General features: G+C 55.8%; 42 protein-coding genes, 3 tRNA genes and 5 pseudogenes (2 of these 50 running past the window's edge). 25 read left to right on the forward strand and 25 right to left on the reverse strand.

Going from position 1 to position 57671, the window contains the following annotated elements:
- The 6 genes from HCI85_RS09915 to HCI85_RS09940 all read left to right on the forward strand — a co-directional run.
- On the forward strand, positions 1–776 hold the 3' portion of the coding sequence (locus HCI85_RS09915; RefSeq protein WP_160086853.1) for an alanine/glycine:cation symporter family protein. Its footprint begins 568 nt before the window's first position; 776 of the gene's 1344 nt are visible here — the last part of the coding sequence; its start codon lies off the left edge, out of view; the stop codon is at positions 774–776.
- Between the two features lie 143 nt (positions 777–919).
- On the forward strand, positions 920–1420 hold the full coding sequence (tpx, locus tag HCI85_RS09920; RefSeq protein WP_160086855.1) for a thiol peroxidase: 501 nt from the start codon (positions 920–922) through the stop codon (positions 1418–1420).
- A gap of 224 nt (positions 1421–1644) precedes the next feature.
- On the forward strand, positions 1645–2871 hold the full coding sequence (locus tag HCI85_RS09925; RefSeq protein WP_167144588.1) for an MdtA/MuxA family multidrug efflux RND transporter periplasmic adaptor subunit: 1227 nt from the start codon (positions 1645–1647) through the stop codon (positions 2869–2871).
- Positions 2868–5966 carry an MdtB/MuxB family multidrug efflux RND transporter permease subunit gene (locus HCI85_RS09930; protein ID WP_167144589.1) on the forward strand — a complete coding sequence of 1033 codons (3099 nt, stop codon included), beginning with the start codon at positions 2868–2870 and terminating at the stop codon, positions 5964–5966. The genes HCI85_RS09925 and HCI85_RS09930 overlap by 4 nt, the downstream gene beginning before the upstream one ends.
- A complete protein-coding gene (locus HCI85_RS09935; RefSeq protein ID WP_167144590.1) occupies positions 5963–9070 on the forward strand; it encodes an efflux RND transporter permease subunit in 3108 nt (1035 codons plus the stop codon). The genes HCI85_RS09930 and HCI85_RS09935 overlap by 4 nt, the downstream gene beginning before the upstream one ends.
- The gene (locus HCI85_RS09940) at positions 9067–10524 is read left to right on the forward strand and encodes an efflux transporter outer membrane subunit (RefSeq protein WP_167144591.1); all 1458 of its coding nucleotides are present in this window, start codon (positions 9067–9069) and stop codon (positions 10522–10524) included. Before HCI85_RS09935 ends, HCI85_RS09940 begins: the two co-directional genes overlap by 4 nt.
- A gap of 50 nt (positions 10525–10574) precedes the next feature.
- On the opposite strand, the gene HCI85_RS09945 is transcribed toward HCI85_RS09940, so the two are convergent.
- The 4 genes from HCI85_RS09945 to HCI85_RS09960 all read right to left on the reverse strand — a co-directional run bounded on the left by HCI85_RS09945 (position 10575) and on the right by HCI85_RS09960 (position 14133).
- Positions 10575–11582, reverse strand: a complete 1008-nt coding sequence (locus HCI85_RS09945; RefSeq protein WP_160086865.1) for a DctP family TRAP transporter solute-binding subunit — start codon at positions 11580–11582, stop codon at positions 10575–10577.
- A gap of 387 nt (positions 11583–11969) precedes the next feature.
- Positions 11970–12974 carry a TRAP transporter substrate-binding protein gene (locus tag HCI85_RS09950; RefSeq protein ID WP_167144592.1) on the reverse strand — a complete coding sequence of 335 codons (1005 nt, stop codon included), beginning with the start codon at positions 12972–12974 and terminating at the stop codon, positions 11970–11972.
- 310 nt (positions 12975–13284) lie between these two features.
- Positions 13285–13785 carry a disulfide bond formation protein B gene (locus HCI85_RS09955; protein ID WP_167144593.1) on the reverse strand — a complete coding sequence of 167 codons (501 nt, stop codon included), beginning with the start codon at positions 13783–13785 and terminating at the stop codon, positions 13285–13287.
- 75 nt (positions 13786–13860) lie between these two features.
- The gene (locus tag HCI85_RS09960) at positions 13861–14133 is read right to left on the reverse strand and encodes a hypothetical protein (RefSeq protein ID WP_241693765.1); all 273 of its coding nucleotides are present in this window, start codon (positions 14131–14133) and stop codon (positions 13861–13863) included.
- 289 nt (positions 14134–14422) lie between these two features.
- Here HCI85_RS09960 and HCI85_RS09965 point away from each other — a divergent pair, with 289 nt between their 5' ends.
- Positions 14423–14923 carry a DUF1203 domain-containing protein gene (locus HCI85_RS09965; RefSeq protein ID WP_167144594.1) on the forward strand — a complete coding sequence of 167 codons (501 nt, stop codon included), beginning with the start codon at positions 14423–14425 and terminating at the stop codon, positions 14921–14923.
- A 34-nt stretch (positions 14924–14957) separates the two neighbouring features.
- Here HCI85_RS09965 and HCI85_RS09970 read toward each other — a convergent pair whose 3' ends face one another.
- Positions 14958–15149 (reverse strand): hypothetical protein, encoded by a 192-nt coding sequence (locus tag HCI85_RS09970; RefSeq protein WP_167144357.1) that lies wholly within the window; start codon positions 15147–15149, stop codon positions 14958–14960.
- Positions 15150–15371: 222 nt separating this feature from the next.
- Between HCI85_RS09970 and katG the strand changes: the two genes are divergently transcribed.
- Together katG and HCI85_RS09980 are read left to right on the forward strand one after the other, a co-directional pair.
- Complete coding sequence (katG, locus tag HCI85_RS09975; protein ID WP_167144595.1) at positions 15372–17582, forward strand: catalase/peroxidase HPI; 2211 nt, start codon at positions 15372–15374, stop codon at positions 17580–17582.
- Positions 17583–17817: 235 nt separating this feature from the next.
- Complete coding sequence (locus HCI85_RS09980; protein ID WP_241693787.1) at positions 17818–18288, forward strand: ATP-dependent zinc protease family protein; 471 nt, start codon at positions 17818–17820, stop codon at positions 18286–18288.
- Between the two features lie 202 nt (positions 18289–18490).
- Here the strand turns inward: HCI85_RS09980 and HCI85_RS09985 are convergent, their stop codons facing one another.
- Positions 18491–19285, reverse strand: a complete 795-nt coding sequence (locus HCI85_RS09985; RefSeq protein WP_167144597.1) for a CPBP family intramembrane glutamic endopeptidase — start codon at positions 19283–19285, stop codon at positions 18491–18493.
- Positions 19286–19519: 234 nt separating this feature from the next.
- On the opposite strand from HCI85_RS09985, the pseudogene HCI85_RS21105 reads away from it, so the two are divergent.
- Both HCI85_RS21105 and HCI85_RS09995 read left to right on the forward strand, forming a co-directional pair.
- Positions 19520–19630, forward strand: a pseudogene (locus tag HCI85_RS21105) (EAL domain-containing protein); the annotation flags it as partial.
- A 23-nt stretch (positions 19631–19653) separates the two neighbouring features.
- Positions 19654–20016 (forward strand): annotated as a pseudogene (locus HCI85_RS09995) (TerC family protein); the annotation flags it as partial.
- A 192-nt stretch (positions 20017–20208) separates the two neighbouring features.
- On the opposite strand, the gene HCI85_RS10000 reads toward HCI85_RS09995, so the two are convergent.
- The 4 genes from HCI85_RS10000 to HCI85_RS10015 all read right to left on the reverse strand — a co-directional run bounded on the left by HCI85_RS10000 (position 20209) and on the right by HCI85_RS10015 (position 27218).
- Positions 20209–21612 carry an efflux transporter outer membrane subunit gene (locus HCI85_RS10000; RefSeq protein WP_167144598.1) on the reverse strand — a complete coding sequence of 468 codons (1404 nt, stop codon included), beginning with the start codon at positions 21610–21612 and terminating at the stop codon, positions 20209–20211.
- Positions 21609–24788 (reverse strand): efflux RND transporter permease subunit, encoded by a 3180-nt coding sequence (locus HCI85_RS10005; RefSeq protein WP_167144599.1) that lies wholly within the window; start codon positions 24786–24788, stop codon positions 21609–21611. Before HCI85_RS10005 ends, HCI85_RS10000 begins: the two co-directional genes overlap by 4 nt.
- 100 nt (positions 24789–24888) lie before the next feature.
- Positions 24889–26127: a multidrug efflux RND transporter periplasmic adaptor subunit MexE gene (gene mexE / locus HCI85_RS10010; RefSeq protein WP_167144600.1), complete on the reverse strand. Its 1239-nt coding sequence runs from the start codon at positions 26125–26127 to the stop codon at positions 24889–24891.
- Between the two features lie 173 nt (positions 26128–26300).
- Entirely contained in the window at positions 26301–27218 is a 918-nt protein-coding gene (locus HCI85_RS10015; protein ID WP_090253805.1) for a LysR family transcriptional regulator, read from the reverse strand.
- A gap of 261 nt (positions 27219–27479) precedes the next feature.
- On the opposite strand from HCI85_RS10015, the gene HCI85_RS10020 reads away from it, so the two are divergent.
- The 4 genes from HCI85_RS10020 (at position 27480) to HCI85_RS10035 (ending at position 33616) form a co-directional block, all read left to right on the forward strand.
- On the forward strand, positions 27480–28502 hold the full coding sequence (locus HCI85_RS10020) for a zinc-dependent alcohol dehydrogenase family protein (protein ID WP_167144601.1): 1023 nt from the start codon (positions 27480–27482) through the stop codon (positions 28500–28502).
- A gap of 239 nt (positions 28503–28741) precedes the next feature.
- The gene (locus HCI85_RS10025; RefSeq protein WP_167144602.1) at positions 28742–29992 is read left to right on the forward strand and encodes a tyrosine-type recombinase/integrase; all 1251 of its coding nucleotides are present in this window, start codon (positions 28742–28744) and stop codon (positions 29990–29992) included.
- Positions 29993–30003: 11 nt separating this feature from the next.
- The gene (locus HCI85_RS20900) at positions 30004–31512 is read left to right on the forward strand and encodes a tyrosine-type recombinase/integrase (RefSeq protein WP_176600632.1); all 1509 of its coding nucleotides are present in this window, start codon (positions 30004–30006) and stop codon (positions 31510–31512) included.
- 211 nt (positions 31513–31723) lie between these two features.
- A complete protein-coding gene (locus tag HCI85_RS10035) occupies positions 31724–33616 on the forward strand; it encodes a hypothetical protein (protein ID WP_241693766.1) in 1893 nt (630 codons plus the stop codon).
- Positions 33617–34153: 537 nt separating this feature from the next.
- Here the strand turns inward: HCI85_RS10035 and HCI85_RS10040 are convergent.
- Positions 34154–34444 (reverse strand): helix-turn-helix domain-containing protein, encoded by a 291-nt coding sequence (locus HCI85_RS10040; protein WP_167144604.1) that lies wholly within the window; start codon positions 34442–34444, stop codon positions 34154–34156.
- Positions 34445–34531: 87 nt separating this feature from the next.
- On the opposite strand from HCI85_RS10040, the gene HCI85_RS10045 reads away from it, so the two are divergent.
- The gene (locus tag HCI85_RS10045; protein WP_167144605.1) at positions 34532–34969 is read left to right on the forward strand and encodes a hypothetical protein; all 438 of its coding nucleotides are present in this window, start codon (positions 34532–34534) and stop codon (positions 34967–34969) included.
- An 11-nt stretch (positions 34970–34980) separates the two neighbouring features.
- Here the strand turns inward: HCI85_RS10045 and HCI85_RS10050 are convergent, their stop codons facing one another.
- The gene (locus HCI85_RS10050; RefSeq protein ID WP_167144606.1) at positions 34981–35193 is read right to left on the reverse strand and encodes a hypothetical protein; all 213 of its coding nucleotides are present in this window, start codon (positions 35191–35193) and stop codon (positions 34981–34983) included.
- A 992-nt stretch (positions 35194–36185) separates the two neighbouring features.
- Between HCI85_RS10050 and HCI85_RS10055 the strand changes: the two genes are divergently transcribed.
- The 3 genes and pseudogenes from HCI85_RS10055 to HCI85_RS10065 form a co-directional block, all read left to right on the forward strand.
- A complete protein-coding gene (locus HCI85_RS10055) occupies positions 36186–36881 on the forward strand; it encodes a hypothetical protein (RefSeq protein ID WP_167144607.1) in 696 nt (231 codons plus the stop codon).
- A 34-nt stretch (positions 36882–36915) separates the two neighbouring features.
- Positions 36916–37464 (forward strand): hypothetical protein, encoded by a 549-nt coding sequence (locus tag HCI85_RS10060; protein WP_167144608.1) that lies wholly within the window; start codon positions 36916–36918, stop codon positions 37462–37464.
- Positions 37461–37982: pseudogene (locus tag HCI85_RS10065) on the forward strand (AAA family ATPase); the annotation flags it as partial. The gene HCI85_RS10060 and the pseudogene HCI85_RS10065, both read left to right, overlap by 4 nt.
- 266 nt (positions 37983–38248) lie before the next feature.
- Here HCI85_RS10065 and HCI85_RS10070 read toward each other — a convergent pair.
- Complete coding sequence (locus HCI85_RS10070; protein ID WP_167144609.1) at positions 38249–42130, reverse strand: YobI family P-loop NTPase; 3882 nt, start codon at positions 42128–42130, stop codon at positions 38249–38251.
- A gap of 329 nt (positions 42131–42459) precedes the next feature.
- Here HCI85_RS10070 and HCI85_RS10075 point away from each other — a divergent pair, with 329 nt between their 5' ends.
- The gene (locus tag HCI85_RS10075; RefSeq protein ID WP_167144610.1) at positions 42460–42687 is read left to right on the forward strand and encodes a hypothetical protein; all 228 of its coding nucleotides are present in this window, start codon (positions 42460–42462) and stop codon (positions 42685–42687) included.
- Positions 42688–42742: 55 nt separating this feature from the next.
- A complete protein-coding gene (locus HCI85_RS10080) occupies positions 42743–43864 on the forward strand; it encodes an HNH endonuclease signature motif containing protein (protein ID WP_167144611.1) in 1122 nt (373 codons plus the stop codon).
- A 352-nt stretch (positions 43865–44216) separates the two neighbouring features.
- Here HCI85_RS10080 and HCI85_RS10085 read toward each other — a convergent pair whose 3' ends face one another.
- From HCI85_RS10085 to HCI85_RS10095, 3 genes and pseudogenes are all read right to left on the reverse strand, one after another.
- Positions 44217–45122 carry a hypothetical protein gene (locus tag HCI85_RS10085; RefSeq protein WP_167144612.1) on the reverse strand — a complete coding sequence of 302 codons (906 nt, stop codon included), beginning with the start codon at positions 45120–45122 and terminating at the stop codon, positions 44217–44219.
- Positions 45123–45305: 183 nt separating this feature from the next.
- Positions 45306–46091 (reverse strand): hypothetical protein, encoded by a 786-nt coding sequence (locus HCI85_RS10090; RefSeq protein ID WP_167144613.1) that lies wholly within the window; start codon positions 46089–46091, stop codon positions 45306–45308.
- A 292-nt stretch (positions 46092–46383) separates the two neighbouring features.
- A pseudogene (locus tag HCI85_RS10095) lies at positions 46384–46569 on the reverse strand (transposase); the annotation flags it as partial.
- A gap of 151 nt (positions 46570–46720) precedes the next feature.
- Between HCI85_RS10095 and HCI85_RS10100 the strand changes: the two are divergent.
- The 3 genes and pseudogenes from HCI85_RS10100 to HCI85_RS10110 all read left to right on the forward strand — a co-directional run bounded on the left by HCI85_RS10100 (position 46721) and on the right by HCI85_RS10110 (position 51614).
- A complete protein-coding gene (locus HCI85_RS10100) occupies positions 46721–48397 on the forward strand; it encodes an AAA family ATPase (protein ID WP_167144614.1) in 1677 nt (558 codons plus the stop codon).
- Positions 48394–49464: a hypothetical protein gene (locus HCI85_RS10105; protein ID WP_167144615.1), complete on the forward strand. Its 1071-nt coding sequence runs from the start codon at positions 48394–48396 to the stop codon at positions 49462–49464. The genes HCI85_RS10100 and HCI85_RS10105 overlap by 4 nt, the downstream gene beginning before the upstream one ends.
- Before the next feature lie 794 nt (positions 49465–50258).
- A pseudogene (locus tag HCI85_RS10110) lies at positions 50259–51614 on the forward strand (cation:proton antiporter).
- A gap of 23 nt (positions 51615–51637) precedes the next feature.
- Here HCI85_RS10110 and HCI85_RS10115 read toward each other — a convergent pair.
- On the reverse strand, positions 51638–52261 hold the full coding sequence (locus HCI85_RS10115; RefSeq protein ID WP_090253798.1) for a trimeric intracellular cation channel family protein: 624 nt from the start codon (positions 52259–52261) through the stop codon (positions 51638–51640).
- 7 nt (positions 52262–52268) lie between these two features.
- Positions 52269–53627 (reverse strand): glutathione-disulfide reductase, encoded by a 1359-nt coding sequence (gorA, locus tag HCI85_RS10120; protein WP_167144616.1) that lies wholly within the window; start codon positions 53625–53627, stop codon positions 52269–52271.
- Between the two features lie 82 nt (positions 53628–53709).
- Between gorA and HCI85_RS10125 the strand changes: the two genes are divergently transcribed.
- A complete protein-coding gene (locus HCI85_RS10125; protein WP_167144617.1) occupies positions 53710–54132 on the forward strand; it encodes a VOC family protein in 423 nt (140 codons plus the stop codon).
- A 51-nt stretch (positions 54133–54183) separates the two neighbouring features.
- Here the strand turns inward: HCI85_RS10125 and galU are convergent, their stop codons facing one another.
- The 7 genes from galU to uvrC form a co-directional block, all read right to left on the reverse strand.
- On the reverse strand, positions 54184–55023 hold the full coding sequence (galU, locus tag HCI85_RS10130; protein WP_160086925.1) for a UTP--glucose-1-phosphate uridylyltransferase GalU: 840 nt from the start codon (positions 55021–55023) through the stop codon (positions 54184–54186).
- A gap of 44 nt (positions 55024–55067) precedes the next feature.
- Positions 55068–56429, reverse strand: a complete 1362-nt coding sequence (locus HCI85_RS10135; protein WP_160086927.1) for a UDP-glucose dehydrogenase family protein — start codon at positions 56427–56429, stop codon at positions 55068–55070.
- 188 nt (positions 56430–56617) lie between these two features.
- Positions 56618–56704 (reverse strand) — tRNA-Leu (locus HCI85_RS10140).
- Positions 56705–56816: 112 nt separating this feature from the next.
- Positions 56817–56890: transfer RNA gene (locus HCI85_RS10145), tRNA-Cys, on the reverse strand.
- Between the two features lie 39 nt (positions 56891–56929).
- A tRNA-Gly gene (locus tag HCI85_RS10150) sits at positions 56930–57005 on the reverse strand.
- 67 nt (positions 57006–57072) lie between these two features.
- Entirely contained in the window at positions 57073–57633 is a 561-nt protein-coding gene (pgsA, locus tag HCI85_RS10155; RefSeq protein ID WP_160086929.1) for a CDP-diacylglycerol--glycerol-3-phosphate 3-phosphatidyltransferase, read from the reverse strand.
- Positions 57634–57666: 33 nt separating this feature from the next.
- Positions 57667–57671, reverse strand: partial view of an excinuclease ABC subunit UvrC gene (gene uvrC / locus HCI85_RS10160; RefSeq protein WP_167144618.1) — the 3' portion only. 1837 nt of this gene lie beyond the right edge of the window; only the last 5 of its 1842 coding nucleotides appear in the window; its start codon lies off the right edge, out of view; its stop codon occupies positions 57667–57669.

Consider the following 57671-nt stretch of genomic DNA (forward strand, 5'->3'; position numbering starts at 1 on the left):
GTGTGGTGACCATGGTGATTGTCGGCATGGTGATCCTCGGCGGCATCAAGCGTATCGGTAAGGTCGCAGCGACCCTGGTGCCCTTTATGTGCGTGGCCTACATCATCGCCGCCATGGTGGTGTTGGTGGTCAATGCATCGGAAATCCCCAAAGCCTTTGAAATGATCTTCACCTACGCCTTTACCCCTATAGCTGCTACCGGTGGTTTTGCCGGTGCGGCGGTGATGGCGGCGATTCGCTTCGGTGTGGCGCGCGGTATTTTCTCCAACGAAGCAGGTCTGGGTACTGCAGGTATCGCTCAGGCGGCTGGCACCACCAACAGCCCGGTACGTTCGGGGATGATCGGCATGCTCGGGACCTTCATCGACACCATCATCATCTGCTCGATGACTGGCCTGGCGATCATCACCTCCGGCGTGTGGACCAGCGGTGCCAGCGGTGCAGCGCTGTCGGCAGCAGCTTTCGAACAGGCGATGCCAGGCGTCGGCGGTTATATCCTGACGTTGGCCCTGGTGGTGTTTGCTTTTACCACCATCCTCGGCTGGAGCTACTTCGGTGAGAAGTGCTGGGAATACATGGTCGGCACCAAGTCGATCCTGCCGTTCCGCATTCTCTGGGTGGTAGCCGTGCCGTTCGGTGCGATTGCCCAGCTGGACTTCGCATGGTTGGTGGCCGATACCCTCAATGGCCTAATGGCGATTCCTAACCTGTTGTCGCTGCTGTTGCTCAGTCCGATCGTGGTCAAGCTGACCAAGGATCACTTCGCAAAAAATTGATGTGTCGCCTGGGCGCGCAGGGTAGTCTGACTCAACGGTCAGCTCTGCTTGCCCTCTTTGCAGGGGCGCGTGCTTGCCATTTGGCCGGTTCGCGCCCTTACTTGTTCACCGCCCCTCAAATCCACTGATAAGGATCGTTTCCAATGGCACAAGTCACCCTCAAAGGTTCCCCGGTTGAAGTTACCGGTCAACTGCCGCAGGTTGGTCAGCAAGCGCCGGCGTTTAGCCTGGTTGCCGGCGACCTGAGCGACGTGAGCCTGGCCAGCCTGGCCGGCAAGCGCAAAGTCCTGAACATTTTCCCAAGTGTTGATACCCCAACCTGCGCCACCTCCGTGCGTACGTTCAACGCCGGTGCCAGCAAACTGGCCAACACCGTGGTGCTGTGCATTTCCACTGACCTGCCATTTGCCCAGGCGCGTTTCTGCGGTGCTGAAGGTCTGGAAAACGTGATCAACCTTTCGACCATGCGTGGTGCTGACTTCCTGCAGAACTACGGTGTGGCCATCGCCAGCGGTCCGCTGGTGGGTGTAGCTGCCCGCGCTGTGGTGGTGCTGGATGAAAACGACAAGGTGCTGCACAGCGAGCTGGTTGGCGAAATTGCTGACGAGCCGAACTACGCCGCTGCGATGGCTGCGCTTCAGTAACAGCTGATTACGTTGTGCCAACGGCCTGCATTGCAGGCCGTTTTTATTTCTGCCTGCCATCACTTACGGACCATCGCCGCGCAGCGGTCACTACTGTTCCGGCAATTTTCTATTCGGATCAGACATTTAGTTACGTAAGGAAAAGGTAAATAGGCGGTAAAGAGGCTTTGCAGGGTGGCTGATAGTGAATATCGTTCACGCTCCCCAAGGAAGTGATTGTCGCCATGCCTGATACACAGCTCACCACCCGTCCTCGTAACCTGTCGCGCCAATGGCTGGTCGGCTCGCTTGCGCTGGTAGTTCTGGCCTTACTGTTGTGGTGGTTCTGGCCCAGCCCGCCGGAAGCACCCGCACGCGGTGGGCCGTGGCGCGATGGTGGGCCGGTGCCCGTGCGTGTTGCCAACGTGACGCAAGGTGATTTCCCGGTTGAGCTCAAGTCCTTGGGTACCGTCACCGCCTATAACACGGTGAATGTGCGCGGCCGGGTCGAAGGTGAGCTAGTCAAGCTGCTGTTCAAGGACGGCCAACAGGTCAAAGCCGGCGACTTGCTGGCGGTTATCGACCCGCGCTCTTATGAAATCGCCTTGCAGCAGGCCCAGGGCGCCTTGCAGGAAAGCCAAGCGCAACTGCGCAATGCCGAGTTGGACCTAGCGCGTTACCGCGGTCTGTACGCCGAAGATTCGATTGCCAAGCAAACCCTCGATACCCAGGAAGCCCTGGTCAACCAGTACCGGGGCGGGATCAAGAGCCTGCAGGCGGATGTCGCCACCGCGCGGCTGAACCTGGAATTCACCCAGATTCGTGCACCGATTACCGGTCGCCTGGGTATCCGTCAGGCTGACGTGGGTAACTTGGTCAGCAGTGGCGATACGCTGCCGCTGGTGGTGATTACCCAGACCCTACCGATTGCCGTGATGTTTACCCTGCCCGAAGCCGAGCTGCCGGCCGTGGTGCAACAGCTGCGCGCAGGCAAAACCCTCGCGGTCGAGGCCTGGGATCGCAGTGAAAAGCTCAAACTGGCCGAAGGCGAGCTGGAGAGCGTCGATAACCTGATCGACACCGCCACCGGCACGGTCAAGCTTAAAGCGCGCTTCGCCAATGCCGAGGAAATGCTCTTCCCCAACCAGTTCGTCAACGTGCGCCTACGGGTAAAAACACTGCAGAACGTCACCCTGATGCCGGCCGCCGCGCTGCAGTTTGGCGCCAGTGGCACCTTTGCCTATGTGGTGGACGCGGAAGACAAGGTGCAGCTGACGCCGATCAGCGTCGGTGCCAGCGACGGCCAACTCAGCGTGGTCGAGCAGGGCCTCAAAGCGGGTGATCGCCTGGTGCTGGAAGGCACCGACCGCCTGCGTTCGGGCAACAAGGTTGAGGTGATCGACGACAAGCCTGTCGCCGCCCAAACCGAGCCGGCAATGCCTGAGCGCCAGGGAGCGCCGCGCGTCCAATGAACGCCTCCCGTCTGTTTATCCTGCGTCCGGTCGCCACCACGCTGATCATGCTGGCGATCTTCTTGAGTGGTCTGATCGCCTACCGCTTACTGCCCGTGTCGGCGCTGCCGGAAGTAGATTACCCGACCATTCGGGTGATGACCCTGTATCCAGGCGCCAGCCCGGATGTGATGACCAGTGCGGTCACCGCGCCCCTGGAGCGCCAGTTCGGTCAGATGGCCGGGCTAAAACAGATGTCCTCGACCAGCTCCGGCGGCGCCTCGGTGATTACCCTGCGCTTTAACCTGGAGGTGAAGCTGGATGTCGCCGAGCAGGAAGTGCAGGCAGCGATCAATGGCGCAAGCAACCTGCTGCCCAGCGACCTGCCGGCACCGCCGGTGTACAACAAGGTCAACCCGGCCGACACCCCAGTGTTGACCCTGGCCATAAGCTCGAAAACCATGCCGCTGCCGCAGGTGTTCGATCTGGTCGACACTCGCCTGGCACAGAAGCTCGCGCAAACCAGCGGCGTTGGCCTGGTCACCCTCGCGGGCGGCCAGCGCCCGGCGGTACGCATCCGGGTCAACCCCGAAGCATTGGCGTCCTATGGCCTGAACCTCAGCGATATACGCACGCTGATCACCGCCAGCAACGTCAACCAGCCCAAGGGCAACTTCGACGGCCCGACGCGGGTGTCGCAGCTGGATGCCAATGACCAGCTGAAATCCGTCGACGAATACCGCGAACTGATCCTCGACTACCAGAATGGCGCCACGCTGCGCCTTAAGGATGTCGCCGAAATTATCGACGGCGCGGAAAACCAGCGCCTGGCCGCCTGGGCCAATCGCAGCGAGGCCGTGCTGGTCAACGTGCAGCGCCAGCCCGGTGCCAACGTAATCGATGTGGTCGACCGTATTCAGGCCATGCTGCCGAACCTGACCCAAGGTTTGCCGGCCAGCGTCGAGGTCAGCGTGTTGACCGACCGCACCGAAACCATCCGCGCGGCGGTCAAGGGTGTGCAGCATGAGCTGCTGCTGGCAATCGCTCTGGTGGTACTGGTGACTTTCCTGTTTCTGCGAAAAGTCTCGGCGACCATCATCCCGTCGATTGTCGTGCCGCTGTCGCTGGTCGGCACCTTCGGCGTGATGTACCTAGCCGGTTTCACCATCAACAACCTGACGCTGATGGCCCTGACCATTGCCACCGGCTTTGTGGTGGACGACGCCATCGTCATGCTGGAGAACATCGCCCGCCACCTGGAAGAGGGTGAAACGCCGCTAAATGCGGCGCTCAAAGGCGCCAGGCAAATCGGCTTTACCCTGGTATCGCTGACCATTTCCTTGATTGCCGTGCTGATTCCGCTGCTGTTTATGGCCGATGTGGTGGGGCGCTTGTTCCGCGAATTTGCCATCACCCTGGCGGTGGCCATTCTGATTTCCCTGGTGGTGTCGCTGACTCTGACGCCGATGATGTGCGCGCGCCTGCTCAAGGCGGAAAAGCCCGAAGAAGAAGGGCGTTTCTACCGCGCCGCTGGAGCGGTAATCGACGGCATGATCGCCCGTTACGGCGTATGGCTGACCTGGGTACTCAAGCATCAGCCGCTGACCCTGCTGGTAGCCATCGGCACGATGGCGCTGACTGTAGTGCTCTACCTCGTCGTGCCCAAGGGCTTTTTCCCGGTGCAGGACACCGGGGTGATCCAGGGCATTTCCGAGGCGCCGCAGTCGATTTCCTTCCGCGCCATGAGCGAGCGTCAGCAACGCCTGGCCGAGGTGATACTGCAGGACCCGGCCGTGGCCAGTCTGTCGTCCTACATCGGCGTGGACGGTGACAACCCGACACTCAATAGCGGCCGTCTGCTGATCAACCTGACGCCACGGGCCGAGCGCGATGTCAGTGCCAGCCAGATTATCGAACGCCTAAGGCCAGAACTGGCGCGGATTCCTGGCATTGAGCTGTACCTGCAACCGGTGCAGGACCTGTCCATCGAGGATCGGGTCAGCCGCACGCAGTTCCAATTCAGCATGGAGTCGCCGGATATCAGCCTGCTGGAAGAGTGGGTGCCCAAGCTGGTCAGTGCGCTGCGCGAGCAGCCGGAATTGACGGACGTGGCCAGCGACCTGCAGAACCGTGGCTTGCAGGTGTTTCTGCAGATTGACCGCGACATGGCCGGGCGGTTGGGCGTGAGCATTGCCGATATCGACAACGCACTCTACGACGCCTTCGGTCAGCGACAAATCTCCACTATTTACACCCAGTCCAGCCAGTACCGCGTGGTGCTGGAGAGTGAGAACGCCGGCAGCATTGGCCCGGCGGCGTTGCGGCAGATTCACGTCAAGGCCGCCGACGGCCAGCAGGTCGCGCTGTCGACTCTGGCCCAGGTCGAGGAACGCGCCGCCAGCCTGTTGATCAACCATATCAGCCAATTCCCGGCCGCGACCCTGTCATTCAACCTGGCCAGCGGTGTATCGCTGGGCGAGGCGGTGGCAGTGATCGAGCGGGTCGAGCAGGAGATCGGCATTCCTCCGGCGGTGCAGACGCGCTTCCAGGGCGCGGCTGAAGCCTTCCGTGCGTCCTTGTCGAGCACCTTGCTGCTGATTCTCGCGGCCATCGTTACCATGTACATCGTGCTCGGCGTGCTTTACGAGAGCTACATCCACCCGATCACCATCCTCTCCACCTTGCCCTCGGCGGGGGTTGGCGCGCTGCTGGCGTTGCTGATCAGCGGCAACGAGCTGGGGCTGATCGCGATCATCGGCATCATTCTGCTGATCGGCATCGTCAAGAAGAACGCGATCATGATGATCGACTTCGCCCTCGACGCCGAACGCAACCAGGGCATGCAGCCGGAAGCGGCGATCTACCAGGCGGCGCTGCTGCGCTTTCGGCCGATTCTGATGACCACCCTGGCCGCGCTGTTTGGCGCGATTCCACTGATGCTGGCCACCGGCTCCGGCGCTGAACTGCGTCAACCGCTAGGCCTGGTGATGGTCGGCGGGTTGCTGCTCAGCCAGATACTCACGCTGTTCACCACACCAGTGATTTACCTGTACTTCGATCGCCTGTCGCGGCGCATTAGCGGCCGTAGCGCGGCCGGGCTAGTGGTCAGCCGATGAACCTCTCCGCGCCCTTTATCCGCCGGCCGGTGGCGACCTTGCTGCTGAGCCTGGCGATTCTGCTGCTCGGCGGCGTCAGCTTTGGTTTGCTGCCGGTCGCGCCGCTGCCGCAGATGGATTTCCCCACGATCACCGTGCAGGCGAGCCTGCCGGGGGCCAGCCCGCAGATCATGGCGTCGAGTGTGGCCACACCGCTGGAACGCTCACTCGGCACCATTGCTGGCATCAGCCAGATGAACAGCCGCAGCAGCCAGGGCAGTACGCGGATCATGATCCAGTTTGACCTGGATCGGGACATCAATGCCGCCGCCCGCGAGGTGCAAGCGGCCATCAATGCCTCACGCGAGCTGCTGCCCAGTGGCATGCGCAGCATGCCGACCTACGCCAAGATCAACCCGTCGCAAGCGCCGATCATGGTGCTGTCGCTGACCAGCGACGTGCTCAACAAGGGCCAGCTGTATGACGTGGCTTCGACCATCCTGGCGCAGAAGCTCGCCCAGGTCACCGGTGTGGGTGAAGTGCAGATCGGCGGCAGTTCCTTGCCCGCCGTGCGCGTGGCGTTGGAGCCACGCTTGCTCGATCAGTACGGCATCGCCCTGGATGACGTGCGCCAGAGCATCAGCGCGGCCAACGCCAAGCGGCCGAAAGGCGCGGTGGAAGATGCCGAGCGGCACTGGCAAGTGCAGGCCAGCGATCAGCTGGAGAAAGCCGCCGATTACCTGCCGCTGATCATTCGCTACCAGGACGGCGCAGCCGTGCGACTGGGCGATGTCGCGAGCGTGACCGATGGTGTCGAGGACCGCTACAACAGCGGCTTCTTCAACGATGAGCAGGCGGTGCTGCTGGTCATCAACCGGCAGACCGGGGCTAATATCATTGAAACCATTGCCGGCATTCGCGAGCAGTTGCCGGCCTTGCGCGCGGTGATCCCCGCCAGTATCGAGCTGGAAGTGGCGATGGACCGCTCGCCGGTGATACGCGCCACCCTGCATGAGGCTGAGCAGACCCTGCTGATCGCCGTGGTGTTGGTGATACTGGTGGTGTTCGCCTTCCTTGGCCGCTGGCGTGCAGCGCTGATTCCGGCCCTGGCCGTGCCGGTGTCGCTGGTCGGCACCTTTGCGGTGATGTACCTGCTGGATTTCTCCCTGAACAACCTGTCGCTGATGGCGCTGATCATTGCCACCGGCCTGGTGGTGGACGATGCCATCGTCGTTTTGGAAAACATTTCGCGGCATATCGAGGCCGGCGAAACGCCGATGGCGGCGGCGTTCAAGGGCGCGCGGGAGGTGGGCTTCACCTTGCTGGCGATGAACCTGTCGCTGGTCGCGGTGTTTATCTCGATCCTGTTTATGGGCGGTATCGTCGAGCGGTTGTTCCGCGAGTTTTCCATCACCCTGGCCGTGGCCATCGTGATCTCGCTGCTGGTGTCGCTGACGCTGACGCCGATGCTCTGTGCGCGCTGGCTCAAGGCCGACACTGTTGAACGCCCGCCCAGCATCATGCAACGCTGGGGCGCGGCTGTGCAGACACGTGTGCTGGCGTTTTACGCACGGGGGCTGGACTGGGCTCTCAAGCATTCGCTGCTGATGTTGTTCAGCCTGCTGGCCACCATCGCGCTGAATATCTTTCTGTTTGTCAGCGTGCCGAAAACCTTTATGCCGCAGCAGGACACCGGCCAATTGATCGGCTTTATTCGCGGCGATGACGGTCTGTCATTCCAGGTCATGCAGCCGAAAATGGAGATTTATCGCCGTGCCGTGCTGGCCGATCCTGCAGTGGAAAGCGTGGCCGGGTTTATTGGCGGCAGTGGCGGCATCAACAACGCCTTTATGATCGTGCGCTTGAAGCCAGTTACTGAGCGCAAGGTCGACGCGCAGGCGGTAATCAACCGCCTGCGCCAGTCAGTGCCGAAAGTGCCGGGCGGGCGGATGTTCCTGATGCCGGATCAGGACCTGCAGATCGGTGGGCGAGAAGGGCGCAGCTCGGAAAACGAGTACATGCTGCTGTCAGGCGACCTCGATGCCCTGCGCACTTGGTTGCCCCCCGTACGTGAAGCGTTGCGGGCCTTGCCAGAGCTGACCGATATCGATGCCAAAGAGGCCGAAGGCACTCAGCAGATTCGTCTGGTGGTTGACCGCGATGTGGCCAAGCGTCTGGGCGTGGATATGAACATGATTACCGCTGTGCTGAATAACGCCTTTAGCCAGCGCCAGGTGTCGACCATCTACGACAGCCTCAATCAATACAGCGTGGTCATGGAGATCAATCCGAAGTTCGCTGAGTACCCGGAAACCCTCGACCAGATTCAGCTGATTACCAGCGAGGGCGCGCGGGTGCCCTTGTCCAGCTTTGCCCGTTGGGAGCGCAGCCTGGAAGAAGACCGGGTGAGCCACCAAGGGCAGTTTGCCGTGGAAAATATCGGTTTTTCCCTGGCCGAGGGGGTCAGCTTGGATCAAGCCAGCCAGGCCATTGATCGGGCCATTGCGCGCATTGCGTTACCCACGGAAGTTCAAGGCATGCTGGGTGGTACCGGTGGTGCTTTCCAGCAGACGCAACAGAATCAGCCATGGATGATCCTGATGGCCCTGGTCGTGGTGTATATCGTCCTCGGCGTACTGTACGAGAGCTATATCCATCCGCTGACCATTCTCTCCACCTTGCCATCGGCCGGCGTCGGCGCATTGCTTGCGTTGGAATTGATGAGCATCGAGTTCAGCCTGATTTCATTGTTGGGGTTGTTCCTGCTGATCGGTATCGTCAAAAAGAACGCGATTCTGATGATCGACCTGGCCCTGCAGCTTGAACGTCAGCAGCATATGAGCCCGTACGAGTCGATCCGCCAGGCATGCCTGCTGCGTTTCCGACCGATCATGATGACCACCCTGGCGGCGATTCTCGGCGCATTACCGCTGATGCTGAGCAGCGCCGAAGGCTCGGAAATGCGCCAGCCGCTGGGCATCACGATTGTCGGTGGGCTGGTATTGAGCCAGTTGCTGACCCTCTACACCACACCGGTGATCTACCTGTATTTCGACCGCCTGCGCCACCGGGTCAACCGCTGGCGCGGAGTGCGCACTGACGCTGCCCTGGAAACCCCGCTATGAAAGCCCTCGCTGCCTATCGTTTACCCACCTTGCTGGCGTTGAGTCTGGCCCTGAGCGCCTGTGCCATCGGCCCGGATTATCAGCGCCCGCAGTTGCAAACCCCGGCGCAGTTCAAACAGATTGAAGGCTGGACCCAGGCCAAGCCCGGTGATGTGCTGGAGCGCGGCAGCTGGTGGCAGTTGTATGGCGACAGCGAGCTGAATGCCCTGGTCGAGCGGCTGAATATCTCCAACCAGAACCTGGCCGCCAGTGAGGCGCAATATCGCCAGGCCCGTGCGTTGGTGCGCGGCGCGCGCGCGGCGTTCTACCCGAGCCTCTCCAGCAGTGCCGGTGCTACCCGTAGCAGCCAGGGCAACGGCTCCAATACCAGTAGCTTCAGCACCACAGGCAGCGCGGGGGGGATCAGCAAGAGTTATGAACTGGGCCTGAATGCCGCCTGGGAGCTGGATATCTGGGGCAAGTTGCGCCGCTCGCTGGAGTCCAGTCGCGCCAGCTATGAGGCCAGCGCTGCCGACCTGGCGGCACTGAAGCTCAGCTTGCAGGCCGAGCTGGTGCAGAACTACCTGCAACTGCGCGTGCTGGATGATCAACAACGCCTACTCGATGCCACTGTGGCGGCCTATGAACGCTCGCTGAAACTCACGGAAAACCAGTACAACGCTGGCATCGTGCCGAAATCCGATGTCAGCCAGGCGCTGACCCAGTTGAAAAGCACCCAGGCTCAGGCCATCGACCTGAAATGGCAGCGTGCGCAGCTGGAGCATGCGATTGCCGTACTGATCGGCGTGCCGCCTAGCGAGCTGAGCATTGCCGTACGCGAGCAATTGCCAGCGTTGCCAGCAATCCCCGTGGCTTTGCCGTCGCAACTGCTGGAACGCCGCCCCGATGTCGCGGCTGCGGAACGCCGGGTAATAGCCGCCAACGCCGAGATTGGCGTCGCCGAAGCCGCCTGGTACCCAGATCTGACCATTTCCGCCAGCGGCGGCTACCGTGGCAGCAGCTTTGCCGACTGGATCAATCTGCCCAACCGTTTCTGGTCGCTCGGCCCGCAGTTGGCGCTGACCCTGTTCGATGGCGGCGCGCGCAGCGCCGAGCTGGAACGCAGCGAAGCGGCCTACGACCAGACCGTGGCGCAATACCGCCAGTCGGTGCTCGACAGCTTCCGTGAGGTGGAGGATTACCTGGTGCAACTGCGTGTGCTGCAGCAGGAAGCCGTGATCCAGCAGGAGGCACTGGACGCCGCCCGCGAATCCCTGCGCCTGATCGAAAATCAGTACCGCGCCGGTACGGTGGACTTCAACAGCGTGGTCAGTGTGCAGGCCACTGCGCTGAACAATGAACGCACCACCCTCAGCTTGCTGGGCAATCGTCTGACCGCCAGCGTGCAGCTGATCGCGGCGCTGGGTGGTGGTTGGCAGGATGAGTTCGAAGTGTCGGAGCAAGAAGCGCCCTAAGCGTCAGTACAGGTAACCGCCGTATTGACGCTTAAGACTTAGGGGCATGGTTATTCGCGGGATTTGCGGTTAACCGTTTGCGCGGCCTTGAGTATGTCTGCGCCAATCTCAGCTTCAAACTGCTGCCAAACCGGTTGCATGGCGGTGCGCCAGGCTGCACGTTGTTCGTCACTTAGGCTGATGATCTGGCTGCTGCCCGAGGCCTCGATACGCTGGCGATCAGCGCGATTGGCGGCCTCGGACTGGCGGTTAACCTCAAAACTCACTTCATCGATTATGGCTTCCAGCTCACTGCGAATACTGTGGGGTATGGAGAACCAGAAGCGCTGGTTACTGACCAGCATGTAGTCGAGCGCACCATGGTTGGTCTCGGTGATAAACGGCTGCAGGGTGTGCAGCTGCTTGGTGTAGATGTTCGACCAGGCATTCTCGGTGCCCTGTACCTTGCCGTTTTGCAGCGCGTCGAAGACCTCGGCAAAGGGCATGGCCAAGGGCGCCGCACCGATTTGGTAGAACTGCGCTTCCAGCACGCTGGAAGGCTGAATGCGGAACTTCAAACCCACCGCATCACTGGGCACCTGCAGCGCTTTAGTCGCCGAAAGTTGCTTCATACCGTTATGCCAATACGCCAGGCCAATGATGTTGTGCGTCTCCATGGAGCGCAGCAGTTGACGGCCTTTGGCGCGCTTCTGGAAGCGCGTTACGGCTTCTAGGTCATCGAACAGGAAGGGCAGATCGAACACCTGCAACTGCTTGGTGTATTTCTCGAACTTGGCCAGCGACGGTGCGAGCAATTGCACCTCGTTGTTGGCCAAGGCCTGCAGCTCGTTGTTGTCGCCAAATAAGCTGGAAGCCGGATAAACCTCGACGTTGACCTTGCCTGCCAGACGCTGATCGACCAACTGTTTGAACAGTAAAGCGCCCTGGCCCTTGGGCGTGTGCTCATCGGCGACATGGGCAAACTTGATCAGGATGGGCTCCTGTTCTTGAGCGTGGCAAAGGTTGAATGCACTGAACAGTAGGGTGCCAATGGCTATAGCAGCAATCGACTTGAACATAGGAGAGTCCTTGGTTGAGGCAGGCGAGCAGTCTTGAATAATCGGGATCATCAGGCGCTATACGAAGGTTAAAGCGTAGCGGCTTTTTGCCAGCGCCCCGGGTGATTAACCTGGGGCACGTAGAAGGGGCTAGTTAGAGCGGCGCGGAGGTTACTGCACTTGGCGAGACAGTGGAGTGCGATGGCGCACGTCTTAGAGCCAGCACACGATCTGCTGCGCGTCGGCCCTACTGCGTTAAAAACAGGCTCGGCCCGCTTGCGGCTAACGCGCTTTAGCGTGACCCGCAGGGCGAGTGAAACGAGTCGTGCTCATTTACACCAGTAAACTCCGCTTCCTCACCTGTTTTCGCCTTGTGTAGCTCTAGCTCGCGAGATCGTGAACAGGCTCTTAACGCTTGTTGCGGTTAACCGTTTGTGCGGCCTTCATTATGTCGGCGCCGATCACGCCTTCGAACTGTTTCCACACCGGCTGCATGGCTTGGCGCCAGGCATCGCGTTGTTCATCGTTAAGGGCGATAACTTGCGTGCCGGTGGCTGCGGCGATGCGGTCGCGGTCGGCCTGGTTAGCGGCTTCAGCCTGGCGGTTCACCTCGTAGGTCACCTCGTCGATGATGCCTTCAAGCTCCATGCGGATCTGGTGCGGAATGCCGTACCAGAAACGTGGGTTGCTCACCAGCATGTAGTCGAGTACGCCATGGTTGGTCTCGGTTATAAACGGCTGCACCGTGTGCAGTTGCTTGCTGTAAATGTTTGACCAGGGGTTTTCCGCCCCCTGCACTTTGCCGCTTTTCAGCGCGTCGAAGACTTCGGCAAATGGCATAACCAGCGGCGTGGCGCCGAGCTGGTTGAACTGCGCCTCAAGCACCGATGAAGGCTGGATACGGAACTTCAAACCGGCTGCGTCACCCGGTACCAGCAGCGCTTTGGTTGCCGAAAGTTGCTTCATGCCGTTGTGCCAATAGGCCAGGCCGACAATGTTGTGGTCTTCCATAGAGCGCAGTAACTGGCGGCCTTTCGCGCGCTTCTGGAAGCGGTTGACGGCGTCCAGGTCATCGAACAGGAAAGGCAGGTCGAACACCTGCAATTGCTTGGTGTATTTCTCGAACTTGGCCAGCGACGGGGCCAGCAGCTGCACCTCGTTTTTAGCCAATGCGTCGAGCTCGTTGGCATCGCCGTACAGGCTGGAGTTGGGGTAGACCTCAACTTTTACCTTGTCGCCCAGGCGCTCCTCGGCCAGTTTCTTGAACAGCAATGCGCCTTGGCCTTTAGGGGTGTTGTCTGCAACCACATGGGCAAACTTGATCACGATTGGCCCCTTGTCGGTTGCCGCGTGAAGCGTGGTAGACGCCAGTAGCAGGCTGCCAGCGGCGAGGGCGCAGATCGTCTTCAACATAGCGGATGGTCCTGTTGTTCTTATGTTGTGGTGCTGACGGCGAGCCAGGATGGGGCTTAGCAGGCTGGCATTCGTGTCAGATTAATTCGGCGACACATTCATTTGCTGTGCGCAGAGCACCGGCTATATCGCAATGCGTATGCCAGAGTAGCAGCAGGGCTGCAGGGCTGGTTCAGCCACAAAACATGCGTGATCAAACGCACAGTGAGTGGCGATGGCTCGCCATTTTCGGGCAAAAATCGGCAAAAATCCGCTTATAAGAGGGCAGGTGGCGTTTTACCGCCACCTGCAAAAGATTTGCGCTAAATGATCAGCGGCGCACTGCACGCCAGGCAGCTAGCAGGCTCAGCGCCAAGAGCAAGGCAACACTGAGCAATGTCCAGTACGTAAACGACAGGCCGAGAATGCTGTAGTCGTTCTCCCCGCACACACCTGCACTCATAAACACGCTGGGCAACCAATCATGCAGCGGCAGGTAAAAGGCATAGAAGGGGAAGGGCGAGCAACTGGAGCTTTCCAGCACGCCAGTTTCGATCAGCACCAAGTGCGTGTTGTCATACACCGCCATGCCCGCCGCAGCCAGCAGCAACGGCCATAACGGCAAGGTCAGCCAGCGCAGGCCAAGGGCTTCAGCAACCAGAATCAGCAAGCTGAGAGCGCCCCCACAAAGCAGCCACAGGCGAATCTGAATGCACAAGGTGCACGGCTCCCAGCCGGCCAGGTGCTGCAGCAGCAAAGCGCCGCCGAGCATGGCAAAGCAGGCGAGGGCAATCAGGGCGAGTAAGGGCTTGAGTGAGGGTGTGCGGGACATCTGAATCTCCGGAAGGGGGCGTTCGCATTTACTGACGCAGACACTGGGCCGAGGCATCAGATACTCGGCGCGAATTTAAGTTGCAGGCCGGTGTGAACGATCCAGATACAGGGCCAGCAGCGCAAGGATGATTGCCAGCGAATAGGCAAACAAGCCTAGGTTGATGCTCAGGATCATTTTTTCCGAACCATCGGACAACACCATCGAGCCGCCGTAGCTGCCACGCAAGGCATAGGCCAGGAGAAACCCGCCGGTGACGAAGAAAGTCATCAGGCTGCTCAGCCGTATGTTGGCTTTAAACCACACCAGCCAGAACGAGAACGCACCAATCGCGCAATTGGTCGCCAATTGCCAGACCTCATGAAACGCGCATGTGCCTCCCAGTTGGGGTTAAACACGTGCGAGTCGTTCAACTCGAAAATCGGCACCACCACGGCATAAAACACGATGCCGAGGGTTACTAATAATTTGCCAAGCATGGCTAACGCTCCCTGCAGAACCGGATTGGATCGCCGCGAGCATAACGGCGCATCCGAGATTGAACAAAAGCCCTTAAATTTGAAAGTCAGAATTGCATCGCGAGCACCTCGTCGGCTGCCTAAGGTGTGTCGCACACCCCACTCAAGGAGTTGTTGCGATGACCTTACCCACTGATACCGCCCCCATTGCGTTACACGTTCACGGCATAGCCCATGCCGAGGCCATGCATATTTGGCAAGGCGGTCTGGATGCCAACGGCCAGTTACCGGTGCAGCGCCCGGCTGAAGGCCTGGCCAATCCTTGCCGGCATTGTCTGAGCCTGATCACACCCGGTGCAACCAAGCTGGTGTTGGCTCACCGGCCCTTTGCAGCTCTGCAACCCTATGCCGAAACTGGGCCGATCTTTCTGCATCAGCAACCCTGTGAACGGTATGAGCAGGCGACATTGCCTGCCTGGTTTGCGTTTCTGGAACCGGCGATTGTGCGTGGCTATGGCAGCGACGACTGGATTCGCTACGACACCGGTCAGGTGGTGCCCGGCAAATCATTAACAGCAGTTTGTCAGCAGATTCTCAGCGATCCCCACGTGGCCTACGTGCATATCCGCTCCAAGTTCAACTGCTTCCAGTGTCGAGTCGAGCGGGCAAGCGAGGGTTAAGTCAAACAGGGCACTGTTCGGCGTTGGCTGCCACTTAGCGTTTGAGCAAGGTGGAATCCAACTGATTGAAACATTGCACGATGCGCTCATGGCTGACATCGGCAAATTCCTTTTGCGTCAGGCTCACCAATACGCTGGTTTTTACTCGGCCAGAGCGCAGTTGGCGCTGCATAAAAGCCAGCACGTCGGCGTCGCTGGCATCAGGTGTTTGGCGGGTCTCTTCCACGAATCGGCACTCAATAGGGGGGAAGTAAATGCGATCTATCAAGGCGCCAATAGGACGCTGATAGCCGTTACTTTATCAGCTGTCTTGCGGCATTGACTCTATAGTCACGGCGACATATACCCGGACTACTATAAAGGTCATACCCAAATCCTATTGGCTCGTTCGCAGTCCAGCTACCAAGCTGAGTCCACCCCGTTAGGTGAAAAACAACAGGAGAGAGACATGTCAAATGATGCGAAATGCCCATTCTCGGGTGCTACCGGAACCAACACTGTGGCGGGTGGCGCCCCAAAGAATGCCGACTGGTGGCCTAACCAACTCAGCCTGAAAATTCTTCATCAGCATTCCTCCAAGTCCGACCCCATGGGCGAAGGCTTCAATTACGCCGAGGAATTCAAGACGCTTGATCTGCATGCCGTTATTGAAGACCTCACTGCGTTGATGACCGATTCGCAAGACTGGTGGCCAGCCGACTGGGGGCATTACGGTGGTCTGATGATCCGTATGGCCTGGCACGCTGCCGGCACTTACCGCATCCATGATGGACGTGGTGGTGCGAGCACTGGCAATCAACGCTTTGCGCCTCTCAACAGCTGGCCGGATAACGGCAACCTGGACAAGGCCCGCCGTCTGCTGTGGCCAATCAAGCAGAAGTACGGCCGCAAACTGTCCTGGGCCGACTTGTTCGTGCTGGCTGGTAACGTTGCGCTGGAATCCATGGGCTTCAAAACCTTCGGCTTTGCCGGCGGCCGTCCGGACATCTGGGAGCCGGAAGAAGACACCTACTGGGGTTCGGAAACCGAGTGGCTGGCCACCAGCGACAAACCGCACAGCCGCTACACCGGTAATCGAGAGCTAGAAAACCCGTTGGCCGCCGTGCAGATGGGCTTGATCTACGTTAACCCGGAAGGTCCGGACGGTAATCCTGACCCACTGGCATCGGGCCGCGATGTGCGCGAAACCTTCGCCCGCATGGCGATGAACGACGAAGAAACCGTGGCGCTGGTAGCCGGCGGTCACACCTTCGGTAAAGCCCACGGCGCCGGTGATCCTTCCCTGGTTGGCCCTGAGCCGGAAGCCGCGCCGCTGGAAGAGCAGGGCCTGGGCTGGATCAACAAGCTCGGCACTGGTAAAGGCGTACACACCACCACCAGTGGTATCGAAGGGGCTTGGAAACCGAACCCCACTACTTGGGATAACGGTTATTTCGACATGCTCTTCGGTTACGAGTGGGAACTGACCAAGAGCCCGGCCGGTGCCCATCAGTGGACACCGAAAAACGTCAAACCCGAGCACTTGATCCCGGATGCCCACGACCCGGCGAAGAAACACCCACCGATGATGACCACTGCGGACATGTCGCTGCGCATGGACCCGGCTTACGAGAAGATTTCTCGCCGTTTCCACCAGAACCCGCAGGAATTCGCTGATGCCTTTGCCCGCGCCTGGTTCAAACTGACCCACCGCGACATGGGCCCGCGTGCTCGTTACCTCGGCCCGCTGGTGCCGCAGGAAGAACTGATCTGGCAAGACCCGGTTCCGGCGGTCAATCATGCGCTGGTTGACGCGCAGGACATCGCTGGCCTCAAAGCCAAAGTCCTGGCGTCCGGCCTGTCGATTGCTCAGCTGGTCAATACGGCCTGGGCGTCAGCATCCACCTACCGTGGCAGCGACAAGCGTGGTGGTGCCAACGGCGCGCGCATTCGTCTTGCCCCGCAGAAGGACTGGGAAGTTAACCAGCCGGCTGAACTGGCCAAGGTGCTGGCAGCGTTGGAAGCCATCCAAAAAGACTTCAACGCCTCGGCTGCTGGCGGTAAGAAAGTCTCGCTGGCGGATCTGATCGTTCTGGCCGGTTCTGCCGCGGTGGAAGCTGCTGCCAAGAAGGCTGGTGTGGATGCCGTGGTGCCGTTTGCCCCAGGCCGTACTGACGCCACGCAGGATCAGACCGATGTCGAGTCCTTCGCGGTACTGGAGCCCAAGGCCGATGGTTTCCGTAACTACGCCCGCAAGGGTTACGAAAACGTTGCGGCCGAGTTGCTGGTCGATAAGGCGCAGCTGCTGGAACTGACGTCACCGGAGATGACCGTGCTGATTGGCGGTCTGCGCGCGCTCAATGCCAATGCCGGCACAGCCCAGCATGGCGTGTTCACCAAGCGTCCGGAAACCCTGAGCAATGACTTCTTCGTCAACCTGCTCGACATGGGCACCAAGTGGCAGAAGTCTGCCAGCGAAGGTGTGCTGGAAGGCCGCGACCGTAAGACCGGCGACCTGAAATGGACCGCCACCCAGGTTGATCTGGTGTTCGGCTCCAATTCCCAGCTGCGCGCTCAGGCTGAGGTGTATGCCACCAGCGATGCACCCGCGAAGTTTGTGCAGGACTTCGTGGCTGCCTGGACCAAGGTGATGAACCTGGATCGTTTCGATCTCAAGTGATCCGCCTTGAGGTCTGAACGACCTCTGTGAAACCACTTCGCCCCGCCATGGTCATTCCTGACGGGGCGAAGTTTTTATACGTGCCTGATTAAGTTTGAGTTCAGCCAGCGACGTTAATGTGGCGTCACTTTCTAAATGTTATTGGAGTCACCGTATGTCGAACCTCGCCTTCCTATCGTTCAAGCAGGTCCCGGCCGCCGTCGCACTCTGCACTGCACTGTTTGCTAGCGGCGCGATGGCCAGCCAGCCGCAAATCTATGGCTTGCACGAGAAGGTTTCTTTGCAGGAACTGGACCTGGAACTGCCCGCCAAGCTCGATACGGGCGCCGAAACGGCTTCGCTCAGTGCCAAGAATATCGAGGTGTTCAAGCGTGATGGCGGCGAGTGGGTGCGCTTTCAGCTTGGCCTGGAAGACGCTCCGCATGCAAAGGTCATCGAAAAACCACTGGCGCGCATGAGCTATATCAAACGCCGTGCCGATGACCGTCAGCCGGGTGACAAGCAGCTCTACACCGAGCGCCCGGTGGTTGAGATGGACATCTGCGTGGGCGATGAACTGAAGAACATTGAGGTCAACCTGACCGACCGCAGTGCCTTTGAATACCCACTGCTGATCGGCTCGACTGCTCTCAAAGAATTCAACGCCGCCGTCAGCCCCGGCGTGCGCTACTCGGCTGGGCAGCCGAGTTGTGTGCAGGCTAGTTGAGCGTAAGAACACAAAAGATTTGGCCCGGGCAAGGGAGTGGGTTGGACCCACAGTCGCTGGCGAGGAGGGCAGCTTTAGGCCAATAGCAGTCATTCGCCAGGGGCTGCGTCCGACCCGAATCGAACAGTTGCGAAAGGCAAAAACCGGTAAGTAGCAGTCATTGATCGTCTACAAAACAAGGAGCTTTTGAATATGACGAAGCCTAGTGCCCAGATGCTATAGCACCCAACAGGGCTATGATGAAGAGTGTCCAGTCGTTGAGTATATGAGCGCCTGTGGAGACCCAGATGTTCTTAGTCATGATGTAGGGCAGCAGCAGGATCAGCCGCGCGCTGCCGATCACGACGAACGCCTGCACCATATTCCAATCATAGGTCGGCAGGTGTGCGGCGCCGAAGAGCAGTGCCACCAAGAGCCATGCACCAACGATCGCTCGCTTGCGTGACCAGTGCAGATGCGTGATCAAGAACGCCATTAGTGCTAAGAATGGCAAGATCGTGAGCAGTTCTTCCCCCAATAGCTGTGGCAGCGTCTTGAGAAAAAAGAGTAGGAGCTCAACTGGTGTTTGCGTTGCCATAGCGGCGAAAGCCGGGTTCGAGTGCGTACCCAGGGACTGGCTGACCGCCAGGCCTATGACCATGGTGACCACGATGTTGAGCAGCGCGAACAGTATCATCCACTTGATGTCGCGCCCCGTGACCTTACGGAACAGCTCTTTCCAATAATGCGGAGTCACACACGACAGCACCGCGAGCGGGATAGCGAAGAACAAAGTTGCGGGAATAAATTGCCCAATATTCCCTGCGAACATTGGCAATGGTGCTATCAGTACTAGGAATCCGGCCAGCACCCCCAACATCAGCAGCAGCCATTGCGCACCTGAAAAGCCTACGGGTTTGCCGTTGTAGTAGGGGAAGTCGTTGGTAAGGTACTGCAGCCCGAGGAAGTGCTCATCTGCCCCTGATTTTTCCGCTGTTGCCTGCTTAGAGTTAGGCATTGGTGGCCCCCTCCGACATGACGTCCCAGAGGCATGAGAAAACCATGCTGCAGTTTATTGCGTTGCATGAGAAGTGTACGGTCAGATGCTCCAATGCCTGCATCGCCTTCTGTAGTCCTTTGCCATGAAGTTCTGAGTCAGCCGGGATAATGAACATTCAAATTCCAAATCGGGTACTCCAGCTATGGATCTCTACGCATGATCTAAATGGGAGTGAGCCAAAGATTCAGGCATATGGTAGCAATAGATGACTTCGGCACTGGCTACTTCAGTTTGCAGTATCTGCAGCAGCTACCGTTGGATGCCCTGAAGATCGACAAGTCCTTCGTGAGCAGAATAAGTGATGGGCAGGCCATCACTCCGCATAACCGTTCTTCCTGGCCCTGGTGCTGATCGAGTGTGCCGACTTGGTGTTCGCGGTTGACAGCGTGCCGGCGATCTTCGCCATTACCCAGGATCCTTTCATCGTCTACACCTCGAACATCTTCGCCATCCTTGGTCTGCGTGCTTTGTACTTCGCCTTGGCGGCGATGATTCACCGCTTCGCTTACCTCAAGTACGCACTGGCGTTAGTGCTGGTGTTTATCGGCGGAAAGATCTTCCTGGTTGGCATCATCGGCAAAATTCCGGCTGTGATTTCCTTGAGCGTGACTCTGGGCTTATTGCTGGTCGGTGTGCTGCTTTCACTTTGGAAAACCCGTGGTCAGCCCCCAGCTAACCCGCAGGTCTGAATCCATATGGGTGGCCGCTGTCAGTCGGCGGCCACCTATCTAATTCAATTGCAGGGCATTTTACAGACCCTAGCTGATTGTTCTTGGCCGAAAAAAAACCTCCCCCAATAAAAAAGCCCCATGGCAAGGAGCAACTGCCATGGGGCGGGAAGGGGTTGGCTTGGCCAACCTGGGGGAGAGTCGTTGAGCAAGTCAGGCGTTAGGCTGCCACCCGCCGCTGAGGGCCTTGTAGATGGCGACAATGCCGCGATACAGCTCAACTTCCGCTTGGGCCTGGGCGTCTTCGGCGCTCAGGCGTTCGCGTTCGGCGTCGAGCAATACCAGAAAATCCACTTCACCCTCGCGGTAGCGCACGCGGGCTTGTTCGGCAGCGGCGCGGCTGGCGTCGGATTGGCGTAGCAGGGCGAGCAGGCGTTGTTGACGTTTGCCGTAGTCGCTAAAGGCGTTAGCCGATTCCTCCAGAGCCAGTAGCACCTGTTGTTCATAGTTGGCCAGCGCGCCATCGGCTTCGGCTTCAGCCCCGCGCAGGCGTGCACGCACGCTGCCCAGATCAAACGCCGCCCAGCTGATGGTCGGTGCCAGGCCCCAGGCCTGCGCCGCCGATGAACCTAGCTGCGAACCCCGCCCGGCGGTAAAGCCGAGGAAGCCGGACAGACTCACCCGAGGAAACAGGTCCGCCGTGGCCACACCGATATTGGCAGTGGCAGCGGCCAGTTGCCGTTCGGCGGCGCGGATATCTGGGCGGCGGCGCAACAACTCGCCGGGATCACCTACCGGCAGCGCCTTGGCGATGGCGGGCAGGTCCTGGGCTGAGAGGTCCACGCTTAATTGATCAGGACGCTGACCGAGCAGGGTGGCGATGCGGTGTTTAGCGCGCTGCTGTTCGGCCTGCAGTTGCGGCAGGCTGGCTTCGGTGCCAGCCAGGCGCGCGTCGCTGCGCAGTACATCCAGCTGGTTACCGACGCCAGCTTCACGCAGCTGCTCGGTAATGGCGCGGGATTCCTGCTGATTCTTCAGGTTGGCGCGGGCGATGCGTTCGCGCAGTTGCGCGCCGCGCAGGCTGCCGTAGGCATCCACCAGTTCGGCGATCAGGCTGACCTGCAGTTGCTGGTAATCCGCTTCGGCCACGTCCAGCTCGGCATCGCTGGCTTCCAGTTGGCGCTGGATGCGGCCAAACAGATCCAGTTCCCAGAGCATGTCCAGACCCAGGTCATAACGCTCGCCGCGCACGCGCTGCTCGGTGACGCCGGGTTGCTGGGCTTTGCCGAATTCACCACTGGCGCGGCTAGTGACGGTCGGCAACTGATCGTTGCCAATATCATCACGGATGGCCTGGGCCGCCCGCAGCCGGGCAAAGGCCACGCGCAGCTGGCGGTTTTCCTCGAGCGATTGTTGCACCAGTTGGTTGAGCACCGGGTCATCGAACTGCTGCCACCAGCTGACTTCGAAACGCGAACGGTCGAAGCTGCTGCTTTGCGCGCTGCTCAGCTGGGCATCTGCGGTCTGCGGGGCCTGGTAGTCCGGGCCGACAGCGCAGGCTGTCAGCGCCAGGGTTAACAGGCTGAGTGCCAGCGGCTTGGCGTTAAGGGACTTCATGCCTGCACCTCCTGCAAACGCGCGGCCTTCTGTGCTTCGCGTTTCTCCACGAAACCGCGAATCAACACATAAAACACCGGGGTCAGCAGCAGGCCGAAGAAGGTCACGCCGAGCATGCCGCTAAATACCGCCACGCCCATGGCATGACGCATTTCTGCGCCGGCGCCGGAAGACAGCACCAACGGCACCACACCCATGATGAAGGCGAAGCTGGTCATCAGAATCGGCCGCAGACGCAGGCGACAGGCTTCCAGCACTGCGCTGACGCGATCCATGCCTTCTTCCTGTTTTTCCTTGGCAAACTCGACGATGAGGATGGCGTTCTTACAGGCTAATCCCACCAGTACGATCAAGCCGATCTGGGTGAAGATGTTGTTGTCGCCTCCCGCCAGGATCACCCCGGTGATGGCCGACAGCAGGGTCATGGGCACGATCAGGATCACCGCCAGCGGCAGGCTCCAGCTTTCGTACTGGGCCGCCAGTACCAGGAAGGCCAGCAGCACGCAGAGCGGGAAGACGAAGATCGCGCTGTTACCGGCCAGAATCTGCTGGTAGGTCAGGTCGGTCCATTCGAAGCTCATGCCGTTGGGTAGTTCTTCCTTGAGCAGTTTGGCCATCGCCGCTTCGGCCTGGCCGGAGCTGTAGCCAGGGGCTGCCGCGCCGTTGATTTCGGCGGTGAGGAAGCCGTTGTAATGCATCACCCGATCCGGACCGGAACTGGCGCTGACTTTAAGGAACGCTGACAGCGGCACCATTTCGCCCCGGTTGTTGCGTACCTTGAGCTGGCCAATCTGCTCCGGCTCCAGGCGGAACTGCTGCTCGGCCTGCACGTTGACCTGGTAGGTCCGGCCAAAACGGTTGAAGTCGTTGGCGTACAGCGAGCCCAGGTAGATCTGCATGGTGTCGAAGATGTCGCTGATCGCCACACCGTGGGTCTTGGCCTTTTCGCGGTCAATGGCGGCATCGATCTGCGGCACATTCACCTGATAGCTGGTGAACACCGACATCGGGTCCAGTTCCGGCAGGGCGCGGGCCTTGGCGATGACGTTCTGGGTTTGCACATACAGCTCGTCATAACCCAGGTTGCCGCGATCCTGCACCTGCAGGCGGAAGCCACCGATGGTGCCCAGACCCTGCACTGGTGGTGGTGGGAAGATGGCGATATAGGCGTCCTGGATCTCGCTGAACTGGGCGTTCAGCTCGGCCGCAATGGCGGTGGCGCTCATCGACGGATCACTGCGCTCATCGAACGGTTTCAGCGGGGTAAAGACGATGCCGCTGTTCGGGCTGTTGGTGAAGCCGTTGATCGACAGGCCAGGGAAAGCCACGGTGTTTTCCACACCGGGGTGCTTGCCGGCGATTTCCGACATTTTCTTGATCACGTCTTCGGTACGGTCCAGGGTCGCGGCATCCGGCAGTTGGGCGAAGGCCACCAGGTATTGTTTGTCCTGCGCCGGTACGAAACCGCTCGGCGTGCTGGCAAAGCCCAGGTAGGTCAGCCCCATCAAGCCGGCGTAGACGAACAGGGCGATGCCGCTGCCGCGCAGCACACGCTTTACGGTGCCGACATAGCCATGGCTGGCGCGGTCGAACAGGCGGTTGAACGGTGTGAACAGCCAGCCGCCAAACAGCTTGTCGAGCACCTTGGAGAAGCGGTCTTTCGGCGCGTCGTGGCTTTTCAGCAGCACGGCAGCCAGGGCAGGGGACAGGGTCAGCGAGTTGAAGGCCGAGATCACCGTGGAAATGGCGATGGTCAGCGCAAACTGCTGGTAGAACTGCCCGGTAAGGCCGGAGATAAAGGCCGTGGGAATAAACACCGCGCACAGTACCAAGGCCGTGGCCACGATCGGCCCGGTGACTTCCTTCATTGCCTGCTTGGTGGCCTCTACCGGGGTTTTGCCCAGGCCGATATTCCGTTCAACGTTTTCCACCACCACGATGGCATCGTCCACCACGATACCGATGGCCAGCACCAGGCCGAACAGCGACAGCGCGTTGAGCGAGAAGCCGAACATGTGCATCACGGCGAAGGTGCCGATCAACGACACCGGCACGGCGGCCAGCGGGATGATCGACGCGCGCCAGGTTTGCAGGAACAGGATCACCACCAGCACCACCAGAATGATGGCTTCGAGCAGCGTGTGTACCACCGCCTCGATGGAGCCACGCACGAAGATGGTCGGGTCGTAGACGATTTCGTAGTCCACGCCCTGCGGGAAGCTCTGCTTCAGCTCAGCCATGCGCGCGCGCACCGCATCGGAGATCTCGATGGCGTTGGAGCCCGGACGCTGGAACACCGGGATGGCAACCGCCGGCTTGTTGTTGAGCAAGGAGCGCAGGGCGTACTGACTGGAACCCAGTTCAATGCGTGCGATGTCTTTCAAACGGGTGATTTCACCGTTCTCACCGGCGCGAATGATGATGTTCTCGAACTCCTCCTCGCTGACCAGACGGCCCTGGGTGTTGATCGACAGCTGGAAGCTGTTGCCGGCATCCGAGGGCGGCGCACCGAGCGAGCCGGCTGCAACCTGGCGGTTCTGCTCGCGAATGGCATTGACCACGTCGCTGGCGGCCAGGCCCCGTGACGCGACCTTGTTCGGATCGAGCCACACGCGCAACGAATAGTTGCCCAGGCCAAACAACTGCACATCGCCCACGCCATCCAGACGCGCAAGCTCGTCCTTGACGTTGAGTGCGGCATAGTTGGACAGATACAGCATGTCGTAGCGGTCGTCCGGCGAGGTCAGGTGCACAACCATGGTCAGGTCGGGCGAAGCCTTGTCGACGGTCACGCCGAGTCGCTGCACTTCGGTGGGCAGGGTCGGCATGGTCCGGGTTACGCGGTTCTGCACCTGCACCTGGGCTTTGTCCAAGTCGGTACCGAGGGCGAAGGTCAGGGTCAGGGTCATCTTGCCGTCGGCCGTGCCCTGGGAAGACATATAGAGCATGCCTTCCACCCCAGTGATCGCCTGTTCCAACGGCGAGGCAACAGTTTCACCGATTACCTTGGGGTTGGCACCGGGGAAGGTGGCGCGCACCACCACGGTGGGCGGCACGACTTCCGGGTATTCGCTGATCGGCAACTGGAACAGCGAGATGGCCCCGCCAATCAGGATCAACAGTGACAGCACAGCGGCGAAAATCGGCCGCTGGATAAAGAATTGCGAGAAGTTCATCAGATAATCCTCGGACGCCGTTGCACCAGGCCCTAATGGCCACGCGCGATCTACGAATCAAGTTGTCGGGTAGGGGGCGCAGTGCGCCCCAGGCGTCATGTCAGCCGCGCGGCTTGCCGCTGCTGATGTCCTGTTTGGCGACCCGTGGCGCATCGCGCTCGTCGACCGACTGGCGCAGGCGCAGCAGTTGGGCGAGGGTGGCTTCGTCCGCCATCGGCACGCTCTGCGGATCAACAGTTGCACCGGGGAATGCACGCTGCAGGCCGTTGACCACGATCTTCTCGCCCTTGACCAGGCCCTGACGCACGATGCGCAGGCCTTCCAGCTTCGGCCCCAGCTCAATGGCGCGGTATTGCACGGCATTGTCCTTATCGAGCACCAGAACGAACTTCTTGCCGAGGTCGGTGCCGACCGCTTCATCCTTGATCAGCGCGGCAGCGTACTGACCGCTGCCGACCAGCTTCAGGCGTGCATACAGGCCCGGCGTGAAGCGGCCATCACGGTTATCGAACACCGCGCGGCCACGGATGGTGCCGGTCTGCGGGTTGACCTGGTTGTCGAGGAAATCCAGCTCACCCAGGTGCGGGTGGCCGTCTTCGCTGGACAGGCCCAGGTAGACCGGGCTGGCATCGCGGGTTTGGCCGCCAGCCTGACGCGCCAGCTCAACATATTTGAGGAACACGCGCTCATCGGCATCGAAATAGGCGTACACCTTGTCAGTGCTGACCAGGGTGGTCAGCAGGCTTTGCCCGGCATTGACCAGGTTGCCTTCGGTGATTTCCGCACGGCTGACGCGGCCATTAATCGGCGCGGTAACCCGGGTAAAACTGAGATTAAGGCGAGCGTTATCCAGTTCCGCCTGGATACCGGCCACAGCCGCTTTGGCTTCTGCGGCTGCGCTGGTGCGGGCATCAGCCAGTTCGGCAGAGATGGCGTTGCTCTGGCGCAGGCGCTCGCCGCGATTGGCTTCACTTTGCGTGCGCGCCTGGCTGGCGCGGGCCTGTTGCAGCTGAGCTTCGAAGCGTTTGACTTCGGCCTGGAACGGCCGTGGATCGATCTGGAACAACAGATCACCTTTCTTCACCAGGCTGCCTTCGGCAAAGGCAACGCGATCAACAAAACCGGACACCCGTGGGCGGATCTCGACCGACTCAGGTGCTTCCAGGCGCCCAGTGAATTCATCCCATTCGTTGATCGGTTGTTCGATGACTTCTGCCACGCTGACTTTTGCAGCAGGCATCTGCTGTGCAGTTTCCGGCGCTTTTCCGCATGCACTCAAAACCAGCACTGCGGCAAGGGCCAAGGGAAAATGCCAGCGATTGTTATTGGACTGTTCCATGTGTGTATCCGCCCGAGGGTGTTGTGATGGGGCGGAGTCTGCTGCGCGCTCTGGCGTGGAACGAATCGAATGCCGCGAAGGTGACTATCATCGTGAATGATGATTAAGGGGCTTCTATCAATTTCAACTATGTGAACACAGTGCTGGTCGGCGCTGTGCTTGAAGGGCAGGGCTTACTCCAGGCTGTCCGGATCACCGCAAAACATCTGGATGCGCGAGCGCAGCCAGCGCTCCGCCGGGTCGTTGTCCTGGGCGCCACGCCAGGCCATATGCAACTCGAAAGTCTGCGTCGGCAGCGGCAGTTCTTCGGCGCGTACTCCGCCTGCAGACGTCAGGGCGGCTGCGGTGTAATCCGGTACGGTGGCCAGAATATCGGTGCCGGCGAGCAGGGTGCCCAGGCCGTTGAACTGGGGCAGGGCGAGTACTACGCGACGCTTGCGCCCCAGTTTTTCCAGTTCGGTATCGATAAAACCACCCAGATCGCCCGCAAAGGACACCAGCGCATGCGGCCTGGCGCAGAAATCATCCAGGCTCAGTGCACCAGGCGCGGTATCGGCACGCAGCAGCTTCGGTTTGCTACGGCGCAGTACCTTGCGCTTGGCATTGGCCGGCAACTCTTCGGTGTAGGCAACGCCCACGGAAATCTCCCCGGAGGCAAGCAAGGCCGGCATCAGCAGGTAGTTGGTGCGGCGAATCACCAGCACCACGCCGGGGGCTTCAGCGCGCAGACGTTTGATCAGCGGCGGTAAGAGGCCGAACTCAACGTCATCCGACAAACCGATGCGAAACACCGCGGTGCTGGTGGCTGGGTGGAAATCAGCCGCACGGCTGACCGCCGTAGAAATCGAATCCAGCGCCGGCGAGAGCAGGGCGGCAATCTCCATGGCGCGGGCGGTGGGCTCCATGCTGCGCCCCGTGCGCACGAACAGCGGGTCATCGAACAGGCTGCGCAGACGGGCGAGGGCAGCACTTATGGCCGGCTGGCCGAGAAACAGTTTTTCCGCCGCACGGGTGACGCTGCGTTCATGCATCAGCGTTTCAAAGACGATCAGCAAATTGAGATCGACGCGGCGAAGATCGTTACGGTTCATCCGGTGTCCATTCTGGAGTGGCTGCGGTTTTGCGCGCGAATCAGGCTAATGCCGAATGCTATTGCCAGGCAATATGCACGGCGAAATGATGTGTGCGTGACTCATCATCATCGACAAGCATGGTGAATATCAGCCCTGAGCGGTGGAATTGCTGGCAAAGCCCGGATAAAGTCCGTGGCCATAAGAGGTCGCCACGGCTGTATCGAGCAGAAATGCTAAACAGCTGCCACGACCTGAATGGGTCAACCGAAGAGGTTTGCGATGTCCCGCATAGTGCGTTTCCACGAATTTGGTGAGGCCGATGTCCTCAAGATCGAAGAGCGTCAAGCACCGGCGCCCGCCGCAGGTGAAGTGCTGGTCGGTGTTGAAGCCATAGGTGTCAGCTGGTACGACGTGCTCTGGCGGCAGAATTTAGCTAATACGCCGACGCAATTGCCGGCAGGCCTGGGCCACGAACTGGCCGGCGTGGTGCTGGCCGTCGGCGATGGCGTAACTGATTTGGCTGTCGGTGATCGAGTCGCGAGCTTCCCGGGGCACAGCGCCAACCGTTATCCCTGTTACGCCGAGCACGTGGTATTGCCACGCAGTTCCTTGGCGCGTTACCCGGAGAACCTGACCGCTCAACAGGCCGCCGTGCACTATCTACCATCGATGGTCGGCTGGTTCGGTTTCATTGAACTGGCGCGTTTGCAGCCCGGCGAAACCGTGCTGGTAACTGCCGCAAGCCGCTGCTGGGGCCCGTACATCGTGCAGATGGGCAAAGCTCTGGGCGCCACAGTCATTGCGGCGACAGCCTTTGCCGAGGACAGCGACTTTCTCAAGCAGCTGGGTGCAGATCACATCATCCTCACCGAGGAGCAAGATCTAGTCAGCCGCGTCAGCAAACTGACCGATGGCCGCGGCGTCAACGTGGTGATGGATGCACTTGGCGGACCACAGATGTGCCTGCTGGGCGACGCCATCGCGCCGCGCGGTCGACTGATTCTGTTCGATCTGCAAGGCGGCAATGAAACGCCATTTCCAGCCTGTGCGGCGTTCCAAAAGAACATTCAATTCTTCGTGCATTGCATCGGTAACTTCACCGGCAAGGAAGAGCTGAATATTCCGCAGGATGCAGTAGCCGTGGCCAAGGCCGTGCAAGGCATCAATCAGCTGACGGCAGATGGTTTGCTCAAGCCGTTGATCGACAAGGTTTACAGCTTCGATGACGTAGTCGAAGCGCATCGTTATATGGAAACCTGTCCAAGCCGTGGCCGTGTGTTGCTGGATATCGACGCGCGTTAAACATACCTTACATTGTACGAAGCCCGGATTAGGGCGAGAGCGGTGAATCCTAAGTGGTCTAGGTTCATCGCTCGGCGCACGAAGGTTCGTATAATGTATATTATGTTAAACCAGGTGCTATGTCACAAATGTTCATGAGCATCGTAAGACTCTGATTCGACTGATAGCCACTCGGTCTCCCTGCTTGTAAACGGGCTATGCTCTAGATGTTCATGGTAGACCTGCGTAGGTGCTTCCTTATGAAGCTAATCCAGTGTCGTTTCGCGTCTGGGCAACGAGTGCCATTGCTTGTGCAGGATGGGACTGGCTCACCGTTACCTGTGCTCGTTCCATTCCTCTATGTCCAGCTCAAGCACAGATACAGTGCCTACAACACTGTGGCTGCCCATGTACGAGCCATCCAAACGTTCTACCTCTACGCCGAACGTCGTGGCCTAGATGCTGATGAGGCAATTTTGGCCTGCCGCTTCGAAGCTATTCTGGCGCTGTTGGACGGCTATTCCGTTTGGCTCATGAGTAGCCGACAAGCCGACAATCTGGCAGGTCGAATCGGCGCTGTTGACTCGTCACACCCCCAAATCGATTTGCGCACGCGTGACCAGTACCTGCATAAGCTGAAGCACTACCTGTCCTGGTGTGCCACCCGTTACATCCCGCGCACCCGCCAAAGTGCCAGCGCACTCGTCGATATCAACGCTGTGTTTGTCGATGTTGCCGACGCCATCGAGCGGCGCTTTGAGAGCCATACTGTTGATCTTCGCCCAAACCAGACGCGGTACCGCAGTCTGACGGATACCCAGCTTCAAATTATCCGGGGGCTGATCAGACCAAACGCACCAGATAACCCATTCCCTAAACGGTTGCAGTTGCGCAACTGGCTGATGATTGAGTTGTTGCTGGAAACAGGCATGCGCCGAGGGGAGCTTTTGAAGCTTTACACCACGGATATCAATCAAGGATCCATGCATGCTTACGTCAGTATCCTTGATCGTGAGCAAGATCCTGGCGACCCACGTGCTGAAGAACCAGCTCTGAAGACAAACAGCCGCACGATAGGTATTTCCTCTGATCTTTATGAGATTTATGAGCGCTACATTCAGTATGAGCGGCGGCCTATACGCGGCGGTAAGCCGATGAAGATGCCATTTCGCTATCTGTTTATCTCTGATAGAGGTCACCCGCTGTCGATAAGAGCCTTGGCTAGCGTTTTTGATCGACTTTTTCAGGCCATCGACCTAGCGCACACGGGCCTACTGCCTACACTTTCAGCTCATGACTTCCGTCACACCTTCGCCGACCGGTTTTTAGCCTACTTGGTTGAAACACGTCGTTATGAACTGGAGCGAGCTATGGATGAACTCAGACGGATTTGCGGTTGGTCCGACACATCGGCTATGCCGCGTCGTTACGCCGGGCGCTATCTTGCCGAGTCGGCTTGCCGCCACAACGCTCAACGGACTTCGGCGGCCTGGAAGCGTCTAGACGATTAAGGGGTTTCGCTGTGGATCAATCAGCTGATAAGGATCTTGCTCCCCCCTCCTCAGATACCTACAAGTTTCAAGGTCCGACGCGGATCGCCATTCGAACCCGAACCGATGACCAACCACGGTATGTGGATACAAGTTCAAGCGTCTGGGTCTGGTACGACGGCGGGATTGCAATGAAAGTCGACTGGTCTTCGCTGAATTTACATCTGGAGTTTATTGAGATTTCCAAGGCATTTATGGCATATGCGCTGGAGAAATATGCTCCAGTGACTGCTTTTAAGGCTTCAGGTGTTTTTAATCGTTTAGCAGAAAGTGATATTGCGCTGAAGTTTCCTTGGGCGAAGCAGGAAGTAATAAAGACCATCAACTCCTGGAGAAAGTTTAGGGAGAGCTTGATATTTTTTAGAACATTATATCGGTGGGCGGTAGATCGAGGTATTGCTGGCTTTGATAGGGAAACCTACCTATCGATCAAAGAAATTAAGGCTGACCATGTAGACCCCTATTCCAGAATATTTCTTTCACAATCCGGATTGGAACTAGACGAAGAGATACACCTGCTTAAGCAGATTGATCGAGATATTGCAGGGGACGACTGGGAGAGTTTCCAGGTTAATATAATGCTTCACTTGGGGTTCGAACTAGCCCCTCGCGCAATTCAATTTCACTCATTAGATATCACTGATTTTGAAGTCATAGAGACCCCTGAGCGCGACAAGTACTACACACTTTGGCTACCTATGGCAAAGAAAGTAGGTCAGCGTCGACCGGAGCGGCGGCCTCGTAAAATTACCGTGCGGCTAGGCGAGAAAATTGAGCAACATATTTCTATTCTCAAGCGTCGCTTTGACTACGCCTGCGAAGCATTGTTTGTAAGTTCTACTGGAAAGCGATTGACTGTAATCGGTATTGGGAATCGACTTAAACAGGAGTTGCGCGAAGCTGGTATAGCGCGACCAAACCAAGTATCAATGTTGTTACGCCATCACCTCGGGCAAGGCTTGGCGGATCAAGGAACACCAGCAGATATGATCGCCGAGTTGCTTGGTCACAACAGTACTGTCGCAGCACGTGCCTATGTCACGGCCACACCCAACATCGCCCGCATCAAAGAAAAAGCACTCGGCAAAAGCCCGACCTATCAACGCATCATGAGAAGTCTCCTGACCGGGGAAATTGTGCAGCGTCGCGATACGATCAGCGAAAGGGAAGTTCGTGGCGTTGTCAACATGCAGTACATCGGAGACATCGGTGCGTGCGCCCTCCCCATCCATACGCATTGCCCCTACAACCCTGTATATGCCTGTTACACCTGCAAGAAATTTCACCCCTTTGCCGACGGCCACCATGAGCAGGTTAAGATTGCATTGCAGCAAGAGGCGCAACGCTTCATCGATGTGGCGGAACAAGCTGGTGAGCTAAGTCAGAACCGACCACTATCTCAACATCAGGCCACGATCTTGGCGGTGACGGCAACCATTGAGCGCTGCCGGCAGAGCATAGGGGGCGTCGAGAGTGACTGAGTCTAGAGCTAGGCAGAGCCTTCAGGCGTTCATAAGTCAGGAGCAAGCAGTTTTCCAGACCCTGCCTGTTGATACGTCATGGGACTCAACTCGGTGGGCCGTCGAAAGATGGCTACCACATAGACTTACGCCACCAAGCATTACTTTCGAAACTCACAGGCAGTCGCTTGAGCAGAACGGCTACCCCGCGCCACCGAAAGCACCTCTCCCCTTGCTTTTTCAGGATTTCTGCAAGGCATTAATTGTGCACCTGCAGCGTACTCGGGGATTAAAGTTCTCAATGGTGGCGGCTTACAGTATCGCTGTCCGGAGGCTATACAATGCAGCGTTCGAACGATGCGAGACAGACCCAAGCCAATTAACGCGCGCCGACTTTGACCGTGTCGTTGGTTTTCTTCGCATAAGTGGCTACAAAAATACTTACGACGCAGTTTCGCACCTTAAGGTGATCGCCGACACAATTGATAAGTTGCAGATAACCGAAATAGCAATTCATTTTGAACATAATGTTCGGCCTGAGAAAACCCGCCACGACTACATTTCACTGCATGATCCTGATCGTGCTGTAAAGCAGCGCAAGTCTGACGATAAGTTGCCTTCGCGCGAAGCGATGGAAGCATATGCACTGTGTACGAACCATCCCTTAAGTGATGGTGAGGAAATCTTACTGCGAGTGATTGATCTATTGATCGCGACTGGGCAGCGTGGAAACGAAGTAGCGGTAATTCCCTATGACTGCTGGGTCGAGCGACCAATTAAGGATGAACTGGGTGAAGTAGTGATGGACGCCCATGGTAAGCCGCTCGTTGAGTGTGGGATTCGGTACTTTGCGGAGAAGCAGTTTCAGTCGCGCGTTCATTGGTTCGCCGGAAGCGACGTCCCGTTGGCCCGACGTGCAGTTGAGCGATTGAAGGAGTTGTCTACAGAACAACGGAAAATTGCCGCTTGGCAGGAATGTCATCCAGGGCGTATCTGGGACTACTCGCCACAGGTTGTGATATCGGAAGAGAAGGTGCTGGAGTGGCTAGCTTTCAGCAACAATAACAGTGCACGCAGGAATCTGTACCTGTATCTATCCCGGAACGGTGTTCAACCTTACGACGATGAATCAGACCAGCGGCGAGGACGGGCCATACGTAGAAGATACGTAGCAGGTGAGATTGAGGGGCTGATTGCTCCCAATCTAGGTGGCCATGCGGCACTTACAGAAAATGTGGAAGGCAGAATTCGTGTTGTACTCAAAACCAGTGAAACACTCGCCATCGCGTTCGATGGTCAGTTCCGTTTCGGAGGGCGTGAGGAGAACGTATTTCGCGCAGTTCCGCGCAGAGTTACTCTGCAGGATATAAACAGGGCATTAGGCGCTGACTCCAAATGCCCCTCCATTTTTTCTCGTCGTTCATTAGTTGAAGCCGACGGATCTCCGATCCGTCTGACGAGTCACCAACCCCGACATTGGCGTAACACCATCTATCACTTAACCGGCATGAGCGATGTCCAACAAGCGTTGGCCTTGGGTCGGAAGCGCCTTGATCAGAACAAGTTCTATCAGCACACCAGCATCGAAGAAGCCACTGCTGCCCACCAAGAGTTTCTGGCGTTCAACAGCTACCAAGAACGCATCGACTTTCTACATGCGGGCATTAGAAAGGGTCAAATCCAGGGCTCGCTGACCGATAGCTACCACGCACTGCTACAAGACAAAGGTACGATCACGGCTGAGGCCTTTCTCACCGTGCACGCCACAGCCCTGCATGTCACACCCTTTGGCGGCTGCGTCCATGACTTCTCGCAGGCCCCCTGCCCTAAGCATCTGCAATGCTGGAACGATTGTTCGCACCTGCATCTGATGGGCACTCCATCGGAAAGGAAGAACCTACAGGAGCAAGCCGAGCGGCTAACCTCTGCCATCCTTATCATGCGCGAGGGCGGCGATGGTGAGGCTGGCAGTGATGTATGGCTGGCGGATCAAGAACACAAACTCAACAATCTGCAGACTGCCCTGTCGCGAGATAGTGCTGGTGTCCAGCAGGTGTTCCCGACGGGACGGCCGATGACGATTTCTGACGCCAACAGACGTCACAGCTCAGTTTCGGATGAGTAGAGTCAGTCGCATGATGCAACAACAGCTATTGAGAGGCGCCGTCTTAGATGAGGCGATTGATGCTCTCCTCGCCCAAATGATAAGCCTCGGACTAGAGCGCGCTCCCATTTCACGCCCGGAAGTGCAACGACGTCTTGGATTGACGAGTAGAGCGACCTTGGTAGGTGAACGTGGCAGGCGAATAGAATCTGCTCGCCTGGTTCAGCTGAAAGAGAGCGGAAAGGATCCTGATCGCGAGCGCGGCCGCAGAAGTTTCGAAGAGAGAATTGCTCGTTTGCAGGCAGAGAATGCTGACTTGATCAGGCAGCGAGATCGACTTTACGAGGCCCTGACGATGATTTCGCAAAACTGTCTGATGAGAGGGCTAGATGTGGAGGAGGTTTTTGCTCCACTACGCAAACGTTAGCAATTAACTGAGCACCGCTATATCTGCTTCGGCGCCTCGGTGCCTACCTGCACGGCGCCCTGCCCTAAGGTATCGATGCGGATGGTGATGAACGATCTCTACCACTGATGGACCGAAGCGAACCTAGCTGGCTACCGTCCATCCTTGAGAGTGATTTCTGAAAGCTCAGAACGTACGCGCGCAAGTAGATCATCTATCGAAATCCCCTTGTCTTGCAGATAGCTGCACGCAAGTAGCGTCACCGGATGCACTCCGATGACTGAAGCGAGACCCTCCACCTTTTCGAGCGTTGGGCTCTTCAGCCCCCGCTCAAGAGAACTGAGGTAGGTACGACTACTGACCTGCGAGAAGTCCTCTTGCGTCAGATGCCTGTTGATTCTGAGAGTTCTCAGTGCCTGGCCGAACGACCGCTTCAGTTCCATATTGCTCGTCTCGCAAAAGGAACGATGAAGCCTTTGCGAACACTTTAGGGCTACAATCTATAGTGTTCATTTTTGAAGGTGCTTCGGATGTTCAGGACCCACAAGCATGCTGAGATCCCAATCAGCGCATTGTTTGGCGATGAAGCTCGGTTGTGGGGCTACGTTGAGCATGGCCTACATCAGCCCTGGTTCTATGTGACGCTCACAGAACGCCATGACGAGCTGACGCTACGCAATATGCTGATGGTCTCTGACGTACGCATTCTAGAAAGCCTCGTCAGCGAGCAGCACAGAGATATGAAGATTGACGCAGTGCAGCTTGTCAGCCCCTGCTACATGAACGAAAGCAGTCAATGGATGATGGAGCCATTGCTTGAGCTATCTCAAATCACCAGGACTGATGCGGAACCTCCGGCCTATATCTACATCCTCGAAGGGGGAAGACAGTACTTAGACGGTAATGAAGGGCCGCTTTCCGAGGAGCAAATCAGTTCAAGAAAGGTGATTTTTAGCGCGCTCGCTTGAAGACCTCAACACTACGTACCACTAATCGGTAAGGCCACGATTTCAGCGGTCACTCGTTCTATCTGAGCTTGCATTGTTGGGCTAGAACTCACCAGACCTGCCGCCCTTTGTGCAGCTCCTTTTGTTGTGTAGCCTTTGGCATCCTGCCGCGAAGTAGAAATGGTGATTTTCTTACCGGCACTCATGAGGTAATGAACTAGGTCTGCTGGATCGTCAAGGCTCACCTTGACGATCCAGCTACCGCCCTTAGCTTGAGGATGGGCTCGAGTCTTTCATAATCAAGTGCTCCCTCATCACCTTCGATGAAGCGGACTGGTTCAGCCAGAGCAAACTTACGCCTATTGGCTGCTGTTCAAGCTTCTTTCTCCGTCGCGTGACGGATTGCAGTGTCAATGGAAAAATGCCAAAGACTTGGTGCCGATTGAACCAGGAACCACTCTTCCAAGTCACTTATAACGGAGTAACCGATGGTCTTTGCCATGATTGACCTATTCATCTCTATACAGCTTAGGAGGAATATAGACGTCCGATAACAGGGTGCTGCACCCTGCAGAGCTTGCCACACGTCGTAGGCCATCTGCGCGCAGGCCAGTGACGTGCGATCGTCTCATCACGACGAGCATATTTCTGTCTTGTATTGAGCTTCCTGTTGCGCAACACTATGCACAACAACTAACCCTCTTGACCGGTGTGGCTCGACCATCTGGTTGGAGGGGGAAAAAGCCGGCGAAAGCCGGTTTTTTCGTTTTGGCGTCTGGCGATCCTGAAAGAGCTGGGGTAACGCTGGCATCTATAGTTGTATCGGTAAGCTGCACCGAATCATTGGGGCAAGAGTCGAGAAGCGAGCAAGCGTGCCGCCAATTCAAGTCGTGTTCCAGGACCCCTCTCGCCCCAGCGGCCTTTGGCGGAGCGGACTTCCAGCCTTTTTAACAAACTCCTGCGCTACGACTCATATTCAACTGGTTGAGAGCGCGAACGATGCCATCAGATAGTGAGCCTCGCATCATGCTTTTCAGCTCGTCCCGACAAGGGGGCGTTGCTGAAGGCAGGCAGTTCGCTGGTAGATCGGCACAAATGGATCTAACTGCCTCAAACCAAGGCAGCCTCTTTCACGTCACGCAGACACCGAGGCAGCTTTGGCAGCCCGATACCCTTTCAGAGAACGCAGTCAGCCTAAGGCGTTGCCAATCAAAGCCCCCGGAAATCAAAGAAAAAAATGGAAAAGATTGATTTAGAGAAATTGGATCCAGTAGTCGAGCCTCTGGCTGAAAAGCTTCACCGCATTGGTAGGGCTGCAATAGGCGCGGCCCCTGTAATCGGTAGCCCGTTACTAGAAATTTTTAACTCCATATTTGAGGCACCGCTAAACAAACGCCGCACTGAGGTGATACTTCAAATTGGCGAGGCGATGAATGATCTCATTGAGCAAGGAGTAGTTACAGAAATAGGACTCCAAGAAAACGAAGCATTTATTAGCACGGTTGCAGAAGTGTGCAATATCTCTCTAAGGAATCATCAAGCGGAAAAGCTTGAGGCCTTACGCAACGCAGCGATCAACTCTGCATTACCAGTGTGCCCTAGCGATGACTACCGGCAGATTTTCCTTAACTTCATAGACGTCTGTACCGTCTCTCATATTAGGCTGTTGAAGCTATTCGAAAATCCAACAAAGTGGTTTTCGGAAAATAATCGCGCTGGCCCCTACCGTACAACGATATCCCTGTCTCAGGTTGTTGAATGCGCGATGCCTGAGCTTATCGTCAATCGTGAGATTCTCGATACCGTGTGGGGAGACCTATACCAAAAAGGGCTGGTTGAAGTACAGCAACTGGAGATGGTCTTGAGTTTTGAAAGCTGTTTATCTAAGCAGACCACCCCATTTGGCAGCAAGCTCATAACTTTTTTAAGTTAAGCACGTGCCAGCGTGTTGTTTAAATGGAGTTTCCGTGAAGCAAATTGTTTATGCAGGTAATGACCGCCAGCCCTGTGTTGCGGAATATGCAATTATCATGGACGATTCTGGCTTCATTCAAAAGGCACATATCGTGGTCGTCCAGTCATCACGGAAAGGTGTATGGACAAGCCTATACAATACTGATGAGGGGCGAAATGATGTATTAAATCGAATACTGGCTCATGAATTATCAGGCGTAAGGGTCGAGTTTCTATCTTTTAATATTATTTTGGATTTGTCAGATCGCATGTTGGGCATGCGCCTGCCCATCCGCCTGAACTGGAGCGACTACATCGCCAAGGGCAACCCTTACCAGGAAATTTTTCTGCCAGTGTCCGGGCTTAAACAAACGATCCTGAAAGTCTTCGGCAGAAGCAAGAAAGAAACATCTGTTTGGAGCGTTCATGTTGTAGGCGGCTGTGCTGACTTTTTTACTGATTTGATGGATCCGGATCGCCAGGATCTGGACACTGCCGAAGCGAGCAGATTATTGCAGCAGGCCGGGTACAGTCGCTCCACAAGATTGATGCATAAACGGTGATGCCTCGGTGGCAAGCACTGCTCAAACGCGTGGTCAGGGAGCAAAGGTTTACCGGGACGAGTCTGAGTTTCCGAAGCTCCTATCAAAAGCCACGTGCTGAGGTGTCTGTGCCGCTCCACGGGGGGGTAGCTCCAGTGCCCTCGATAGCCAGTAAAGCCCAACTGACGGATCTGCAATTGACGTTCCTGCTGTCAATGGCCTTGGAGCATCAGTGGTCTCCATGGCGCGGACTCCTCCTTGATGACCCAACACAGCATCACGACCTGGTACACGCGGCGTCCGTCTTCGATGTGCTTCGCGATTACATCATCGATCATGGCTTCCAGGTGGTCATCGCCACCCACGATGCCCTTCAGGCCCGTTACTTCATGCGCAAACTGCAGAATGATGGGATCGAAGCACGTATATGGTCACTTGTTCCCACCCCTGAGGGCGTGACCGCGCAGGAAACCCCATGGCCAGGCAAAATCCAAGTGACGGTGAGCGAACAGCCAACACCACCTCTCGACGGTGCGTGAGCAATCAAGAGCATCTGAAGGCTAGAAACGACCGTGTCAGGTTTTCGATTTTGCACGGCCACATTGGCGGATCACCAAGATCCGTTGATCGTGCACTTAAGCGCACCCGGGAAATGCTGCGAATGCAAGCACCTGAAACGCCCTACTTGTGCATGGTAAGGGCGTTCGTCGACGCATTTGAGGTTGAGCCTAAGTCTCGTTACGTATTAGTCCTTTCATGGACTCAATGCCCCATGTTGTAGTGGCCTAATGAAACCGGACACCCATTAGATCATGCCTTTAGGCTTAGCAGTCGCGCTGATGACATCGCCCTTCTCCGTTATGGTTTGGACGAAGCCCTTCGCTTGAAGAGCGTTGACCAGCCTCATGTTGAGATCGGTGTATGGCACCTCAATTTTTTTTACAAGTGGTGAAAGCTTAGTGAAGCCGTCATCGCTCAGCATGCTAAGAATGGAGGCTGATTCAGCCCAGCTGCACGATGGTAAGCATTGGATCAGCATTTCAGAGCGCTGAGCTGAAGTCAGCCCCTCGTCACCTGCGAACTTTTTGAGTGCGGGGATAAACGCCGGAGGAAAGCTTATCGAGTGTCGATTAGCGAGGCCGCTGGTGTCAGCGACCTCTTTGATGGCCTCGTAATTGGTATCGAAGGTTTCAATCGGTAACGCCGCCCACATCTGGATTTTTTCATTCAGCTCAAGCGCACCGCTTTGACTAAGTGCTAACCTCATGTCGATCGATATTTGAGATAGATCAATTTGGTCGCGTGCCTGTATCCAATGTGCCGCGAGATACGGAGCTTCCAGATTGGCACTGAACGTCCTGATGCAATCGCGGATCTCATTGCTGTATGGCAGAAACGATGCACTTGCGAGCATCTCCCAGCGCTCCCTTGATTGCAGTCCCTTGAAGATCTCGGGATCGTTCAAGACTAGATTCGCGAAGAGTAATTCAAGCGCTTCGTTCGATACTCCTGTCGGGCCGAGTAGGTACTTTTTTAGCTCTGGATGCATCGAAGTATTGGAATCCCAAAGATCACCTCGTAGTTCCTTCACATGGCGCTGGATAAAGCTTGCAAACGCCTCCATATCCGAGGTTTCGCAACCTTTATGCTCCAAAGCAGGTACGAGTATGTTCTGGAAGAATGCCCAAACCGCAACGGCCTTCAATTTCACCCGATCAGACAGCAGCATTTTCGCCCACAACGATGGGGTTGTGTCTTCAAGTCGGTCGAAGGTGCATGTCGTTCGATCAAATAGCTGAGCCACAGCATCTGAATCACCCGACTCTTCCAGTATGGCGCGTAGCAATTCGTTAAAGGAGGCTGCGGACTCATCCAGCGTTCCGATTTGGGCTAAAAGTATGTTTGTAAATTCCTCTGGAGACTCAAGCAGGAGGTCATCCAGGCCCTCAATCTCCAATGCCTTCAATCGACGGTATGAGATGATGCTTTGGCTCTGATCAGCCTTGCGTTGATGAATGAATTCGGCTTTTTGGCAAATCAGCGTCAGCATATTTAGGTTTACCTCAACCCCCCCCCACTTGATCAGCTTCTTGAGGTCGTCGTAGACGATGACATCATTTAATGCTGAGAAACGCATCGGTAGCTCTCTCAGCCAAGGCCAGCCATTACCTCCCGCTTCGAGTCCAGGCATCAAGCGCGAGATATCTTCGAGGCTCGCAATGGCATCATAGATCTCCTTGCCCGGCATAGAATCAAGCTGTCTGAGCTGGGCAACCTCTAATCCATCCAAGATTGCACTGATCAGTGCTTGCCTCGATACCGTTGACTCGAATCGCTCTGCATTCAACAAGGCTCGGAACAACCCAGGTTCTAGAACAAAAACAGCTTGAATGAACTTAGGCGATGTCGCAGTTGATACCAATATTTCGGTCGCTTGCGCCATTCTGTTCAGATGTCCATCAAGCCCTGCCCTGAGAATAGTTGCGAGCTTACTGCGCTCATGACTCATGCCCAGATCGTTGTATGGACAGCCAGAAAGCTGTTCGATCAGCGCGACAATTATGCCCTTGCCATCGCTTAGATCATCAGTATCCAGCTTTTCCACGACTTTTTTTGGAGCACTAATCACTGTCTCGACGTCCACGGAGACGCCACGTCTCAGTTCCAGGATCAGGTTTTTGTCTTCAGATGTGAGGGATCCTTCGTAGAAGTATCCGAAGTAGTCCGTGTAATCGGTATCGAAGTATCCATGGCGCATCAGGTAAATGACGACGTCTAAGCCGATCAACTTTTGAGTGATGATATCGCCGTAGGATTTTTTGGCAGCGGCACGGAAGGTTTGGTGAGTAATTCGGCCTGCTTCGGTTCGCTGTTCGGCCATTTCATTATCAATATCAACTAACGTTCGCTGGAGCAGATCATGCCTTCTTTGGTACGACGTCGACGCCAGTAACTCCTTTGCACCTATAGGCGTCGGCGACTGCTGAGTATTTCCGTACCTATCGTTGACGACCATTGTTAAATTAGCGTTTTGAGAAAATAGCGACACAAAAACATCATCATTAATGAAGTCGTTAAACGTAAATTGACCGCCATTTCGTACATGGACATGGGTTGCGCCTGCGATACCAGATTTTTTCACAAGCTCAAGCCAAACATATGCGCGAAGCTCAGGCACACTCTCGGCGATTTCCTGTGCGCGCATTTCCCGCATCTTCCGCAACGCCTGGTAGGAATCTTCAGCCTGCTTGGACTGCTGGAATCGCCACTCATTGAAACCATGGATAGTCTCGTAAATGGCTCCACGTCGTTTTACCAAGTCAGCGTATTCCGCAGGATGCAGATTACGAATAGCAATGATCGCAAACAGTTTGTTCGGATCAAGCCTCAAGCCGGAGCCACCGCCAAGAATGCTGGAGAACATGTCAAATTCGTTGACGATATTTTTGATTAACCGCATGTCATCAATGAAGTAACAAACGGTTTCGACCAACGTGTCATTAAGCCCAATATCCAGCGCTGCCCCATTGAACTGTCGCTCACGAAGCATCTTGAGCATTTTCTCGCGAGAGTTCTCGGAGTTGATCACCGGGATTATCGGAATGATCAGGTCAAAGAATTTCGTTTTCTCCCCCACAGCGAACAGCTCATCCCGAAGCGCATAGATGAAGTAAACCGGCCGGTTGATTTGCGGAGATTGCTTGATGATGAAATTGATTTCTCGCAGGCGCGTGAAAACGTCATGAATGCCAAATCTGTCGAGATCCTCGATCACCACGATGTCGATTTTGCTACGTTCAAAGCAGTAGATGATTTCATCAACATTTTTGTGCAATACGGAACCGTGGTGAGTTGTTTCCAGTTTTCCGCCCTTGATCGTGAAGCCGTCAATGCTAAACAGGGACAGTAGCTTCAACGCCGAGAACAACATGTAGATGCCACCAAACCCGAGCACCAGAACAGCCGCCAACCCGGGGATCCATAGAAGCCATTCGACCAACCAAGCCGGGTCGACGTTCGGTAGCTTCTCGACTGTCGGGACGTAAAGTCTCAGTAGGCTTACGATCATCAGAACGTAGAAAATTGTACGCACCCAGATGATGGCCGAAGACGCCTGGATGATTCTCTTCAATCGACTCTTCGGTAGTTCATCTGACGGTACTGCGTACAGCAGCTGCTGAACGATGGTTTCCTCAATGCGCGTCAAGATATCCGAATCGGTTTTTTTCTCTGCACCTTTGGGATCTGTAGCTCTGGGACTGGATTCAGTGGAAGCGACTGGAGAATCAGTCGGCTTCCCTGCCCCATCCTTGTTCAGGTCTTTGCCGAAGGCGGCCAGCGATACAAATGCATAGGTGAGTTCAGGGTGACGATCGACAAATGTGCGGATGACGCTGCTCTTTCCGGCACCGTACTCACCAGTAATCGCGATATTGCGAATTTGGTCGTTACTCAGTGCGCTCAATAGCTCACTCTCGTAACGCCGTGAGCGATCCGCATCCAAAAGAACAGGTGTCAGCGGTTCGAAGACATTTGTGTTGCTGGCTACAGCTAGGTATTCACGTGCAGCGGCCACTGCTTTGGCGCTAGCTTTTCTGTAGCGTTTGCACTGTCCCATCGCATGATTCAGGAGGGAGCTGACGTGATCACATTTGGAAAAATAAAATTGAGCTAAACGACGGAACATCCCTTTCTCCTATGCCGCTGAAAGGCTGCCCTGGAGAACCGCCCCAAATAGTCACTACTTAAAAGCTACAGTCAATGCGATACGTATCTGCACAACAGACATTGATGATAGCGCACCGCCATCTCGGAATGCGACGAACGCGCTATAGCCCCCTTAATGCGCTTATTCTGAAGACCAGGCATGCCTTGGACTCCCCCCGCTAGACATTCCCCGACCTCATCATGAGGCTCGTTCAACCGCTTCGGGGAGATTCACACATCGCTAAGCGTCGCGGAAACCAAGAGTTCTGGGGTAGGCTAGCAACCATTCAATCATCCTTGGAGGCATCAATGGACAGTTCTGACCTCAAGCGCACGCAGTTGGAAAAGCTGGAGCGGCTGCGACAGCAACTGAAGGATCTACCCGCTCGCGCTCGCGATCAGGTCTTTGGTGAGCTGACTGGCAGGTCCGAGCAACTCTACGAGGTCGGAATCCTCACGCGTCAGGAAAGCGATGAGGAGCACGTGAAGAGCGACATCGTCAGTGGCCGAGCCAGCTCGAAGATTCTAGTGAGCTAAGTCGCGAAGCGTAGTGCCCGCGTAATCGTCGCCATCCATCTCAGTGTGCACCTAGATGACCAAGAACCCGACCGAACTTGCTCTGCTGGCCAGGGGTATGGATACCGACCTGGCCAGAACGCTGAGACTGGCCGGATGGACACTGAGCAAGTTGCAACAGCTCGATACATCGCTGCTTGAGGCGCTCGGCATCAACTCGCCAACCATTGCTAGACTGCGCAAGGGGCAGCGTCCAGCTATCCCCTCCGAGGCCCTGATCCAAGTTCTGTTCGTCAGTCGCTGGCTATGTTGCGTGTGCAGAGACCCGACCCGGCCAGTGGTGGTGCATCACATCAAGCCGTGGGCACAAAGCCGTGATCACTCACCAGCTAATCTGGCAGTGCTGTGTACCCTTCATCACGGTGAAGCCCACAATTGCCGCGGGTTGGAATTATCGCTATCGGAAGAACGTCTACTCGCTGCGAAGCAGACCTGGGAACAGCGCACCGCCGCACTGGATCGGCTGGCGATCCATCAATCGACGCAAATGCACGAATGCCACTGGTGGTATTTCAATCACCTGCGACTACTCGAATTGGCCAGGGGCAGCGGAGTGGACCTAACCGAGCTGCCCGGTTTTCAAGGGGCACTCCGTCACGGAGGTTGCGATTCAGGCGGTCTGGTCTCGCTGGATGACCGTGGTCGCTCGCCCTACAACGCCAGAGCCGGCCATTACGTCTATCGCTACATGACTGAAGTGCTGAACTGTGTGCTGGAGCGGGCGGCACCACGAAATATCTCGGATGAAATGGATCGAGGTACTCTCCCTGCCCTCATCACCAGTGGTGATCTGATTATTTTGCAAGGCCGATATTTCTTTTCCAGCGTCAAAACACCAGATGCTCGAGAGGATCTAGTGCGGGGACGGCGTAGCGCCAACAAGGTCGAGATCAGCTTCGTATTCAATCGAAACGAGGGAACCTCAGGCTCCGCCCGGGCGCTGTGGCTGTGCGGAACGCAGACCCTGTGCAGCATTTTGATGGTCAATCGCGTTGAGCGGTCTGGGGCGGGCTATCATATTGTTGCCACCGTGCTCGCTATCCGAAGTGCCCATGGCGAGCTGAAAACCCGAATGTACGAGGGCAACTTGCTTGCATCAGGGCTCGGCTTCAATTTTGTCGATGACTCAGAGGAGTAGGCCCTCTGGAGTGGGCGCGACCAACGGCGCAAAGGGTAGTCCAATATAACTTCTAGCAGATACGCCTATGCGAGGTAAAAAGATCCCCAATCAGATCCCCCGTCTGCATAGGAAAGTTCGAACCGCTTGGGCATGACAGAGTCTTGACTGAAACGCCAGAACTCTACAGAAACTCAGGACCTCAGGGGTACTGGCGGTGTTTCAATAACTTTCTTACAGAGCCTAGCGCTATCAGTCGCCAGTGAGCTCTGTTCAGTGGGTTTCGAGGCCTGTTATTTCTACAGAAAAAACCATCTACGAGTCGCATGGATACAGCTGGAGCCCGCGTCAGCTTCCTTTCCGGATCCGTATGCTATTGACCAGATCGGCGTAGTGATTTATCCGACCCAGTAATTTTTCCGCCACTCTTTTCGACTTCCCGTCGAATTTGCTCTTGGTTAACCTCGTCCATCGCAGCTTTTGATTTCAAAAACTCCTCATATCCCCACTTGATGTAGAGCTTCAAAATTCCCGGTACATCTTGAATCTTGCCGACATCAAGCTCGCCGACCTCAAGTTTCGTCGCCTTGCTTGTTTCCTCGTAGGGCCAGCCAGGGCTCAGGATGTAGAAGTACATGAAAGGGAGTTTAAAAACTGCAAAATACCGATGAGGGTGATCAGTGAATCGGATGTCTTGAGATCCGATTGAACGATCTAGACCATAAGTGTACGTTTTTGGAAGATCGTAAAATGGTGGCTCTCCGTAGAAGGGCGCAAAATAAATAGTCGTGGTGCATCGGTTTTTTAAGATGTCTTGTTTAGACGCCTCCAAAAACGCATCTACTACAACCTTATCTTCACTTGTTCGATCATTCTCATCGTCCTTAGTAGTAAGTAACGCTCGCCAGAAAACAGACAAAACAGCTAGCTTGATTTCATCGCTAATCACTACTATTGAGCTTTGCTTTTGGTAGTTCGCTATTTTTTTGAATAGACCCTCGGCAAATTTCTTCTCCCAAGCGGAAAGTTTTCCTTCGCAACCTCCGCACAAAAGGTGTTCTTTTGGCCCATCTTGGTGTCGGACATTGACGTCCCTAGTGTCCCGAATGAATTGCGTGGTTGATGTTTTTTTAAGCCAGTCATACGCAAATTTGGGGATACTGTGAGACTCTTTCAGTAAGACATTTTTGTCATCACACAGCGCGCAGTCTCCTAGGACGCCGCCCACTGCTGCCAAATCGAACTCTTGCTTAGTGATGTTACTTTCCATCGTCAACATTTACCTTGTTGCTTATCCATTGAGACACGCTAAAGCCTGGCATCTGCTTTGCTAAACCCAATACTGGTGGCACGAGACGGCTTCACCTGATTACCGAGAAAGGCTGAAGCCCATAATAATTGCTTAATCCACAGCCAAGGCCACATATCTGTACGATGGATTGCAATGATAGCGCTTCGCCATCTAAGAATACGGCAAATGCGCTAGGGCACCGGTCACCATGCGAGCTAGGTAACGCGCGGCCAGAAACTCCTGGATGCTGCGATGAAAGGGTAGAAAGTTCTCGCCCTTCTTCATGAATAGTGGAGTGTCCAGGACGGTCTCGCGAGCGAGCGGGTCAAGTCCGGCATCATGCACCGACAGCATGGTGTCTGCCACGGGAGCAGATAGTTGCAAGCCATGCTTTCCGGCCAGAAGCAGGGTCAGAAAGATGCGCCCTGCATAATCCAGGACTACATCGGGCGCAGGTTCGCTGCCTTGCCGGTCTTCTGTCTTAGAGGGGTTGTGCTCGGTAGCGAAATGGCGTGCACCGGACTCGTACAACTCGAAACGAGTGAGCGACGGCAACCGTTCAGGCTTCACACTCATGAGGAATTTCAGTCCCAGCGGAGATAGCACAAAAGGCGTCGAACGCAGCGTCTGTAGCGTGGAGAGGAGCGTGATGGGTGCTGCGCAGCCAAATGCTGTGAGCACGGCGATCGCTTCCTCCTCACTGAGCGGTTGCAACTGGGCGACCACGGGGGCCACGTCAAGGGCCGCTAGCCCATGACCGAACGCCCTGCTGAGCTTTCCACCCTCGTTCCAATCTTCCGCTCGACAGCTCACCCGCCATCGCACCGTCGGCAGCTCTTCTAAGCTCTTTGCAATCTCAATGGTATTCTGTATGGGAACCTCATCGAGAGCATCGATAAACACCATCTTGGTGTCGGACAGTCCTTGCGGCGAAACCAAAAGGCGGAAATGCACCATGCTCCCGCTCGCCCCGAAAAATGCTCGAGCGCTACGGTTTTGCCCATGCCAGGCGCGCCCAGCAATACAACATAGGGGGCTTCGGCCAGATCACTTAGCCGCTGAGCGCTTGCATATTCGTCAGGGCCTGATGATATCGAGATGAGCCGATCTATCAGGGCGATTGACATTGTGCAGCGACACCAAGCGACGAGGAAGTTGCCATTATACGGGATAACGCTGGTTGCTCACGCCCCCCCTAATGGGCCTCAGTTTAAGACTTGGAGGCATCTACGAAATTTGGGGCGATTCAGTTCTCGGTTTCCAGCTCCTTCAGACGCTTAGCATCCGACACGCTCATCCCGCCAAACTTGCTACGCCAGAGGTAGTAACTGGCCTCTGAGAAGCCGTGCCGACGACACAGCTCCTTGATCGGCAGTCCGGCCTCTGCTTCGCGCAGGAAGCCAATGATTTGCTCTTCAGTGAAACGCTTCTTCATGTCCAATCTCCTGGGTACTGGGATTGGACTCTAAAGCTGAGCGCTACTCAAATCAGGGGAGACGTCGTCCATCACTAGAACCCCTGCTGCACCGGCTTCCTAGGTCAGGTAAAGTCCCCTCCAAGCGCGGCATTGCGCCATGTATCTTTTCATGCGCACAGCTTCAAGTTATACAGATCAAAGGGGCGATCTAATGCAGCTTTGTTTTATATGGGTGAGAAAATTCAAGAATTTAGAAGACTTTGGCATCAGTCTTTCTAACGAATTCGACTTCAAATTTCATAGTTCAGAAAACTTCCTCCAGCGTGTAGAGAAAAGCCCGATACCTAATTTGTTCGGGGATACCATAACAAGCATCACTGGAGTGCTTGGCATAAACGGCGCAGGCAAAACAAATACCCTAGAATTGATATGTCGCGTTCTGAATGGTAGCGAAAAGCTGAAGCATGAATACTTAATGATCTTCAGCGTTGACGGAGCTTTATTTCAGACTACTAATTTGCAACGCCCCATTTCTACAAACTTCGAAATCAGCAGCCCAGTAGATCGAGATAGAATTGAGGGGATGTACACAGTATTCTTCTCCAACGTTTTCGACAAAAACTATATAGATTTCGGCAATGGGGTTGCCGACGTCTCGGTAAACAATAAAAACAATCCTAGAACTTTCGCTAGACTACGAGACTCAATAGAATCTGACTTTATCAATGATGTTGAGTTTTTTGATTCAAGAGAATTTAGAAAGCTTGAACTGCAAGCACCGCCGAGGATTGAAATAAAAATTGACAGATTTATTACTCGACACGACCAAACATCCAAGCAGGAGTCCGTAGTTCCGATACTGAACTATCTAGCGGAAACCCGAAAGAAGAACAGGGATAGAGGAAAGCTTTATTTGGTAAGGCAAACCATTCAAATGGGCTTCTTAAAGGTGTTGCTTGAGAGGGACGTTCCAGATGAGCGACTCATCACTCACATGCTAAGCATCTTAGATAAAAATCCGCATCAAGAGCTCGAAGAGTTTATCGGAGAGCTGCGAGAATGCTATTCCTCGGACAACGATTTGATTCCATGGAACTCTAATTTTTTATTGTTCGAAACGCTGACCGTCCTATTCAAGCTAGAAAGTTTTCTAGAGGAAATGAAATTCGACATTGATGACACTCTAAAAGGGCAAAAACTTATATTTTCAATTGACTTTGAACCGAGCGAGGCATTCTGGTACAAAAACCTAGCATGCATAGTTCAAGCTCTTAGGTTTGGATCAATTAATTGGTCAGGAGTGAGCTCTGGACAGAAAGCATATCTAAATCTATTTAGCTCGATATGGAATGGCGTGAATAGCTATAGATACAGCACCAATAGAAAGCGCTCAACCTTGATATGCATTGATGAGGGCGATCTCTACCTCCATCCAGAATGGCAGTTGGAGTTTGTAGAAAGACTTATAAAGTGTTTGCCTGAGCTTTCCGAAGGCAAAGTCCAGATAGTTTTCACGACGCACTCCCCTATCCTCATTAGCGACCTGCCTCACCAATGCGTGGTCATTTTGAACCATGAAAAAGAGAGTTACATCGGGGGGATAAATCAGATCGCAGAAAGGCAAAAAACATTTGCTGCTAACATTTACGATATCTATCAATATTCATTTGGGCTGAACCACAAAAGAAGCGGAAATCTGTCCTCTGGATACTTGAGAGAAATATTTAAACTTCTCGACAAAGCGACCTTGAGTCAGCAGGATACCGAGACGCTTAGGCTTGCAATTTCTGTGGTTGATGATGACGTCATTAACTTCCATATCCGCAAGCGGGTCGAAGTACAATGATCAGCATCCATGACCACTTATCTACCCAATATGCCGATGTCACCAAGTTTCTCGCTGGCATTGTCGAGGAAATGTGGGCTGATCTGAATCCTGTCAATAGATTCAAGCAACCTATCAAGCACGCTCTTACCTCAAAAGCCGGTAGGCTGAGAGCGATAGTATCAAGCCAGGAGCACTTCGATCAGGTTGGCGGCGATGCGCAGACAAGGCAATTGAAGTATGTGGAAAAGCTAGAGGACTCCACTTATCTCAAGCATATCATTACCGCCAAGCCCGACCAACTTAAGTCAATCATAGTGACAGCCCAAGAAATTCTACGTGAGGAAGATCTATTTGTAACAGTCAAAGGCAAAACCAAGTCGCAGCCATTTGGAGACCTCCTGCTAAAAAATGTATTCAATTATACGTCTTATCGCGGCAGTGATCATTGCTATAGGCGCTATCAAAATTTACTTTTTGAGCAGGCAACTTGTCCGTATTGCAATGACGAGCCAGCAAAGATAATAAAGGTCGCAAAATCCGCACCCAAAAGCAAAATTATGATGCTTTATGATATTGATCACTTTTACCCGAAGCACGCCTTTCCTTACTTGGCGCTATCATTTTACAATCACATTCCCTCTTGTAAAACATGTAATCAGACATTCAAGGAAGGCAAAATATTTGACATTGATACTCATATACACCCCTATCAACAGTGCTTTGATTCTATCTACAGGTTCGAATTAAACCACTCAGTACTTGTCAATAAGCCCATTGAGGAAGTCAAGCTCGTTAAGGTAGGTGCTTTTCCAGACCAGCTGGCCGGAATTCTAAGCTTGGAAGAACGCTACACTGGCAGTGCTAAGCTTGCCCGCACAGCTGACCTGATAGATATTCTAAGCAAGCGAACTCACTTGCTTGCTAATCCTGCATGTGCGCCTGATGAATTTAACGCACTACTAGATTTAATCAAGGCCTTTGGCGTGGTGAGAAATAAAGAAGAAATTCTAACCTTGCAATACGGGAAGTATAATAGAGACATCGTAAAAATGTTCGACGTAAATAACGCGTTGAGAATTAAATAGCATCGACGAACATTAAGGAATAGAGAAAAATCACCTGATGCAAGGTGAATGTGATCAATTCCTTTTCGGACGGATATCTGAGACGCCGCTGCAGTCCATTGAAGGTGACAGCAGCGGCAAAACCTCTGAATAAGTTCTACTAGCCCGTGCCTGCTGGCCTAAAGACCCGCTCTATCCCGCTGTCACTCGCAGCCGGCTCTTATTCGTTGAATAGACCGTATTGTAGTACTCAATTGCCAAAGTGCGCGTTATTGAAGCCGGCTGGTTGAAGGCAGACGAGATTGTCGTGCTCTGAAAATGGCACTGGCTTATATCCAATGAAGCTGATGATTGGCACGATGAAGTCGGCCGGATTCAGCGGGATACTAGGTATGCTAACTGTTGTAGCCTACGTCGTCCCAGATCACCGGATCTAGGGTCTGTCTTGACCGGTCTACGCTACGCGCATCAGAGGTCTGGAAAACGAGGCTGATGCGCGCGGTGAAACAAGGCCTATGAACGCCAAACGATGAACAATCGCTTTATTTTCTAAAGCATTGAGACAGCAGTTCCGGGCCTGTGAGCTTCTTATGAACATCTGACATAGCCTATAAGTTAAATAGAATACAGAGTGATACGCTACGAGTCCCTCAGGCGGCTGCCTGATCTGCTTGTTACTACGTCCGCCCGCTCATCAGGAATGATGAACTTTGCGCGGCCTTTCTGCTTCGAATCCAAACGACTCTGTTTAATCAGGAGTCGCTTTGTTTGTGGCTTCCCACATCCGCACACGCACATAACGTGGATAAGCGCCAATGAGCTTCAGTACGTGGATGCTGGTGATGGGCACCCTGTTATTGATTCTCGGACTGGCCTCAACCTTTGTGCGGCTTTTGCCGGTTACAACGTCAACGCTTTATCTGGCATTCGGCCTAGCGATAGGCCCGCTCGGCTTAGGTATCTGGCAGCAGGATTTATTGGATATTTCCACCTGGCTGGAACACCTGGCGGAAATCGCTGTGCTGATTTCGTTGTTTATCGGCGGGCTAAAACTGCGTCTGCCGTTTCGCGCCCCTGAATGGCAAGCCGCTTGGTTGCTCGCAGGTCCGGTGCTCCTCGGCACCATTCTCAGCGTGACGTTAATTGCCCACTATCTATTCGGTCTGAGCTGGGGGCTATCACTGTTAATAGCGGCGATTCTCTCGCCTACCGATCCGGTGCTGGCCAGCCTGGTGCAGGTCAGTCACGCTGGGGACGAGGATCGCGTGCGTTATGCCATCTCGGGTGAAGCTGGACTGAACGACGGCATTGCCTTTCCTTTTGTAATCGCCGCGTTATTAGTTCTTCAGTTTAGTGCCCAGGCGCCCTTAAGCCCTCTGCGTGAGGCGTTCGACTGGTTTTTGATCTATGTCGTGTGGGCCGTTCCCTTGAGCTTGTTACTGGGCTATGCGCTGGGACGTAACGTTGGCCGGCTGGTCATTCACCTACGTGCCCGCCAGACCGACACAACCATATCAGCCAATGATTTCCTCGCACTGGCCTTGATCGCCCTTTCCTATGTGGGTGCAGAAAGCATCGGAGGTTGGGGCTTTCTCGCGACTTTTGCCGCTGGGTTGGGCCTACGGCATGCCGAAGTGACTGCTAGCCAAGGGCATGAGCAGCCCGCAGAAAAGCGGACGAGCAATTCAATGACTCGTGAAGAAGGCCAGACGCACGGAGATATCGAGTTTGGCGAAGACAAGGATGAGCATCCCAAGGTGGCCGCTGGAGCCCTGATGATGGACATCTTGTCATTTGGCAGCTTGCTGGAGCGTATCCTGGAAGTGCTGATGGTGACCCTTCTCGGCGCCCTGCTCTATCAGCACTGGGACTGGCGCGCACTGCCTCTGGGATTGGCACTATTTTGCGTGGCGCGTCCGGGCATGGTGTTACTGCTGATCGGTGGTCGGCTAATGCCACCGTCGCATCGACTGTTGATTGGATGATTCGGCATTCGCGGCATTGGCAGCCTGTATTACCTGAGCTATTCGATCAATACGGAGCTGCCAGCAACAGTGGCGCAGATAGCCAGCGATCTGGTGCTGAGTGTGGTGGCCATGAGCATCGTATTGCACGGGCTAACCAGCCAGCCGTTGCTGGATTATTACGAACGCCTCAAGCGCCGAACATGAATGACGCTGTCTGAGCTGGGCAACTAATCGCGATCCAACAAGTGGAAGCTGGGCAACGCGACATGCCAGCGAATGGCAGCCAGACGAATCAGCAGCACCGTGAGCATGGCCACACCGGTATCCAGCCAATGTGGCGTATCGAGGGCGCGCATGCCGATAAACACCACTGCGCCGGCTATGCAGGCGGTGGCGTAGATTTCCTTCTGAAAGATCAGCGGGATCTCATTGCAGATCACATCGCGCATCACTCCGCCGGCGACACCGGTCATCACGCCCATGATTACAGCAGTGCTATGCGGCACGTTGTGCTGCATAGCGACCTCTGTGCCGATCACGGTAAACACTGCCAGCCCAAAAGCATCCGCCAGTAAGAGGCCTTTCTCGTGAATCGGCTGTGTCATGCGTACCCAGACGACCGTAGCCACGGCTGCCAGTGATGCGACAACGATATACAGGTCATTGCGAATCCAGCTGACTGGATGGTTGTCTAGAATCACATCACGCAGCGTACCGCCGCCCAGTGCAGTGACGATGGCAATCACCAGCACGCCGAACAGGTCCATGGACTTGCGCCCCGCCATCAGCGCGCCGGTAATGGCGAATACCGCCACGCCGAAAAGATCAGCCAGATAGAACAGTTGAGCCATGCTGACCTCAGGACGACACGGGGTTACGCATGGTGACGAACTCTTCGGCAGCCGTTGGGTGCACGCCAATGGTTTCATCAAACAATTGCTTGGTGGCTCCGGCCTTGAGTGCAACCGCCAGGCCCTGAACGATTTCGCCGGCGTCCGGCCCGACCATATGGCAGCCAAGCACTCGGTCTGTGGCAGTGTCCACCACCAGTTTCATCAAGGTGCGTTCCTGGCTTTCGGTCATGGTCAGTTTCATCGGTCGGAAGCGGCTTTCGAAAACCTGGACGCTGTAGCCCTCCTCCTTCGCCTGCTCTTCGCTAAGCCCGACCGTGCCTATATTGGGTAGGCTGAATACCGCCGTCGGGATCATCCGGTAGTCGACCTTGCGGTATTCCTCTGGCTTGAACAGGCGTCTTGCGACAGCCATGCCTTCGGCCAGCGCTACCGGAGTCAGCTGCACACGACCGATCACATCGCCGATGGCGAGAATCGAGGGTGTGCTGGTCTGGTATTGCTCGTCCACTTCGATAAAGCCGCGCTTATCCAGCTTCACATGAGTATTTTCCAGGCCCAGATTATCCAGCATGGGTCGGCGGCCGGTGGCGTAAAAGATACAGTCGGCTTCCAGCGCTCTACCGTCCTTGAGCGTGGCTAACAGGCTGCCGTCGGCTTGTTTATCGATACGGGCGATGTCGCTGTTGAACTGCAGATCGACACCGCGCTTGTTCAACTCATCCTGCAGGTGCAGACGCACGGCCTTATCGAAGCCACGCAGGAACAGATCGCCGCGATAGAGCAACGAGGTTTTTGCGCCAAGGCCGTTGAAGATCGAGGCAAACTCTACGGCGATATAACCACCGCCCACGACCAGTACCCGCTTGGGCAGTTGCTCAAGAAAGAAAGCTTCATTCGAGCCGATGGCATGTTCATGCCCCGGAACTTCCGGAATTTGCGGCCAGCCGCCGGTGGCAATCAGGATATGTTTGGCGCTGTAGCGTTTACCGCCCAGCTCGACAGTATGGTCATCGACAATCCGCGCGTGGCCTTCCAGCAAGGTCACGCCGCTGTTCACCAGCAGGTTGCGGTAGATGCCATTGAGTCGTTCGATTTCACGGTTCTTGTTGCTGATCAGGGTCGACCAGTCGAAGCGAGCCTCGCCCAGCGCCCAGCCAAACCCCTGAGCCTGTTCGAAGTCATCGGCGAAATGCGCTCCATAGACCAGCAGCTTTTTCGGTACACAGCCGACGTTGACGCAGGTGCCACCCAGGTAACGGCTTTCAGCAACCGCCACGCGTGCGCCATAGCCGGCGGCAAATCGCGCAGCCCGCACACCGCCAGAACCGGCACCAATCACAAACAGGTCAAAGTCGTAGGTCATTTCAGCCTCCAGAGCAGGCCACCAGCATACCCCAAGGCGTGCCAGGGCCTAAACTTGATGCATGCAGAACAGGAGAGCATTTATGCGCCCTACCCTTACTCATCTGGCCTTGCACGTGCCTGATCTCGATGCCTGTGTGAGCTTTTACGAGCAGTTCTGCGCGATGCAGGTGATTCACCAGCGCGCGGGCAAAGGATCACGAATTGTCTGGATGGCCGAACAGGGTAAGGAACACCGCTTTATTTTTGTGATCATGCCGGGCGGACAGGATCGCCAATTGGCTGTGGATGATTACAGCCACTTTGGCTTTGCCCTGGAAAGTCGAGAACAGGTCGATAGCATCGCAGCCCGAGCGCGAGTAGCAGGCTGTCTGGTCTGGGAGCCGCGTGATGAACCCTTTCCCGTGGGCTACTACTGCGGGCTGCGTGACCCCGTAGGCAACTATGTGGAGTTCAGCTACGGGCAGCCGCTAGGGCCTGGTGCTGAGCAGATACCCTTGCCCTGAATGCACACAGCCACCCGAAGGTGGCTGTGTATTATCGCGCCAGGCGCCTAATTAATAGGCCTTGCCGGTTTTGTAGAGGTTTTCGAAGCAGAAGTTGGTGGCGTCGATATAACCTTCAGCACCACCGCAATCAAAGCGTTTGCCTTTGAACTTGTAAGCCATCACGCAACCATTCTGCGCCTGCTTCATCAGCGCGTCGGTGATCTGAATTTCCCCGCCCTTACCTGGCTCGGTCTGTTCAATCAGATCGAAGATATCCGGGGTAAGAATGTAGCGACCGATGATCGCCAGATTCGACGGTGCATCTTCCGGCTTTGGTTTCTCGACCATGCTGTTAACCCGGTAGATATCGTCGCGAATCATCTCGCCGGAGATCACGCCATATTTGTGGGTTTCTTCTGGTGGTACTTCCTGGATAGCCACGATCGAGCAGCGGAATTGGTTATACAGCTTGACCATCTGGGTCAGTACCGCGTCACCGTCTAGGTTCAGGCACAAGTCATCGGCGAGAATCACTGCAAAAGGCTCGTCACCGATCAATGGACGGCCGCAGAGAATGGCATGGCCGAGGCCTTTCATTTCAACTTGGCGGGTATAGGAAAAGGTGCATTCGTCGATCAAACGACGGATACCAACCAGATATTTCTCTTTATCCGTATCGCGAATCTGGTGCTCAAGCTCGTAGCTGATGTCGAAGTGATCTTCCAGCGCGCGCTTACCGCGGCCAGTGATCATGGCTATTTCCGTCAACCCGGCTTCCAACGCCTCTTCAACGCCGTACTGGATGAGCGGCTTGTTCACGATCGGCAGCATTTCCTTGGGCATGGCCTTGGTGGCTGGCAGAAAGCGGGTACCGTAACCGGCTGCTGGGAACAAGCATTTCTTGATCATGGGAAACCTTGGGTAGATGGGGTGAAAATCGCGTGCGCAGTTTATCAGGCTGCGCTGGCCTTACAATGCCCCTGCGCGGGCCGGCCAATGCCTCGGTAAAGGAACCCCAGCTCAGCCAACTGCAGGGCGTCATAGATATTGCGTCCATCAAACAGCACGGGCATGCGCATCAAACCACGAATGCGGGCAAAATCGGGCTGGCGAAACTGCTTCCACTCGGTGACGAGTACCAGCGCATCAGCACCTTCAACAACGCTATACGGCGAGGTGCTCAAACGCAGTTGACCGCTACCAATCGCCTGGCCGTAGCGCTCTGCCAGAGCCGTTGTTGCGACCGGATCACAGGCCTGAACGCTGACGCCAGCTGCCAGTAAGGCGTCCAGCAGAATCAGACTGGGGGCTTCACGCAGATCATCAGTACCTGGTTTAAAAGCCAGCCCCCAAAGTGCCACCACCCGCCCTTGCCAATAACCGGAAAAATGCTCACGCAGGGCCTGGAACAGCAACGTCTTCTGTAGCGCGTTACGAGCTTCGACTGCGCGCAGGATGCCAGGTTCAATGCCTTCCTGCTCTGCGCAGCGAATCAGCGCCCGCACATCCTTGGGAAAGCACGAACCACCATAGCCGCAACCGGCGTAAATAAAGTGAGTGCCAATGCGTTTGTCGCTGCCAATGCCACGCCGCACATCCTCAATGTCGACATCCAGGCGCGAGCAGAGGCTGGCCATTTCGTTGATAAAGGAAATCTTGGTGGCCAAAAAGGCGTTGGCGGCATATTTGCTGAACTCTGCCGCCCGCAGCCCCATGCAGAGTAAACGCTCGTGATTGCGCAGAAACGGCGCGTACAGACGGCGTAACAGCGCATGGCCCTGCGGTTCATCACAGCCGACAATCACGCGATCCGGCCGCATAAAGTCGTCAATCGCCGAGCCTTCCTTGAGAAATTCCGGGTTACTTGCCAGCGTCACCGCAAAGCGTTTGCCGCGTTTGCTCAATCGATTGTTGATGCGCTGGGCAACACGCTCTGCCGTACCCACCGGCACCGTTGATTTATTCACCACCACGCAGTTCTGCTCAAGCAAATCGCCCAGCTCATCGGCAACGGCCAGGACATGGGACAAGTCTGCGGAGCCGTCCTCCCCGCTCGGCGTGCCTACCGCGATAAAGATGATCTCAGCCTTCGTAATGCCTTCATTGAGGTGCTGACTAAAACTCAGCTGACCGCTACTCAGGTGGGTCTGCAGCATGGCCTCCAGCCCAGGCTCGTAAATCGGCGACTGGCCATGGGCAAGCCGAGCCACACGTTGCACATCGCGCTCAACGCAGATCACCCTATTGCCCATTTCGGCAAAACAGGCTGCCGATACCAGCCCCACGTATCCTGCGCCAATCACACAAATCCGCATCGCCTGCACTCCTCACTGAGTTACCGCGATTGCAGCTAAAGCAGATGGCAGGCGTATGACATAAGTACGACACTCGGGTGACAGCACTTGATAAGCCGTGCGCTCAAATTTCAGGCACAAAAAAACCGGCTAGAAGGCCGGTTCTAGTGGATTTCAGGTTCATACAGGAACATCTGAAATCATGTACATGGTGCCCGAAGCCGGAATCGAACCGGCACGAGGTTACCCTCGAGGGATTTTAAGTCCCTTGCGTCTACCGATTTCGCCATTCGGGCGGTAGCGCTACGTTGTAAGGCTTGGACTATATACAGCCCTTCGATGCCTCGCAAGGTTTCAAACTAAAATGAAAAAGCCTCGTAAATCAGTGATCTACGAGGCTTTTCTAATTGGAGGCTGAGGTCGGAATCGAACCGGCGTTCACGGATTTGCAATCCGGTGCATAACCACTCTGCTACTCAGCCTTGAAACTAAACGGACCGTGTAAAACGGCCCGTTGAAAATGGAGCGGGAAACGAGACTCGAACTCGCGACCCCGACCTTGGCAAGGTCGTGCTCTACCAACTGAGCTATTCCCGCTTGTCGTGCTGACGGCCGCCATTCTATAGCTTCAGGACGGCCAGTCAACCCCTTGATTCAAAAAAGCTTATTTCTTTTCCGAGGTGATTCGCAGGTGTGGCCATGCAGCCAACAGGTACTGCGCCATCGACCACAGGGTGAGTACGGCAGCAATGATCAACAGGACGTAACCCAGTACAACCCAGGCAGTAAATGTTGGCGGATTGGCCAACAAAATCACCAAAGCGACCATCTGAGCGGCTGTTTTCCATTTGGCCAGCTTTGAAACCGCGACATGCGCTCTGGCGCCCAATTCGGCCATCCACTCACGCAGTGCAGACACAACAATTTCACGGCCGATGATGATTGATGCTGACAGGGTCAACCAGAGGTTGGCGTGTTCGGCCACCAGTAATACCAGGGCCACCGCCACCATGAGTTTGTCAGCAACGGGATCAAGAAATGCACCAAAAGGTGTGCTCTGCTCCCAGCGACGGGCCAAATAACCATCCAGCCAATCGGTTGCAGCCGCGACTGAAAACACTGCACTCGCCGCCCAATAGCTCCAACTGAAGGGAAGGTAAAACAGCAGAATAAACACCGGTATCAGCAATACGCGGAGCACAGTAAGCAGGTTGGGGATATTCATCGACACAACTTGGCGGTAAAGAGAATCGGCATTCTACT

The organism is Pseudomonas sp. OTU750018, assembly GCF_011636575.1.
GTDB lineage: Bacteria > Pseudomonadota > Gammaproteobacteria > Pseudomonadales > Pseudomonadaceae > Aquipseudomonas > Aquipseudomonas peli.

What these genes read in the sequence shown, in the direction of transcription:
- tpx (WP_160086855.1), top strand. Translation starts at nt 920, where the DNA reads ATGGCACAAGTCACCCTCAAAGGTTCCCCGGTTGAAGTTACCGGTCAA.
- HCI85_RS09925 (WP_167144588.1), top strand. Translation starts at nt 1,645, where the DNA reads ATGCCTGATACACAGCTCACCACCCGTCCTCGTAACCTGTCGCGCCAA.
- HCI85_RS09930 (WP_167144589.1), top strand. Translation starts at nt 2,868, where the DNA reads ATGAACGCCTCCCGTCTGTTTATCCTGCGTCCGGTCGCCACCACGCTG.
- HCI85_RS09935 (WP_167144590.1), top strand. Translation starts at nt 5,963, where the DNA reads ATGAACCTCTCCGCGCCCTTTATCCGCCGGCCGGTGGCGACCTTGCTG.
- HCI85_RS09940 (WP_167144591.1), top strand. Translation starts at nt 9,067, where the DNA reads ATGAAAGCCCTCGCTGCCTATCGTTTACCCACCTTGCTGGCGTTGAGT.
- HCI85_RS09945 (WP_160086865.1), bottom strand. Translation starts at nt 11,582, where the DNA reads ATGTTCAAGTCGATTGCTGCTATAGCCATTGGCACCCTACTGTTCAGT.
- HCI85_RS09950 (WP_167144592.1), bottom strand. Translation starts at nt 12,974, where the DNA reads ATGTTGAAGACGATCTGCGCCCTCGCCGCTGGCAGCCTGCTACTGGCG.
- HCI85_RS09955 (WP_167144593.1), bottom strand. Translation starts at nt 13,785, where the DNA reads ATGTCCCGCACACCCTCACTCAAGCCCTTACTCGCCCTGATTGCCCTC.
- HCI85_RS09965 (WP_167144594.1), top strand. Translation starts at nt 14,423, where the DNA reads ATGACCTTACCCACTGATACCGCCCCCATTGCGTTACACGTTCACGGC.
- katG (WP_167144595.1), top strand. Translation starts at nt 15,372, where the DNA reads ATGTCAAATGATGCGAAATGCCCATTCTCGGGTGCTACCGGAACCAAC.
- HCI85_RS09980 (WP_241693787.1), top strand. Translation starts at nt 17,818, where the DNA reads ATGGCCAGCCAGCCGCAAATCTATGGCTTGCACGAGAAGGTTTCTTTG.
- HCI85_RS09985 (WP_167144597.1), bottom strand. Translation starts at nt 19,285, where the DNA reads ATGCCTAACTCTAAGCAGGCAACAGCGGAAAAATCAGGGGCAGATGAG.
- HCI85_RS10000 (WP_167144598.1), bottom strand. Translation starts at nt 21,612, where the DNA reads ATGAAGTCCCTTAACGCCAAGCCGCTGGCACTCAGCCTGTTAACCCTG.
- HCI85_RS10005 (WP_167144599.1), bottom strand. Translation starts at nt 24,788, where the DNA reads ATGAACTTCTCGCAATTCTTTATCCAGCGGCCGATTTTCGCCGCTGTG.
- mexE (WP_167144600.1), bottom strand. Translation starts at nt 26,127, where the DNA reads ATGGAACAGTCCAATAACAATCGCTGGCATTTTCCCTTGGCCCTTGCC.
- HCI85_RS10015 (WP_090253805.1), bottom strand. Translation starts at nt 27,218, where the DNA reads ATGAACCGTAACGATCTTCGCCGCGTCGATCTCAATTTGCTGATCGTC.
- HCI85_RS10020 (WP_167144601.1), top strand. Translation starts at nt 27,480, where the DNA reads ATGTCCCGCATAGTGCGTTTCCACGAATTTGGTGAGGCCGATGTCCTC.
- HCI85_RS10025 (WP_167144602.1), top strand. Translation starts at nt 28,742, where the DNA reads ATGAAGCTAATCCAGTGTCGTTTCGCGTCTGGGCAACGAGTGCCATTG.
- HCI85_RS10040 (WP_167144604.1), bottom strand. Translation starts at nt 34,444, where the DNA reads ATGGAACTGAAGCGGTCGTTCGGCCAGGCACTGAGAACTCTCAGAATC.
- HCI85_RS10045 (WP_167144605.1), top strand. Translation starts at nt 34,532, where the DNA reads ATGTTCAGGACCCACAAGCATGCTGAGATCCCAATCAGCGCATTGTTT.
- HCI85_RS10055 (WP_167144607.1), top strand. Translation starts at nt 36,186, where the DNA reads ATGGAAAAGATTGATTTAGAGAAATTGGATCCAGTAGTCGAGCCTCTG.
- HCI85_RS10070 (WP_167144609.1), bottom strand. Translation starts at nt 42,130, where the DNA reads ATGTTCCGTCGTTTAGCTCAATTTTATTTTTCCAAATGTGATCACGTC.
- HCI85_RS10075 (WP_167144610.1), top strand. Translation starts at nt 42,460, where the DNA reads ATGGACAGTTCTGACCTCAAGCGCACGCAGTTGGAAAAGCTGGAGCGG.
- HCI85_RS10080 (WP_167144611.1), top strand. Translation starts at nt 42,743, where the DNA reads ATGACCAAGAACCCGACCGAACTTGCTCTGCTGGCCAGGGGTATGGAT.
- HCI85_RS10085 (WP_167144612.1), bottom strand. Translation starts at nt 45,122, where the DNA reads ATGTTGACGATGGAAAGTAACATCACTAAGCAAGAGTTCGATTTGGCA.
- HCI85_RS10090 (WP_167144613.1), bottom strand. Translation starts at nt 46,091, where the DNA reads ATGGTGCATTTCCGCCTTTTGGTTTCGCCGCAAGGACTGTCCGACACC.
- HCI85_RS10100 (WP_167144614.1), top strand. Translation starts at nt 46,721, where the DNA reads ATGCGCACAGCTTCAAGTTATACAGATCAAAGGGGCGATCTAATGCAG.
- HCI85_RS10105 (WP_167144615.1), top strand. Translation starts at nt 48,394, where the DNA reads ATGATCAGCATCCATGACCACTTATCTACCCAATATGCCGATGTCACC.
- HCI85_RS10115 (WP_090253798.1), bottom strand. Translation starts at nt 52,261, where the DNA reads ATGGCTCAACTGTTCTATCTGGCTGATCTTTTCGGCGTGGCGGTATTC.
- gorA (WP_167144616.1), bottom strand. Translation starts at nt 53,627, where the DNA reads ATGACCTACGACTTTGACCTGTTTGTGATTGGTGCCGGTTCTGGCGGT.
- HCI85_RS10125 (WP_167144617.1), top strand. Translation starts at nt 53,710, where the DNA reads ATGCGCCCTACCCTTACTCATCTGGCCTTGCACGTGCCTGATCTCGAT.
- galU (WP_160086925.1), bottom strand. Translation starts at nt 55,023, where the DNA reads ATGATCAAGAAATGCTTGTTCCCAGCAGCCGGTTACGGTACCCGCTTT.
- HCI85_RS10135 (WP_160086927.1), bottom strand. Translation starts at nt 56,429, where the DNA reads ATGCGGATTTGTGTGATTGGCGCAGGATACGTGGGGCTGGTATCGGCA.
- pgsA (WP_160086929.1), bottom strand. Translation starts at nt 57,633, where the DNA reads ATGAATATCCCCAACCTGCTTACTGTGCTCCGCGTATTGCTGATACCG.